The 55,821-nt window shown below is 70.6% G+C and carries 52 protein-coding genes (1 of these 52 only partly in view); 28 read left to right on the forward strand and 24 right to left on the reverse strand.

Annotated elements, in window-relative coordinates; genetic code table 11:
- Positions 1-325, reverse strand: partial view of a ricin-type beta-trefoil lectin domain protein gene (locus tag ACIBEI_RS01430; RefSeq protein WP_398883889.1) — the 5' portion only. 1,940 nt of this gene lie to the left of the window's left edge; 325 of the gene's 2,265 nt are visible here — the first part of the coding sequence; its start codon is at positions 323-325; its stop codon lies beyond the left edge, outside the window.
- A gap of 436 nt (positions 326-761) precedes the next feature.
- Here ACIBEI_RS01430 and ACIBEI_RS01435 point away from each other — a divergent pair, with 436 nt between their 5' ends.
- Both ACIBEI_RS01435 and ACIBEI_RS01440 read left to right on the forward strand, forming a co-directional pair.
- Positions 762-2,018, forward strand: coding sequence for an arsenic transporter (locus ACIBEI_RS01435; protein WP_398885055.1), 1,257 nt, complete (start codon positions 762-764; stop codon positions 2,016-2,018).
- A 223-nt stretch (positions 2,019-2,241) separates the two neighbouring features.
- Complete coding sequence (locus ACIBEI_RS01440) at positions 2,242-4,140, forward strand: glycoside hydrolase family 9 protein (protein WP_398883891.1); 1,899 nt, start codon at positions 2,242-2,244, stop codon at positions 4,138-4,140.
- Positions 4,141-4,153: 13 nt separating this feature from the next.
- Here ACIBEI_RS01440 and ACIBEI_RS01445 read toward each other — a convergent pair whose 3' ends face one another.
- Positions 4,154-5,080 (reverse strand): helix-turn-helix domain-containing protein, encoded by a 927-nt coding sequence (locus tag ACIBEI_RS01445; protein ID WP_398883893.1) that lies wholly within the window; start codon positions 5,078-5,080, stop codon positions 4,154-4,156.
- A 64-nt stretch (positions 5,081-5,144) separates the two neighbouring features.
- Here ACIBEI_RS01445 and ACIBEI_RS01450 point away from each other — a divergent pair, with 64 nt between their 5' ends.
- Positions 5,145-5,984: a phytanoyl-CoA dioxygenase family protein gene (locus ACIBEI_RS01450; protein ID WP_398883895.1), complete on the forward strand. Its 840-nt coding sequence runs from the start codon at positions 5,145-5,147 to the stop codon at positions 5,982-5,984.
- A gap of 37 nt (positions 5,985-6,021) precedes the next feature.
- Here the strand turns inward: ACIBEI_RS01450 and ACIBEI_RS01455 are convergent, their stop codons facing one another.
- Together ACIBEI_RS01455 and ACIBEI_RS01460 are read right to left on the reverse strand one after the other, a co-directional pair.
- Positions 6,022-6,669: an HAD-IA family hydrolase gene (locus ACIBEI_RS01455; RefSeq protein WP_398883897.1), complete on the reverse strand. Its 648-nt coding sequence runs from the start codon at positions 6,667-6,669 to the stop codon at positions 6,022-6,024.
- A gap of 101 nt (positions 6,670-6,770) precedes the next feature.
- Positions 6,771-7,787 carry an NAD(P)-dependent oxidoreductase gene (locus ACIBEI_RS01460; RefSeq protein ID WP_398883899.1) on the reverse strand — a complete coding sequence of 339 codons (1,017 nt, stop codon included), beginning with the start codon at positions 7,785-7,787 and terminating at the stop codon, positions 6,771-6,773.
- A gap of 576 nt (positions 7,788-8,363) precedes the next feature.
- On the opposite strand from ACIBEI_RS01460, the gene ACIBEI_RS01465 reads away from it, so the two are divergent.
- The 6 genes from ACIBEI_RS01465 to ACIBEI_RS01490 all read left to right on the forward strand — a co-directional run bounded on the left by ACIBEI_RS01465 (position 8,364) and on the right by ACIBEI_RS01490 (position 14,772).
- The gene (locus ACIBEI_RS01465) at positions 8,364-9,215 is read left to right on the forward strand and encodes an endo alpha-1,4 polygalactosaminidase (protein WP_398883901.1); all 852 of its coding nucleotides are present in this window, start codon (positions 8,364-8,366) and stop codon (positions 9,213-9,215) included.
- 12 nt (positions 9,216-9,227) lie between these two features.
- Positions 9,228-10,550, forward strand: coding sequence for an ABC transporter substrate-binding protein (locus ACIBEI_RS01470; protein WP_398883903.1), 1,323 nt, complete (start codon positions 9,228-9,230; stop codon positions 10,548-10,550).
- A gap of 106 nt (positions 10,551-10,656) precedes the next feature.
- Positions 10,657-11,637, forward strand: coding sequence for a carbohydrate ABC transporter permease (locus ACIBEI_RS01475; RefSeq protein WP_398883905.1), 981 nt, complete (start codon positions 10,657-10,659; stop codon positions 11,635-11,637).
- Entirely contained in the window at positions 11,634-12,512 is an 879-nt protein-coding gene (locus tag ACIBEI_RS01480) for a carbohydrate ABC transporter permease (protein ID WP_398883907.1), read from the forward strand. Before ACIBEI_RS01475 ends, ACIBEI_RS01480 begins: the two co-directional genes overlap by 4 nt.
- 5 nt (positions 12,513-12,517) lie before the next feature.
- Positions 12,518-13,465 (forward strand): carbohydrate kinase family protein, encoded by a 948-nt coding sequence (locus tag ACIBEI_RS01485; protein ID WP_398883909.1) that lies wholly within the window; start codon positions 12,518-12,520, stop codon positions 13,463-13,465.
- Entirely contained in the window at positions 13,462-14,772 is a 1,311-nt protein-coding gene (locus ACIBEI_RS01490; protein WP_398883910.1) for an alpha-glucosidase/alpha-galactosidase, read from the forward strand. The genes ACIBEI_RS01485 and ACIBEI_RS01490 overlap by 4 nt, the downstream gene beginning before the upstream one ends.
- Positions 14,773-14,790: 18 nt before the next feature.
- Here the strand turns inward: ACIBEI_RS01490 and ACIBEI_RS01495 are convergent, their stop codons facing one another.
- Entirely contained in the window at positions 14,791-15,306 is a 516-nt protein-coding gene (locus ACIBEI_RS01495; RefSeq protein ID WP_398883912.1) for a flavoprotein, read from the reverse strand.
- 65 nt (positions 15,307-15,371) lie between these two features.
- The gene (locus ACIBEI_RS01500) at positions 15,372-15,830 is read right to left on the reverse strand and encodes a nuclear transport factor 2 family protein (protein ID WP_307519121.1); all 459 of its coding nucleotides are present in this window, start codon (positions 15,828-15,830) and stop codon (positions 15,372-15,374) included.
- A gap of 147 nt (positions 15,831-15,977) precedes the next feature.
- On the opposite strand from ACIBEI_RS01500, the gene ACIBEI_RS01505 reads away from it, so the two are divergent.
- The 4 genes from ACIBEI_RS01505 (at position 15,978) to ACIBEI_RS01520 (ending at position 19,521) form a co-directional block, all read left to right on the forward strand.
- Positions 15,978-16,550, forward strand: coding sequence for a TetR/AcrR family transcriptional regulator (locus ACIBEI_RS01505; protein WP_398883914.1), 573 nt, complete (start codon positions 15,978-15,980; stop codon positions 16,548-16,550).
- Positions 16,551-16,674: 124 nt separating this feature from the next.
- Positions 16,675-18,135 (forward strand): aldehyde dehydrogenase family protein, encoded by a 1,461-nt coding sequence (locus ACIBEI_RS01510; protein ID WP_398883916.1) that lies wholly within the window; start codon positions 16,675-16,677, stop codon positions 18,133-18,135.
- 175 nt (positions 18,136-18,310) lie between these two features.
- Positions 18,311-18,943 carry a LysE family transporter gene (locus ACIBEI_RS01515; RefSeq protein WP_398883918.1) on the forward strand — a complete coding sequence of 211 codons (633 nt, stop codon included), beginning with the start codon at positions 18,311-18,313 and terminating at the stop codon, positions 18,941-18,943.
- Between the two features lie 128 nt (positions 18,944-19,071).
- Positions 19,072-19,521: a nitroreductase family deazaflavin-dependent oxidoreductase gene (locus tag ACIBEI_RS01520; RefSeq protein WP_269651851.1), complete on the forward strand. Its 450-nt coding sequence runs from the start codon at positions 19,072-19,074 to the stop codon at positions 19,519-19,521.
- A 157-nt stretch (positions 19,522-19,678) separates the two neighbouring features.
- Here the strand turns inward: ACIBEI_RS01520 and ACIBEI_RS01525 are convergent, their stop codons facing one another.
- Positions 19,679-20,689, reverse strand: a complete 1,011-nt coding sequence (locus tag ACIBEI_RS01525) for a cation diffusion facilitator family transporter (RefSeq protein ID WP_398883920.1) — start codon at positions 20,687-20,689, stop codon at positions 19,679-19,681.
- A 93-nt stretch (positions 20,690-20,782) separates the two neighbouring features.
- Between ACIBEI_RS01525 and ACIBEI_RS01530 the strand changes: the two genes are divergently transcribed.
- The 3 genes from ACIBEI_RS01530 to ACIBEI_RS01540 all read left to right on the forward strand — a co-directional run bounded on the left by ACIBEI_RS01530 (position 20,783) and on the right by ACIBEI_RS01540 (position 22,746).
- The gene (locus tag ACIBEI_RS01530) at positions 20,783-21,799 is read left to right on the forward strand and encodes a glutathione S-transferase family protein (RefSeq protein ID WP_398883922.1); all 1,017 of its coding nucleotides are present in this window, start codon (positions 20,783-20,785) and stop codon (positions 21,797-21,799) included.
- A 112-nt stretch (positions 21,800-21,911) separates the two neighbouring features.
- On the forward strand, positions 21,912-22,205 hold the full coding sequence (locus tag ACIBEI_RS01535; RefSeq protein WP_359840653.1) for a DUF4235 domain-containing protein: 294 nt from the start codon (positions 21,912-21,914) through the stop codon (positions 22,203-22,205).
- A gap of 73 nt (positions 22,206-22,278) precedes the next feature.
- Positions 22,279-22,746 (forward strand): peroxiredoxin, encoded by a 468-nt coding sequence (locus ACIBEI_RS01540; protein WP_398883924.1) that lies wholly within the window; start codon positions 22,279-22,281, stop codon positions 22,744-22,746.
- 85 nt (positions 22,747-22,831) lie between these two features.
- On the opposite strand, the gene ACIBEI_RS01545 is transcribed toward ACIBEI_RS01540, so the two are convergent.
- Complete coding sequence (locus ACIBEI_RS01545; protein WP_398883926.1) at positions 22,832-23,224, reverse strand: VOC family protein; 393 nt, start codon at positions 23,222-23,224, stop codon at positions 22,832-22,834.
- A gap of 358 nt (positions 23,225-23,582) precedes the next feature.
- On the opposite strand from ACIBEI_RS01545, the gene ACIBEI_RS01550 reads away from it, so the two are divergent.
- Positions 23,583-24,614: a 7-epi-alpha-eudesmol synthase gene (locus ACIBEI_RS01550; protein WP_398883928.1), complete on the forward strand. Its 1,032-nt coding sequence runs from the start codon at positions 23,583-23,585 to the stop codon at positions 24,612-24,614.
- Between the two features lie 104 nt (positions 24,615-24,718).
- Here the strand turns inward: ACIBEI_RS01550 and ACIBEI_RS01555 are convergent, their stop codons facing one another.
- From ACIBEI_RS01555 to ACIBEI_RS01575, 5 genes are read right to left on the reverse strand one after another with little or no spacing between them, the layout of a single operon-like run.
- Positions 24,719-25,972, reverse strand: a complete 1,254-nt coding sequence (locus tag ACIBEI_RS01555) for a cytochrome P450 (protein ID WP_398883930.1) — start codon at positions 25,970-25,972, stop codon at positions 24,719-24,721.
- Entirely contained in the window at positions 25,969-26,589 is a 621-nt protein-coding gene (locus ACIBEI_RS01560; protein WP_398883933.1) for a GTP-binding protein, read from the reverse strand. Before ACIBEI_RS01560 ends, ACIBEI_RS01555 begins: the two co-directional genes overlap by 4 nt.
- On the reverse strand, positions 26,570-26,941 hold the full coding sequence (locus tag ACIBEI_RS01565) for a DUF742 domain-containing protein (protein ID WP_055611717.1): 372 nt from the start codon (positions 26,939-26,941) through the stop codon (positions 26,570-26,572). Before ACIBEI_RS01565 ends, ACIBEI_RS01560 begins: the two co-directional genes overlap by 20 nt.
- Positions 26,938-27,348: a roadblock/LC7 domain-containing protein gene (locus tag ACIBEI_RS01570; protein WP_055611716.1), complete on the reverse strand. Its 411-nt coding sequence runs from the start codon at positions 27,346-27,348 to the stop codon at positions 26,938-26,940. Before ACIBEI_RS01570 ends, ACIBEI_RS01565 begins: the two co-directional genes overlap by 4 nt.
- Before the next feature lie 5 nt (positions 27,349-27,353).
- Positions 27,354-28,970: an ATP-binding protein gene (locus tag ACIBEI_RS01575; RefSeq protein WP_398883935.1), complete on the reverse strand. Its 1,617-nt coding sequence runs from the start codon at positions 28,968-28,970 to the stop codon at positions 27,354-27,356.
- Positions 28,971-29,327: 357 nt separating this feature from the next.
- On the opposite strand from ACIBEI_RS01575, the gene ACIBEI_RS01580 reads away from it, so the two are divergent.
- Positions 29,328-30,791, forward strand: coding sequence for a cytochrome P450 (locus ACIBEI_RS01580; protein WP_398883937.1), 1,464 nt, complete (start codon positions 29,328-29,330; stop codon positions 30,789-30,791).
- 30 nt (positions 30,792-30,821) lie between these two features.
- Here ACIBEI_RS01580 and ccrA read toward each other — a convergent pair whose 3' ends face one another.
- From ccrA to ACIBEI_RS01600, 4 genes are read right to left on the reverse strand one after another with little or no spacing between them, the layout of a single operon-like run.
- Positions 30,822-32,123, reverse strand: coding sequence for a crotonyl-CoA carboxylase/reductase (gene ccrA / locus ACIBEI_RS01585; protein ID WP_398883939.1), 1,302 nt, complete (start codon positions 32,121-32,123; stop codon positions 30,822-30,824).
- Between the two features lie 60 nt (positions 32,124-32,183).
- Entirely contained in the window at positions 32,184-33,164 is a 981-nt protein-coding gene (locus ACIBEI_RS01590) for an alpha/beta hydrolase (RefSeq protein WP_398883941.1), read from the reverse strand.
- A 13-nt stretch (positions 33,165-33,177) separates the two neighbouring features.
- Complete coding sequence (locus ACIBEI_RS01595) at positions 33,178-37,296, reverse strand: beta-ketoacyl synthase N-terminal-like domain-containing protein (RefSeq protein WP_398883943.1); 4,119 nt, start codon at positions 37,294-37,296, stop codon at positions 33,178-33,180.
- Positions 37,293-39,026, reverse strand: a complete 1,734-nt coding sequence (locus ACIBEI_RS01600) for a fatty acyl-AMP ligase (RefSeq protein ID WP_398883945.1) — start codon at positions 39,024-39,026, stop codon at positions 37,293-37,295. The genes ACIBEI_RS01595 and ACIBEI_RS01600 overlap by 4 nt, the downstream gene beginning before the upstream one ends.
- Before the next feature lie 266 nt (positions 39,027-39,292).
- Between ACIBEI_RS01600 and ACIBEI_RS01605 the strand changes: the two genes are divergently transcribed.
- Both ACIBEI_RS01605 and ACIBEI_RS01610 read left to right on the forward strand, forming a co-directional pair.
- On the forward strand, positions 39,293-40,756 hold the full coding sequence (locus tag ACIBEI_RS01605; protein WP_398883947.1) for an MFS transporter: 1,464 nt from the start codon (positions 39,293-39,295) through the stop codon (positions 40,754-40,756).
- Positions 40,757-40,858: 102 nt separating this feature from the next.
- Positions 40,859-42,112, forward strand: coding sequence for a PucR family transcriptional regulator (locus ACIBEI_RS01610; protein WP_398883949.1), 1,254 nt, complete (start codon positions 40,859-40,861; stop codon positions 42,110-42,112).
- 54 nt (positions 42,113-42,166) lie between these two features.
- Here ACIBEI_RS01610 and ACIBEI_RS01615 read toward each other — a convergent pair whose 3' ends face one another.
- Complete coding sequence (locus ACIBEI_RS01615; RefSeq protein ID WP_398883950.1) at positions 42,167-42,649, reverse strand: GNAT family N-acetyltransferase; 483 nt, start codon at positions 42,647-42,649, stop codon at positions 42,167-42,169.
- A gap of 145 nt (positions 42,650-42,794) precedes the next feature.
- Between ACIBEI_RS01615 and ACIBEI_RS01620 the strand changes: the two genes are divergently transcribed.
- Both ACIBEI_RS01620 and ACIBEI_RS01625 read left to right on the forward strand, forming a co-directional pair.
- Complete coding sequence (locus ACIBEI_RS01620; protein WP_307519149.1) at positions 42,795-43,157, forward strand: DUF1304 domain-containing protein; 363 nt, start codon at positions 42,795-42,797, stop codon at positions 43,155-43,157.
- Positions 43,154-43,717: a TetR/AcrR family transcriptional regulator gene (locus ACIBEI_RS01625; RefSeq protein WP_398883952.1), complete on the forward strand. Its 564-nt coding sequence runs from the start codon at positions 43,154-43,156 to the stop codon at positions 43,715-43,717. Before ACIBEI_RS01620 ends, ACIBEI_RS01625 begins: the two co-directional genes overlap by 4 nt.
- 19 nt (positions 43,718-43,736) lie before the next feature.
- Here ACIBEI_RS01625 and ACIBEI_RS01630 read toward each other — a convergent pair whose 3' ends face one another.
- Both ACIBEI_RS01630 and ACIBEI_RS01635 read right to left on the reverse strand, forming a co-directional pair.
- The gene (locus ACIBEI_RS01630; protein ID WP_398883954.1) at positions 43,737-44,615 is read right to left on the reverse strand and encodes a hypothetical protein; all 879 of its coding nucleotides are present in this window, start codon (positions 44,613-44,615) and stop codon (positions 43,737-43,739) included.
- A gap of 128 nt (positions 44,616-44,743) precedes the next feature.
- The gene (locus ACIBEI_RS01635; protein WP_398883957.1) at positions 44,744-45,760 is read right to left on the reverse strand and encodes a GlxA family transcriptional regulator; all 1,017 of its coding nucleotides are present in this window, start codon (positions 45,758-45,760) and stop codon (positions 44,744-44,746) included.
- Positions 45,761-45,830: 70 nt separating this feature from the next.
- On the opposite strand from ACIBEI_RS01635, the gene ACIBEI_RS01640 reads away from it, so the two are divergent.
- Positions 45,831-46,781, forward strand: a complete 951-nt coding sequence (locus ACIBEI_RS01640; RefSeq protein WP_398883959.1) for an NADP-dependent oxidoreductase — start codon at positions 45,831-45,833, stop codon at positions 46,779-46,781.
- A 94-nt stretch (positions 46,782-46,875) separates the two neighbouring features.
- On the opposite strand, the gene ACIBEI_RS01645 is transcribed toward ACIBEI_RS01640, so the two are convergent.
- Both ACIBEI_RS01645 and ACIBEI_RS01650 read right to left on the reverse strand, forming a co-directional pair.
- Positions 46,876-47,985 (reverse strand): NAD(P)-dependent alcohol dehydrogenase, encoded by a 1,110-nt coding sequence (locus tag ACIBEI_RS01645; RefSeq protein ID WP_398883961.1) that lies wholly within the window; start codon positions 47,983-47,985, stop codon positions 46,876-46,878.
- Between the two features lie 58 nt (positions 47,986-48,043).
- Entirely contained in the window at positions 48,044-49,501 is a 1,458-nt protein-coding gene (locus ACIBEI_RS01650) for an aldehyde dehydrogenase family protein (RefSeq protein ID WP_398883962.1), read from the reverse strand.
- A gap of 105 nt (positions 49,502-49,606) precedes the next feature.
- On the opposite strand from ACIBEI_RS01650, the gene ACIBEI_RS01655 reads away from it, so the two are divergent.
- Together ACIBEI_RS01655 and ACIBEI_RS01660 are read left to right on the forward strand one after the other, a co-directional pair.
- The gene (locus tag ACIBEI_RS01655) at positions 49,607-50,035 is read left to right on the forward strand and encodes a MarR family winged helix-turn-helix transcriptional regulator (RefSeq protein ID WP_398883964.1); all 429 of its coding nucleotides are present in this window, start codon (positions 49,607-49,609) and stop codon (positions 50,033-50,035) included.
- A gap of 187 nt (positions 50,036-50,222) precedes the next feature.
- Entirely contained in the window at positions 50,223-50,603 is a 381-nt protein-coding gene (locus tag ACIBEI_RS01660) for an STAS domain-containing protein (RefSeq protein ID WP_398883966.1), read from the forward strand.
- A 10-nt stretch (positions 50,604-50,613) separates the two neighbouring features.
- Here the strand turns inward: ACIBEI_RS01660 and tuf are convergent, their stop codons facing one another.
- Positions 50,614-51,807, reverse strand: a complete 1,194-nt coding sequence (gene tuf / locus ACIBEI_RS01665; protein ID WP_398883968.1) for an elongation factor Tu — start codon at positions 51,805-51,807, stop codon at positions 50,614-50,616.
- Between the two features lie 331 nt (positions 51,808-52,138).
- On the opposite strand from tuf, the gene ACIBEI_RS01670 reads away from it, so the two are divergent.
- The 3 genes from ACIBEI_RS01670 (at position 52,139) to ACIBEI_RS01680 (ending at position 55,141) form a co-directional block, all read left to right on the forward strand.
- Positions 52,139-52,789 carry a DUF4230 domain-containing protein gene (locus ACIBEI_RS01670; protein ID WP_398883970.1) on the forward strand — a complete coding sequence of 217 codons (651 nt, stop codon included), beginning with the start codon at positions 52,139-52,141 and terminating at the stop codon, positions 52,787-52,789.
- Between the two features lie 214 nt (positions 52,790-53,003).
- The gene (locus ACIBEI_RS01675) at positions 53,004-53,627 is read left to right on the forward strand and encodes a VanZ family protein (RefSeq protein ID WP_398883972.1); all 624 of its coding nucleotides are present in this window, start codon (positions 53,004-53,006) and stop codon (positions 53,625-53,627) included.
- 242 nt (positions 53,628-53,869) lie between these two features.
- On the forward strand, positions 53,870-55,141 hold the full coding sequence (locus ACIBEI_RS01680; RefSeq protein ID WP_398883974.1) for a ricin-type beta-trefoil lectin domain protein: 1,272 nt from the start codon (positions 53,870-53,872) through the stop codon (positions 55,139-55,141).
- A 139-nt stretch (positions 55,142-55,280) separates the two neighbouring features.
- Here ACIBEI_RS01680 and ACIBEI_RS01685 read toward each other — a convergent pair whose 3' ends face one another.
- The gene (locus ACIBEI_RS01685) at positions 55,281-55,742 is read right to left on the reverse strand and encodes a hypothetical protein (protein WP_398883976.1); all 462 of its coding nucleotides are present in this window, start codon (positions 55,740-55,742) and stop codon (positions 55,281-55,283) included.
- Positions 55,743-55,821: the final 79 nt, after the last annotated feature.

The raw sequence follows: 55,821 nt of genomic DNA on the forward strand, positions 1-55,821 counted from the left end.
GCAACTCGGGATGGAGCAGGTCCCGGCGTTTGTCCGCGTCCCATTCGCCCGCTATTCGGCGCACGGCCACCAGGAGTTGCGGTCGCCACGCCGACTTCGGTCCGGTGCGCCGAACCGACTCCCCGAAGAGCCGGGTGAATGCGGCGGTGGTGAGCATTCCGGCGTACTGCGCACCGTTCGTACACAACCTGGCGTACGAGAAGACCGGCACCCAGTGCCGGGAGAGCAGTTCCCCGGAGGGATACTGGGCGGGTGTCTTGCCCGAGCCCCTCTTCAGGTCCGCCGTGAGCCGTTCGTCGGTCGCATCGAACAGGCTTCCGGTCACAGGGGAATTCGACGGGGTCGCGTCGCTCACGTGCACTTTCCTCCAAAGCCCCCGCAGAAATAGTCCATACCAAGGGGTACGGAATTTTTCCTGCACGCTGACGGGTGCACCTTTGCACAACGCACGCCCCGGAACAAGAGAACGCTCCCAATCCCCCATTCCCCCGCGACGCCTTGGTGGAGACAAAGCGTCAACAGCGGCCCGAAGCAATGCGATTCGGAATGGCAAGGTCTCAAGTTACTCGAAGTAAGTACCGTTTTGGCAGCAGAGGAGAAGGGGCCGCTGCCGGTAATTCGTTGGAATATGCAACCCAAGAACGCAAGGAAGGAGAGGAAGGAGCTTGACGGCGGAGTCGTCGGCACACCCCCGTTCGCCTCCGCAACAGGCCGTCTGATTCGATTCAACGAAATCGACAATCACTCCCGAAGGACGAACCCTGAGTTCCGCACTCGCCACATCCCTTTCCGCCGTTCTCCTCGTGGCGGTACTGGCCTGTGCCGTGATCCGCCCCTTCGGCCTGCCGGAGGCCACCGTGGCGGTCCCGGCCGCCGGCCTGGTGATCGCGGCCGGCGCGATCACGCTCGACCACGCACGCGCCGAGGCCGAGCTGCTCGGACCCGTGGTGGGCTTCCTGGCCGCGGTGCTCGTGCTGGCCAAACTCTGCGACGACGAGGGGCTCTTCCAGGCGTGCGGCGCCTGGCTGGCCCGTACGTCCAAGGGGCGGCCGCAACGACTGCTGGCCGCCAACTTCCTTCTCGCCTCGGTGATCACGGCCGTGCTGAGCCTCGACGCCACCGTCGTCCTGCTCACTCCGGTGGTGTTCGCGACCGTGGCCCGGCTCGGCGCCCGCCCCAAGCCCCACGTGTACGCCACCGCCCATCTGTCGAACACGGCCTCGCTGCTGCTGCCCGTCTCCAACCTCACCAACCTGCTGGCGTTCACGGCCAGCGGGCTGAGCTTCACCCGGTTCGCCGTGCTGATGGGGCCCGCGTGGGCCGTCGCCATCGCCGCCGAGTACCTGGTCTTCCGGCGCTTCTTCGCCGACGACCTCAAGGGCGAGGCCCCGGAGCCGACCACGGCCGCACCGGTCGAGCTGCCCGTGTTCGCGCTGGTCACCGTCGCCTGTACGCTCGCGGGCTTCGCCGTGGCGTCCGCGCTCGGTATCGAACCGGCCTGGGCGGCACTGGCCGGGGCGCTCGTCCTGGCCGTCCGGGCACTGGTCCGCGGGCGCACCACACCGCTCGCCGTCGTGCGCGCCACCTCACCGGCCTTCCTCGCCTTCGTCCTGGCGCTCGGGATCGTGGTGCGTGCCGTGGTCGACAACGGCCTCGCGGACGTGCTCGGCCATCTGGTCCCGGACTCGGCGAGCCTGCCGGCGCTGCTCGGCATCGCGACCCTCGCCGCCGTCCTGGCGAACCTCATCAACAACCTGCCGGCCGTCCTGGTGCTGCTGCCCCTGGCCGCTGTGGCGGGCCCCGGCCCGGTCCTCGCCGTACTGCTCGGGGTGAACATCGGCCCCAACCTCACCTATGCCGGGTCGCTGGCCACGCTCTTGTGGCGGCGCATCGTGCATCAGCACGAACACGACGTCGATCTCGGCGAGTTCACGCGCCTCGGCCTCATCACCGTGCCCGCCACCCTGATCCCGGCCGTCGTGGCCCTCTGGCTCTCGCTGCGCGTGTTCGGAGGCTGAGGCGCGCACGCCCCCGGTGCGCCTCGACCGGTGCACCTCGACCGGTTCACCTCGACCGGGCCACCTCGACCGGGTTGGCCGTCGCGTCCCGGCCGGGTCGTGCGCGGAGCATTGACGCTGTGACATGGCCATGCAATGCTCCGTTTTGGGAGCGCTCCCACCGTTCTGGTCGTCCCCGTGGGACGGCATCCGTGGACCCAGTCCAGGCACCGGGAGGCGCTCCATGCTCACGTTCCCGTACGTGCACCGCCGCCCCACAAGACGCCGTACGAGAAAACGCACGACGGCCGCCCTGCTGACGGCGGCCCTGCTCTCGGGCGGTACGGCCCTCGCCCCCGGCGCGACCGGGCTGTCGTCCGCCGGGTCACCGTCGGCCGCACCGCCGTCCGCCGCGGACCCGGCCGCCACCGCGACGACGCCCGTGCGCGTCAACCAGGCCGGCTACCTGCCGGACGGCCCCAAGCGGGCCACGGTGGTCACCTCGGCCGCCCGGCCGCTGTCCTGGCAGCTGCGCAAGGCGTCGGGCGCCATGGCCGCCTCCGGCCGGACCGTCGTGCACGGCGCGGACACGGCCTCGGGCGAGGCGACCCACACCGCGGACTTCTCGGCATACCGGAAGACGGGCTCGGGGTTCGTCCTGGTGGTCGACGGGCGAAGCAGCGCGCCCTTCGACATCCGTGCGGACCTGTACGACAGCCTGCGCTCGGACGCGATGGCGTTCTTCTACCACCAGCGCAGCGGCACGCCGATCGAGGCCTCGCTGGTGGGTCCCTCCTACGCGCGCCCGGCCGCGCACATCGGGGTCGCGCCGAACCAGGGCGACACGAACGTGCCCTGTCAGGCCGGGGTGTGCGACTACACCCAGGACGTGCGGGGCGGCTGGTACGACGCGGGCGACCACGGCAAGTACGTCGTCAACGGCGGGATCTCCGTCTGGACGCTCGTCGACTCCTTCGCTCGGGCCAAGCGGGCCGGCAACGCGTCCGCGCTCGGCGACTCGACCCTGCGGATACCCGAGCGCGGCAACGGCCTCCCGGACGTGCTGGACGAGGCCCGCTGGGAACTCGACTTCCTGATGCGGATGCAGGTGCCGGAGGGCAAACCGTACGCCGGAATGGCCTTCCACAAGATCCACGACGCGGCCTGGACGGGCATCCCGACCCGCCCCGAACTCGACGCCCAGCCACGCGAGTTGCACCGCCCGTCCACCGCCGCCACGCTCAACCTCGCCGCCACGGCGGCCCAGTGCGCGCGAGTCTTCAAGCCGTACGACTCCAGGTACGCGAAGAGGTGTCTGAGCGTGGCCCGCACGGCGTGGACCGCGGCCAAGGCCAACCCCGCGATCTACGCCCCTGAATCGGACAGCACGGGCGGCGGCCCCTACAACGACACGCAGGTCACGGACGACTTCTACTGGGCGGCGACCGAGCTGTACGCGGCGACCGGGGAGCGTGCCTACCGGGACGCGGTCACGTCCTCGCCCTGGCACACCTCGTCGAGCGCGCTCACGCCGACCGGCTTCAACTGGGCCGACACCGCGGCGCTCGGCCGGCTGACCCTGGCGACCGTGCCGAACGGGCTGCCCGCCTCCGACATCAGGCGGGTGCGCGCGTCCGTGACGGCCGCGGCCGACGGACACCTCGCCATGATGGCGGGCCAGGGCTACGCGGTGCCCATCCCCGCGAACGGGTACGTATGGGGCTCCAACAGCCAGGTCACCAACAACGCGATCGTCATGGCCACCGCCTACGCGCTGACCGGTCAACAGCGGTACCGCGCCGGGGTGTTGGAGTCGATGGACTACCTGCTGGGCCGCAACACCCTCGACCTCTCCTACGTCACCGGCTACGGCGACACGTACGCCCGCAACCAGCACCACCGGTTCTGGGCGAACCAGTACGACGCCTCGCTGCCGAACCCGCCGGCGGGCTCCCTCGCGGGCGGTCCCAACAGCGGTCTGCAGGACCCGGTGGCGCAGGAGCACCTGGCGGGCTGCTCCCCCGCGGCCTGCTACATCGACGACATCGGCTCGTACTCCACCAACGAGGTGACGGTCAACTGGAACGCCCCGCTGGCCTGGTTGGCGGCCTTCGCCGCCGAGCGCTGCCCGCCGCGCGACTAGATCACGACGGTCGTCAGCGTCGGAGCCCGGCCCGGTACGCGCCGGGCGGGGCTCCGTAGCGCTGCCGGAAAGCGCGGTTGAAGTGGAAGGGGCTGCCGAAGCCGGAGGCGGCGGCGACCCGTTCCACCGGCAGGTCGGTGGCCTCCAGCAGTCGCGCGGCGTGCAGCAGCCGGGCGGCCAGCAGTGCCCGCATCGGGGACCGGCCGAGCTGCTGGGTGAAGAGGTGCGCGAAGCGGGAGGGCGAGAGCGAGACCCCCGCAGCCAGTGATTCCACGGTGTGCGGGGCGCCCGGGTCGGCCGCGATGAGGGCCTCGGCCTGCCGGATCCGTGCGTCGAGACCGGACCGGTCGGGTTCCCCGCGCGCCGTGGCGGTGGCGAGCAGGACGGCGGACTCCAGGGAGCAGAGGGTGAGCTCGCGGGCGGCGGTTCCATGGGCCACGGCGACCCGGGCGTCCTCGGGCTCCCCGTCGAGCGCTTCCTCTGACTTTCCCTCGGGCGGAGGCCCCGACCCGGTCCAGCGGGCGTCCGCGAGCATCCGCCGGAACGCCGAGTTCAGCCGTCCCCGTACGCCGTCCGGGACCGGTGCGACGGCGTACAGCCGGTCCCCGAGCGCGTACGGCCGCAGCCACTCCGTCCAGTTCGGCCGTGCCTGGCAGTGCACCCACCAGAACGCCCAGTGCCTCGCCCCCGGTGCGACCGCGTAGTGGTGGGGCAGGTCCGGGCCGAGGACGACGAGGTCTCCCGCGCTCGCCCCCGTCTCCGCGGCGCCCTGGGCGAGGCGGCCCTCACCGCCGGTGGTCCAGACGAAGAGCCAGCTGTCGGCGCCGCCCGGCCGGCTGACGCTGTAGCCGGGGTGCTGGTCGAAGCGGCCGACCGTCACCAGGCCGGGCGGCGGGGACGGGGCAGCAGGCTCGGGCAACTGGACAGCACGCACAGGCATCCTCCCGGAAGGCGCTTCTGCCTAGCGTGGGGCATGCAGGACACCGACGCGAAGGGACGGTCGTATGACAGTCACGGACAGGGGCGCGACGACAGAGGCGGGCGGGGGCGCGGGCGAGGACGTCGTGCGGCGCTTCGAGGAGGACGGCTTCACCGTGGCGCGCGGGCTGTTCGCCCCGGCCGAGATCGACGCGCTGTGCGCCGAGTTCGCCGCACTCCACGCCCGCGGACCGGTTCCCGGACACTTCGAACCCCGCGCGACCGAGACCACCGGCCCCGCGGACCCGCTGCACGTCTACCCCCGGGTCATGAACCCGCACCGCATCAACGACCTGGCACTGCGCCATCTCCTCGAACCCCGGCTGCGGGTCATCCTCGAACTGCTGCTGGGCGAGGAGGTGTTGGCGGCGCAGAGCATGTTCTACTTCAAGCCGCCGGGCGCCCGTGGCCAGGCCCTGCACCAGGACAACTTCTATCTGCGGGTGGAGCCGGGCACGTGTGTGGCCGCCTGGGTCGCCTGCGATGTGATCGACCGGGAGAACGGCGGCCTCGAAGTGGTCCCGGGCACCCACCGCATGGACGTGTTCTGCCCCGAAGAGGCCGACGAGGGGGTGTCGTTCGCCCGCGAGTACGTCCCGCCGCCGCCCGGACTGGCCCCCGTTCCGGTCGACATGGAGCCGGGGGACGTCCTGTTCTTCAACGGCAGCCTGGTGCACGGCTCCCAGCCCAACCACAGCACCGACCGCTTCCGCCGCTCGTACATCGGGCACTACGTCGGCCGCTCCGCCGAGCGCATCGGCCGCTTCTACCCCACTCTGACGATGAGCGGGGACCCGGTGCCACTGCGTGAGAGCGAGGGCGCGGGCCCGTGCGGCACGGAGTTCGAACCGGCGGGCCCGCACTGAAGCCCCGGTCAGGCGCGGCCCCCGCCAGACGCGCGCTTCAGGAGCGCAGCAACTCCGCCGCGCCCAGGTCGAGTACACCGTCGTGCCAGGCCACCCCGCGCAGATCCCGTACGACGACAGGGGCGTCGGTGTCCAGACCGCGCGGCCCGACGCCGATGACGTACGCCCCGGCCGCGGCCCCCGCCGTCGCACCGGCCGCGCTGTCCTCGAAGACGACCGTGCGTGCCGGGTCCGCGCCCAATTTCCCGGCGGCCGCCAGATAGCCGTCCGGGGCGGGCTTGCCGTGGCTGACGTCGTCCGCTGTGATGAGGACGGGCGGCAGGGGCAGTCCCGCGGCGGCGATACGGGCCCGGGCGAGCGCGTTCACTCCGGAGGTGACCACGGCCCAACTGCCCTGCGGCAGGCTCGTCAGCAGGTCGAGGGCGCCGGGCAGTGCGGTCGTGGTGGCCGCCGCCTCGATCTCCAGGCGGTCGATCTCGGCGAGGGCGGCGGGCCGTTCCCCGGGGTCGGGCACGAGCAGTGCGACGGTGTCGGCGGAGCGCCGGCCGTGCACCATCGCGGTGACCCGGTCGGCGGCCAGACCGCGGGCGCGGGCCCACTGGCTCCATGCCTGGTCGACGCCCAGGTCGGAGTCGACCAGCACGCCGTCGTTGTCGAACAGGAGGCCCTCGCAGGGGATGTTCACTGAAATGCACCTCACAGGGGCGGTTCCGGGCAGGGCACGTCGGCCGATCCGCTCTCCCGGGGGCGGTGTGGCCGCCTGGAAAGCGAGACATGGCCGGGCCCTCAGGTGACGGGACGGTTGCGGTAGCGGCCGACGAGTTCGCGCGCGGCGGCCTGCATACGGGCCGGCGGCAGCCCCTGGGCCAGCAGGGTCAGGTCGTCGACGACCATGTCGCCGATGGTCAGGAACGCCTCCGGGATGCCGCCGGCGCGATGGGCGGAGAGGACCAGGCCCTCCAGTTCGCGGGCCTGCTCGTCGGCGGCGACGGGTTCGTCGGGCCAGACGTCGATGCCCGCGAGCAGCCTGCCCTCGGCGACCCGCGCGAGCAGCGCCGGGAAGTCCACGACGGGCGCCCTGCTGACCAGCACGAGCCGGGCACCGTCGGGCAGCAGTCCCAGTTCACGCTCGCCGAGCAGATGACGGCTGTCGTCCGTGACGGTCGCGAGGACGAAGACGAACCGGCTGCGGGTCAGGGTCTCGTCGAGGCCGGCCGGGACGAGACCCTGCTCGCGCAGGACGGCGTCCGGCAGCCAGGGGTCGTAGACGCGGAGGGTCGGACGGAAGGGCGCCAGGAGCGGGTGGAGGCTGCGGCCGAGGTTCCCGAATCCGATCAGACCTACGTCCGCGCCGCGCAGCAGTACGGCGTCGGTGTTGCCGTCGGACACATATCGTTCGCGTCCGGCGCGGAAGGCGCGGTCCTCTCGGCTGATGCCGCGCGCGAGGTCGAGCGCGAGCCCGAGGGCGTACTCGGCGACGGCCTGGGCGTAGGCCGGTCCGCAGCCCAGGACGTGGATGCCGCGCCGGAAGCACCCTTCGTAGTCGACGTTCGGGAAGAAGTTGCCCTCGACGTTGAGCAGGGCCCTCAACTCGCCTGCCCTGGCGAGGCGTTCGGCCGGGAGGTCGGGCTGTCCGACGACGGCGAACGCGTCGGGCAGCGCCTTGTCGAAAGCTTCCTCGCTGTCCGGTTCCACGACGGTGAAGCGGTCGTCGAGCCGGGCCAGTGCGTCCGGGGTGAAGATGCGTTCCTTGGGGTGCGGGTCGGCTTGCAGGATCACGAGCGGCTTGTGCGGGGTGCTCACGGCTCTCCTTGCCTCCGTCACGGTTCTGCCCCTGCCCGTACGGCAACGGGCGTCGGCCTCCGGAAACGGTAGCCCGGCGCTCCCCGCACGGCACCATGGCAGTGAGCCACCGCCTGCGTCGCCGGGCTCTGAGAAGGATCGTCGTCGGGTGCGGGTGGGTGGGGGCTGATCGCGCAGTTCCCCGCGCCCCTGACGGGGGCAGGTCGTCGCACCCGGACAACCGACCGCGACGCCCACCCACCCAGGGGCGCGGGGAACTGCGCGAGCAACCCACGACGACCGGCAGCGGACAACGATCTCAAGCCACCCGCTTCCTGGGGGCGCGGGGAACTGCGCGACCAGCCCCCACCCACCCTCAGCCGACAACACACCGGCCCAGGCGGAGCCACCCCACAAACCTGCGCGGACTTGACGCGCAGGAATTCGCACGGTTTGATCCAGGGCGTGCCCAGGCCCGCGGCCCGGCACACAGAGGTACGCCCAGCCGGTATCGGACAAGGTTCTCAGTCCGGCCAAAGTCGCCAGGACCGTCACGGGGTCCGAGGCGGGGACGTACTCGCGATTGATGGAGCGGACATGCCCGTCAAGCGTGGCGCCCGCGTGGGAGTGTTCAGGGCGGCCGCCGCCCTGATCGTCCTCGCGGCACTGGCTTCCTGTACGTCGGATCCGGACGACAAGGGCCCGGACGAATCCACGAAGCCGAAGCCGAGCCCGAAGGCCGTTCGGCTGCCCCCCGTGCACGTCGGCTTCGACTACCAGATCGGCGGCGCCTATCCGCCACCCGCCGGCGTCCGTATCGTCGCCCGTGACCGCGAGGCCGAACCCGCCCGGGGCCTCTACAACATCTGTTACGTCAACGCGTTCCAGGCCCAGCCGGACGAACGGGACGACTGGCCCGCCGACCTGTTGCTGCGCGACGGCAAGGGCAAGGCAGTCGTCGACGGCGACTGGGACGAGGCCCTGCTCGACATCGGCACGCCCGCCAAGCGCGAACGCGTCGCGGCCCGGATCAACGAGTGGATCGACGGCTGCGCGGACAAGGGCTACGACGCCGTGGAGCCGGACAACTTCGACAGCTTCACCCGCTCCCGCGGTCTGCTGAGCGCGGCCGACGCCACCGCCTTCATCAAGCTGCTCTCGGACCACGCGCACTCCCGGGGCCTGGCCATCGGACAGAAGAACACCGTGGAGCTGGCCGGTCAACGAGGCCGTACGGGGCTCGACTTCGCGGTGGCGGAGGAGTGCGGCGAGTACGACGAGTGCGGTGAGTACGCCGAGGCGTTCGACGACCGGGTCGTCGTCATCGAGTACACCGACAACGGTTTCAGGAAGGCCCGTTCGGGCTTCGGCGACCGGCTGAGCATCGTGCGCCGGGATGTGCTGGTGTCGACGCCGGACAGCGCCGACTACGTCCGCAAGACCCGCTGACGGAGGCTCCCGATGGCTCGAACCAGAGGTGTGTTGTGCCCTGTTGAGCGCCGCGGCCTGCTCAAAGGGGCTGCCGCGATCGCCGCCGCGCCGCTGCTGGGCGCCTGTTCGCAGGGCGCGTCCGACGGCGTGGATGCCGACGGGAGAGTGACCGTGGAGCTGTGGCACGGCCAGGTCGACATCGCCAAGGACGCGATACAGGCGCTGGTCACGGAGTTCAACCGGACGCATCCGAAAATCCGGGTGGACGCCGGTGGCGGCGGGGTCGTCTCCGACGCGATGCTGCAGAAGGTGACGGCCGCCCTGGCCGCCGGCTCATATCCGGACATCGCGTACGTCTTCGGCTCCGACCTCGCCAGCATCGCCCGCAGCCCCCGGGTCGTCGACCTGACCGACGCGATGCGCGGCGGCCCAACGGCCTGGAACAGCTTCTGGGCGCCGGTGCGTGAGGCAGTCACTGTCAACGGCAAGGTGCGGGCCGCGCCCGCGCTGCTCGACTCGCTGGCCGTCGTCTACAACAAGAAACTGTTCCGGCAGGCCGGCGTCCCCTTCCCCGAAGCGGGCTGGACGTGGGACGAATTCACCGACGTAGCACGGAAGTTGACCGATTCCGGCCGGGGCGTCTTCGGAACGGGCTGGCCCGGCACGGGTGACGAGGACACGGTCTGGCGGCTGTGGCCGATGATCTGGGACCTGGGCGGTGACGTCGTCGCCGACGACGGCAGGAGCATCGGCTTCGCCGCCCAGGGCGTCCGGGCGCTCGACACCCTCCGCCGACTCGTCCGGGACAAGAGCGTGTACGTCGATCCGAAGCCCGGCGGCGAGCAGATGTACCAGGTGTTCCTGGGCGGCCGGATGGCGATGGTGGCGACCGGGCCCTGGCAGCTGCCGGACATCCTGGACGCCGAGGTGGACTACGACGTCGTACCGCTGCCGTCCTACAGCGGGCGGCCCGTGACTATCTCGGGCCCCGACACCTGGACGGTCTTCGACAACGGCTCCGCGCGCTCGCGGGCCGCCGTGGAGTTCGTCCAGTGGATGATGCGGCCGGAGCAGGACGCGCGGTGGGACATCCGGGCCGGGAGCCTGCCCCTCGGTTCCGCGACCGAGCGGCGCCCGCAGTGGCGGAGGCACTCCCGGGAGACCACGGGACTCTCGGTGTTCACCGGCGCGCTGGACTCCGCCCGGGTCCGGCCCGTCCATGCCGCGTACCCGCAGATCTCCCAGGCCCTCGGCGAGGCGATCGTCTCCGTGCTGCTCGGCCGGGACTCCCCCGCCAAGGCGTTGCGCCGGTGCGCCGACAAGGCCGACGCGGCGCTGCTCATCCCGCGCTGACGACTCTCACGGATCCTCGTGGACGCCTCACGGATCCCTCACGGATCCCTCGTGGATCCCGCTCGACCTGTGCTGATCCCGCGCTGTACCAAGGGAGGAAGGCCGCATGACATCACTGCCCCGCGCCATCACCCTCGCACCGCAGTCGCAGTCGCAGCCGCAGCCGCGGGCACCGGCCGTCTCACGGCGCGGCGCGCGGCGGCGCGCCCGGCGGGAGAAGACCACCGCCTGGGCGTTCATCGCCCCATCGGTTCTCGTCATCCTGGGCCTGGGCATCGTCCCGGTCGTCTGGTCGCTGCTGCTGTCGTTCCGCGCCGACGACCTGGTCACGCCGGGCCGCTGGGTGGGCCTCGACAACTACCGGGCGCTGTCCCAGGACCCCAACTTCCATACGGCGGTGGGCAATACGCTGCTGTACTCGGCGCTGTTCGTGCCGCTGAGCCTGCTCGGCGGTCTGGCGCTCGCGCTCGCCCTGAACCGGCGCATCCGGTTCATCGGCCTCTACCGGACCCTGCTCTTCATCCCGTTCGTGGTGTCCGCGGCCGCGCAGGGCGTGCTGTTCTCCTTCATCCTCGATCCGGAGTTCGGCGCGGCCAACTCGCTGCTGCACAAGTTCGGCATCTCGCCGCAGGGTTTCCTGACCGATCCCGACCAGGCCATCTACCTGCTGGTCCTGATCTCGCTGTGGAGCGGTGTCGGCTTCTGCGTGGTCGTCTATCTCGCCGCGCTGCAGGACGTACCGCGCGAACTCGTCGAGGCCGCCCGCATCGACGGGGCCGGCCGGTGGCGCGTACTGCGGCACATCACCCTCCCTGCCCTCACCCCCGTGACGGTCTTCCTGCTGCTGTGGCAGTTGATCACCGCGCTCCAGGTCTTCGACCTCGTGTACGTGACCACGAAGGGCGGCCCGCTCGGCTCGACCACCGTGATCGTGTACTTCGTCTGGCAGCAGGCGTTCCAGATGTTCACGGCCGGATACGGGGCCGCGGCCGCGTACGTCCTCGCGCTGGCCATGCTGGTCGCGGGGGTGGCGCTGCGTGTCGTGCGGAGCCAGCAGGGGCGCGTCGTGGAAGGGGCCCTCCGATGAGTACGCGTCCGACGAGTGCGCTCAAGGCAACCGCGCTCAAGGGAAGTGCGGGCAGGGCGAGTTCGCGCAGAGCGAGCCCTTGGCATCTGCTGCTCGCCCCGCTGGCGCTGGCGTTCGCGCTGCCGCTGGTGTGGCTGCTGTTGAGTTCGGTGATGACCAACGCGGAGATCAACCGGTTTCCGCCGGCGCTCTGGCCCGACGGCGTCGATCTGGGCGGCTACCGGTATGTGCTGGGCAACGCGATGTTCCCGCGCTGGTTCGCGAACTCGCTGATCGTCGCGTCGGTCGCCGTGGTGTCGAACCTGCTGCTCGGGTCGCTCGGCGGCTACGCGTTCGCGCGGATGCGGTTCGCGGGGTCGCGGGTACTGCTCGGGCTGATGCTGGCGACCATGGTCATTCCGTTCCAGCTGACGATGATCCCGACCTTCCTGGTGATGAAGTGGCTCGGTCTGATCGACACGCTGGGTGCGCTGATCGTGCCGTCGCTGGTGACGCCGTTCGCCGTGTTCCTGTTCCGGCAGTTCTTCCTGACGCTGCCGAGGGAGATCGAGGAGGCCGCCTGGATCGACGGGTGTTCGCGGCTGCGCGTGCTCTTCTCGATCGTCATGCCGCTGGCCCGGCCCGCCCTCGCGACGGTCGCGGTGCTGACGTTCCTCACCACGTGGAACGACCTGTCCTGGCCGCTCATCGCGATCAACCACGACACCCAGTACACGCTCCAGTTGGGCCTGACCACCTTCCAGGGGCAGCACCACGCGCGGTGGTCCGCGGTGATGGCGGGCAACGTCATCACGGTGTTGCCGGTGCTGGTGGCGTTCCTGCTGGCGCAGAAGACGTTCGTCCAGTCGCTCACGTCCAGCGGACTGAAGGGGTAGCCGCCTTGTCCCGTTCCTTCGATCTCCTGGTGATCGGTGACGTCAATCCCGATGTCGTGGTGGGTCCGGTGCCCGGCGCGGTCGCCTTCGGCCAGCGTGAACAGCTCGTCGAGCAGGGCCGGTTGGTCCTTGGCGGCTCGGCGGCGATCATGGCGTGCGGGGCGGCACGGCTGGGGCTGCGGGTGGCCTTCGCCGGGCGCGTGGGGGACGACCCCGCGGGCGCGTTCGTCCGCGGAGAGCTCACCGACCACAGCGTCGACATCACCCATCTCACCATCGACCCTCACCTGCCCACGCCCCTGACGGTGGTGCTCAACGACAAGGACGGTGACCGGGCCATCCTCACCTCGCCCGGCTGTCTGACGGCGACGAGTGCGCGGGACGTGCCCGAGGCACTGCTGGCCGACGCCCGGCAAGTGCACGCCGCGTCCTTCTTTCTGATGCCCCGTCTGGCCCGTTCCCTGGCAGCCGTGTTCGCGCGGGCCAGGTCCCACGGGGCGAGCACCTCGCTCGACACCAACGACGATCCAGACAGCGAATGGGACCACGAACTGCTCGACCCCGTACTGGAGTTCACCGACATCCTGCTGCCGAACGCCGCCGAGGCCCGCGCACTCACCGGCGAGACCCAACTGGACACGGCGGCAGCCGCGTTGGCGGAAACCGTCCCGCTGGTCGTCGTCAAGGACGGCTCCGAGGGCGCTCTCGCCCACGACGGAGAGCGGGTCCGGCGGGTACCAGCCGTGCCGGTGGAGCCGGTCGACGCCGTGGGTGCGGGCGACAGCTTCGACGCCGGTTTCGTCGCGGCGACCCTGCGCGGTCTTGACCTGCGCTCATCGCTCGCGCTGGCCGCCGTCTGCGGTTCGCTCTCGACGCGCGGCCACGGCGGTACGGCGGCGCAGCCGACGTGGCACGAGGCCTGCGCCCACACCGACCTGGAGAGCCGCACATGACCGAGATAAAGATCGCCTTCGTGGGAGCCGGCAGCGTGGTGTTCACGCAGGGGCTCCTCGCCGACCTGTTCGCCTTCCCCGAGCTGGGGCACGCCCGGATCGCCCTGCACGACATCGACGGGGAACGGCTTGCCACGGCGGAGGGAGCCGCCCGCCACATCGCGGACGAGCGCGGCGCCAAACCGACGATCACCGCGCACCTCGACCGGCGCGCCGCCCTCGAAGGCGCCGACTTCGTCGTCAACACCGTCCAGGTCGGTATGAACGAGGCCACCCGCACGGACTTCGGGATCCCGGCCCGCTATGGAGTGCGCCAGACCATCGGTGACACGCTCGGCATCGGCGGCATCTTCCGCGCCCTGCGCACCTTCCCGGTGCTGCGCGGTCTCGCCGAGGACATGGCCGAACTCTGCCCGGACGCCCTGCTGTTGAACTACACCAACCCGATGGCGATGAACGTCCTGTACCTGTCGCGGATCGCACCGGCCCTGCGTGTGACGGGCCTGTGCCATTCGGTGTACTGGACGATGCACGACCTCTCACAGCTGGTGGGCGTCCCGTTCGAAGAGGTCTCCTATCTGGCCGCCGGTGTGAACCACCAGGCCTGGGTGCTGCGTTTCGAGCGCGACGGCCGCGACCTCCACCCGCTCCTCGACACCGCGATCGCCGAGGACCCGGGGCTCCTGCGCCGCGTACGGGTCGACATGTACCGCAGGCTCGGCCACTACCCCACCGAGACGAGCGAGCACTCCGCCGAGTACGTCCCCTGGTATCTGCACCACGACACCGAGATCGAACGCCTCCGGCTGCCGGTGGGCGCGTACTTGGAGATCATCGAGGAGAACACCGCCGACTACGAGCGCACTCGCCGGGCCCTGCTCGCGGACGCTCCACTGCCCGTCGAGGGCACGATGGAGTACGCGCCCCAGGTCATCCACAGTGTCGTCACGGGGACCCCGCGCACGATCTACGGGAACGTCCCGAACCGCGGGCTGATCGACAACCTGCCCGCCGACTCCGTGGTCGAAGTGCCTTGCCTGGTCGATGCGTTGGGCGTCCAACCGACCCGCGTGGGGCCACTTCCCCCGCAGTGCGCGGCGCTCAACAGCGCGTACGTCTCCGTCACCGACCTGGTCGTCCGCGCGGCCACGGACGGCGATCCGCGGCACATCCGCCATGCCGCGATGGCCGACCCCGCGACGGCGGCGGCCCTTCCGGTGGAGCGGATCTGGGACCTGTGCGACGACCTCGTACGGGCTCATCGGGAGCTGCTCCAGCCAGAGTTGCGGGAGGAGCTGGGGCACTGACACCCGGCCCGGACCGGGTCACCGTTCCAGGAGGTCCAGGGCCTGTTCCCAGCGGAACTCCCGGCCCGCCGGGCCGCCGAAGGCATGCTCGCCGAACCGGACGCCCATCCCACGCAGCCTTTTCAGACTGTCCTGATACGCGGGGTGGGCCGCCAACGCCTCGCTCACACAAGGGAGTACGGAGATCGGCACCCCCATCCCGTACGCCTCGCAGAGTGTGCCGAGGGCGAGGGTGTCGGCGATCCCGGCCGCCCATTTGTTGATGGTGTTGAAGGTCGCGGGCGCCACGGTGACGGCGTCCGGGTCGGGGAACGGGCGCGGGTCGCCGGGGGCCCGCCAGGCGGACCGGATCGGCCTGCCGGTCCGCGACTCGACCGCCGCTGTGTCGAAGAAGCCGGTCGCGATCGGCGTCGCGAAGACCCCGACCTCCCAGTTCCGCTCCTGCGCCAGGGTGATCAACTCCTCGACCCCCTCGGCGACTCCGGCGGCGCAGACGACGACGTAGAGGAAGGGCTTCCGGGCCTGTTCAGTCACCCGGGAACCCTACTGAACGCCGTCTCGCGGTCCTGACCCATGCGGCCCTGGCCCCTTGCGGCCCGCTACTGGACGGGGAAGGAATCCCCTCGCTCCGCATCCGGGCGCGGGCCGTGAATCCGGCGTTCCTTCTCCTCGATCGGTACGTCGTTGATGCTGGCCTCGCGCCGGGTCATCAGGCCGTGCTCGTCGAACTCCCACAGCTCGTTGCCGTAGGAGCGCCACCACTGGCCGTCGGCGTCGCGGCACTCGTACTGGAAGCGGACGGCGATGCGGTTGCCGTCGAAGGCCCAGAGGTCCTTGCGCAGGGCGTACTCCTGCTCGCGCCCCCACTTGTCGGTGAGCATGTCCACGATCTGGGCGCGGCCGGTGACGAAGGTGTCGCGGTTGCGCCAGACCGAGTCCTGCGAGTAAGCGAGCGAGACCTTGTGCGGATCGCGAGTGTTCCAGGCGTCCTCGGCCGCCTGGACCTTCTGGGCCGCGGTCTCACGGGTGAACGGCGGCAGGGGCGGTCGGTCGGTCATGACGGCTTCCTCTCGATGGCGGTGCGACTCGAAGGCGACGCAGCTCAATGGCGGTGCGACGAGCGGGAGAACGTACGTTCTCCGGCACGACTGCTAACGTAGAGAACGTTGGTTCTCCCGTCAAGACGCCAAGGAGCGGGCCGGTACATGGACAGCGCGATCGCCAGGGAACAGGCACTGGACGCGGCGGAAGCCCTGTTCTACGGGCGGGGCATACAGACCGTCGGCATGGACGACATCCGCGGCACGTCGGGGGTCTCCCTCAAGAGGCTCTACCAACTGTTCCCCGCAAAGGAACAGCTGGTCGTGGCCTACCTGGAGCGGCGCGACATCCGCTGGCGGCAGCGGCTGGCCGACCACGTGGCCGGACACGAGGATCCCGGGCGGCGCGTCCTCGCGGTCTTCGACTGGCTCGGCGAGTGGTTCCGCGAGCCCGACTTCCGGGGCTGCGCCTGGATCAACTCGTACGGGGAGCTGGGCGCGACGTCGGAGCGGGTCACCGCCCAGGTCCGCGCCCACAAGCAGGCCTTCAAGGACTACCTGACCGGCCTCGTGCGCGACGCCGGGCTGCCCCAGGACCTGGCCGAACAGGTCTATCTGCTGGCAGAGGGCGCCATGGTCACCGCCGGGATCGAGCAGAGCGGCTCGAAGCCCGCCGAGCAGGCCGGGCGGGCGGCTCGGATGCTGGTGGAGGGACACGGCGGGACCGTCGGCCATTGACTGTCGCCCCGTCGAGTTGCAGACTCCATTTGAAGATTCAACGGAGAATTATTCACCAGGCGAACGCGCCGAAGCTCCCGTTCGGAGCGCGGCGCTGTGCGTCGCACGACGGGAAGAGCCGCGCATGACCCTGCATCGTGACCTGCTGATCGGCGGCAAGGACCTGCCCGCGACCTCCGGCCGCACCGCCGAGGACGTGAATCCCTACAGCTCACAGGTGTACGCCACGGTCGCCGCGGCCGGCGTCGAGGACGTCACCCGGGCCGTGGACGCCGCCGACGCGGCCTTCGCGGACTGGGCCGCGCTCGGGCCCGCCCAGCGGCGGAAGATCTTCCTCACCGCGGCCGACCTGCTGGAGGCCCGCACCGACGAGGCCGTACGGATCATGGCGGGCGAGGTCGGCGGGACCCGGCCCTGGGCCATGTTCAACGTCGGCCTTGCCGCGAACATCCTCCGCGAGGCGGCCGCCGCGGTGACCGCGCCGCGCGGCGAGGTGCTGAGCGCGCAGGAGGAGGGCGCGCTGGGGCTCGCGGTCCGTGAACCGGTGGGTGTCGTGGCCGCGTTCTCGCCGTGGAACGCCCCGGTCATCCTGGGCGTCCGGGCTGTCGCCGCGCCGCTCGCCGCGGGCAACACCGTGGTGATGAAACCGAGCGAGGACGCGCCGATCGCCTGCGGGCTGTTCGTCGCGGACGTCCTGCGCGACGCGGGCCTGCCCGACGGCGTCCTGAACGTGATCACGAACGCTCCCGAGGACGCGGCCGCCGTCGCCGAGGCCCTGATCGCCGACGAGCGCGTACGGGCCGTCAACTTCACCGGTTCCACGGGCGTCGGCCGGATCATCGGCGTACACGCGGCCCGGCATCTGAAGCCCGCGGTCCTGGAACTCGGCGGCAAGAACTCCGTGATCGTGCTCGACGACGCCGACGTCGACTACGCGGTCGACGCCGCCGTCTTCTCCGTCTTCATGAACTCCGGGCAGATCTGCATGTCCGCCGACCGGATCCTGGTCCACGAGAGCCTTGCCGAGGAGTTCACGGCCAAGTTCACCGCGAAGACCGAGTCGCTCGCGTCCGGTGACCCGGCCGACCCGCACACCGTCGTCGGCCCGCTCGTCACGGCGGACGCCGCCCGCCGGGTCGCCGCGCTCGTCGAGGACGCCGTCGCCAAGGGCGCCACCGTGCTGATCGGCGGCGCCGCCCCCGAGGGCGCCGTGCATCCCGCGACCGTGCTGACCGACCTGCCCGAGGACGCCGACCTCTACCACGGCGAGGCGTTCGGCCCGCTCGCCGTGATCAGCACCTTCGGCACGGACGACGAGGCGATTGCCTTCGCCAATTCCACTGAACACGGGCTGACCTGCGGGATCATCACCGAGAACGGCACCCACGGGCTGAAGGTCGCCCGCCGGATCCGTACCGGCATCGTGCACATCAACGACCAGTCCGTCGCCGACGAGCCGAACGCCCCCTTCGGCGGGTTCAAGGCCAGCGGATACGGCCGCTTCGGCGGGCGCTGGGGCATCGAGGCGTTCAGCAACACCCGCTGGGTGACGCTGGCGACGCAGCAGGCGCACTTCCCGTTCTAGGCGGGCCGACTGTTCCAGGCGGGCCGGCAAATGAGTTGCCCGGGCGGCTGCCCCGGCGCCACCATCTGCCCATGACCACGACCGAAGCCCTTCTGCCGCCGACCTTCGCCGCCGTTCGTCCGGTGCGGGTCCAGCAGCAGTCCGGCCGACCGCGGAGGCTCTCACTTCCGCGGTCGTGACCGCCGCGCTCGTCGCGGGGCTTCTCGCGGGCCTTGGCATCGCCATGCCCGTCGGAGCGGTCGCGACCTACCTCGTTTCCCTCACCGCCCGTACGTCCCTGCGGATCGGCGTGTGCGCCGCGCTGGGCGTGGCGACGGCCGACGGGCTGTACGCCCTGGCGGCCGCGCTCGGCGGTTCCGCACTCGCCACCGCCCTCCAGCCCGTACTGGTCCCGCTGCGCCGGGCCTCGGGACTCGTGCTCGCAACCCTCGGCGTACGAGGCGGAGTCACCGCGCTCCGCCAGTACCGCGAGCAGCGGCCCGCCACCCGCTCCGACCGGACACCGGTGAGCCCCGGCCGCGCGTACCTGGCCCTGCTCGGCATCACGATGCTGAACCCCACCACCGTCGTGTACTTCGCGGCACTGGTCCTCGGCAGCAGTGCCGGCGCGGCCGCCGGACTCCTGGAACAGGGGGTGTTCGTCCTGGCCGCCTTCGCCGCGTCGGCCGGCTGGCAACTGCTGCTCGCGGGCGGCGGCACGCTGCTGGGCCGGGTTCTCACTGGTCGGCGGGGGCGGCTGGTGACCGCGCTGGTGTCCAGCGCCGTGATCCTGGCGCTGGCCGTACGCATGCTCGTTGGGCCGTCGTGACGCGCCGCATCCAGTGAGTGGAAGCCGTGGGCGGGAGGGGCCTGCGGAAGGGATGAAATCCCTTGGGTGGCTGTGTTGAATCTGCAACGACACGAGTCGCACGAACGACGATCGATGGGATGGATGTCATGCCTCTCAAGGGCGAGTACGAACCCAGCCCCACCAAGTGGGTACGCGATCAGGTCGAGCTGTACGAGAGCTCGAACGGAACCGAGGGAACGACGCTGATGGACACGGGGTTGCCCGTGATCGTGCTGACCACCCTGGGTGCCAAGAGCGGGAAGATCCGAAAGACGCCGCTCATGCGCGTGGAGCACGACGGCACGTACGCCGCCGTCGCCTCACTGGGCGGCGCGCCCAAGCACCCCGTCTGGTACCACAACGTGGTCGCCGATCCCCGTGTGGAACTCCAGGACGGCGGCACTCGCCAGGACATGACGGCACGCGAGGTGACCGGCGAGGAGAAGGCCCAGTGGTGGGAGCGGGCCGTCGCGGCGTATCCGGCGTACGCCGACTACCAGAAGAAGACGGACCGCGAGATACCGGTCTTCGTGCTGGAGCCGGCCGCCGGGGCGTGAGCGGCTCGGACGCATGACGGCGGGCCGTACCGGGACAGTGTCCCGGTACGGCCCGCCGTTCCGGTCCTGGCAGGGGCTCCCCGATGGCTCCGCGACGGCTCCCGGAACTCGTTCGAGAAAAGTTGGCATGATTCCCGGACCGCCGGGCACCCGACGCTCAGGCCCCGCCGCGCTCCCCCGTCGCGGCGGGGCCGCCGACGTGTGCGCCGGGGCGGGAACCCGCGTGCTCGGCCCGTGCGGCGCGGCGCGCGACGGCGGCGTCCGTCACGTCGAGGAAGATCTGGTCGGCCTCCGGGATCGTGTGGGATACGGACCTCTTGATGCGCTCGGCGACCAGTTCGACCTCCTCGCTGTCCAGGCCGGGGACCAGGTCGACCCGGGCGGCGACGAGCGTCGAGTCGGGGCCGAGCTGCATGGTCAGCAGGGACTCCACCGAGTCGATCTCGGGCTGCGCGTCCAGCAGCGCGCGGATACGGCTGCTCGATTCCAGGTCCGCGGCCTGGCCGATCAACTGGTCGCGTGCGTCGCGGCCCAGCCGGTACGCCACGTACACGAGCAGGGCTCCGATGGCGAGCGAAGCCGACGCCTCCCAGACGATCCGGCCGGTGACCATGTGAAGGGACATTCCGGCGATCGCGAGAGCGACGCCGAGCACGGCGGTGCCGTCCTCGGCGACGACGGTACGCAGGGCAGGGTCACGGGCTCCGGCGGCGAGGCCGCCCTGTCGGCGCACCTGGTGGAGGGCCCGTAGCAGGGACGCACCCTCGGCGAACAGGGCGACGACGAGGACGACCAGTCCGACCACATAGCCGTCGTGGGTCTCCGTCCTCCCGCTCCTGAAGGCGTCGAAGCCCTGGTAGAAGGAGAAGCAGCCGCCCATCACGAAGATCCCGACGGCGGCGAGCAGGGACCAGAAGAAGCGTTCCTTTCCGTAACCGAACGGGTGCCGGCTGTCGGCGGGGCGTCGGCTGCGGCGCAGGGCGGCCAGCAGGAAGACCTCGTTCAGGCTGTCGGCCACCGAGTGCGCGGCCTCCGAGAGCAGCGCGGGGGATCCCGCGATCAGCCCGCCCACGGCCTTGGCCACGGCGATCACGAGGTTCGCGGCCAGCGCCACCAGCACGGTGACCCGGGTCCGGCGATCGGACGGTGTGGAGGGCCTGTGACTCATCTCGGCCGAATGCCCCTCCCACCGGCCCTCACACGGGGCGAAGGCGGTTTTCGGGGAACCCTCCCCAGAGCAGGCGCACGGAAGGAGCCAGGTATGAGCGACACCGAGGGCAACAGGTCGTACGGGCGGAAGTCCTTCAAGCGGTCCAAGAGCCACTTCGCGGACCGCGTGACGGCCGACGGCCGGGACGGCTGGCCCGTCGAGGCGGGGCGGTACCGCCTGGTCGTCAGCCGCGCGTGCCCCTGGGCGAGCCGCGCGGTGATCTCCCGACGGCTGCTGGGGCTGGAGGACGCCCTGTCGATGGCGATCGCCGACCCGATCCAGGACGACCGCAGCTGGCGGTTCACCCTCGACCCCGGCGGCCGGGACCCCGTACTCGGCATCCGGTATCTCGGCGAGGCGTACGAGGCCCGGGAGCCGGGCGCTCCGGGCGGCGTCAGCGTGCCCGCGCTCGTGGACGTGCCCACCGGCCGTCTGGTGACCAACGACTACCAGCGGCTCACCCTGGACCTCGCCACCGAGTGGACCGCCCTGCACCGGGAAGGCGCGCCCGACCTCTACCCGGCGGACCTCCGCGACGAGATCGACGAGGTCATGGCGGAGGTGTACGAGGACGTCAACAACGGGGTGTACCGGGCCGGCTTCGCCACCGGCCAGAAGGAGTACGCGGCTGCCTGCGAGGGTGTGTTCCGGCGGCTGGAGCTGCTGTCGGAGCGGCTCGCGGGGCGCCGGTACCTGGTCGGGGAGACGATCACGGAGGCGGACATCCGGCTGTTCACCACGCTGGTCCGTTTCGACGCCGTCTATCACGGCCACTTCAAGTGCAACCGCTGGAAGCTGACGGAGGACCCGGTCCTGTGGGCCTACTCCCGCGACCTCTACCAGACGCCCGGATTCGGGGACACCGTCGACTTCGACCACATCAAGCGGCACTACTACCAGGTCCACTCGGGCATCAACCCGACCGGCATCGTGCCGCTCGGGCCGGACCTGTCCGGCTGGCTCACGTCCCACGGCCGCGAGGAGCTGGACGGGCGCCCCTTCGGGGACGGGACTCCGCCGGGGCCGGTGCGCGAGGGCGAGGAGGTACCGGCGGCGGGCCGGCCCTGAACCGTCCGTACGTCCGAGCCTGGGCCGCCACGCATCCGCCGGGTCTTTGCTTATGTGCCGCTGAACTGGACACTCGCCAAGGGTCCGGGATTACGAGCCGAAGGAGACCCAGATGCAGAAGAAGAAGCTGCCACTCGTCTACAAGCCCCTCGGGTTCGTGCTCGGCTGGGCGAGCGGGGCCCTCGCGGGGATGGCGTTCCAGGCGACCTGGAAGGCGATACGCCACGAGGAGGACGCGCCGGACGCGCTGGACAAGGACCGCGGTTGGGGCGAGGTGCTGCTGGCCGCGGCCATCCAGGGCGCGCTCTTCGCGGTCGTCCGCAGCGCGGTGGACCGGACGGGGGCGACGGCCATCGAACGGTCGACCGGAGTGTGGCCCTCCGGTGACAAGGGGGGCCGCGACTGACTCCCCTTACCGTCCAGTACGGTTGGCCTCCACGCAGTCGGCCCGGGGCCGGCCGGGAGTCAGGGGAGCGATCGTGAAGAACCAGATAGACATCGGCGACACCGTCGAGGACTTCGAGCTTCTCGACGAGACCGGCACCTCGCGCAAGCTCTCCGAGCTGCTGGTCGAGGGGCCGGTCGTGCTGTTCTTCTATCCCGCGGCGATGACTGCCGGCTGCACCGCCGAGGCGTGCCACTTCCGCGATCTGGCCGCCGAGTTCACGGCCGCCGGGGGCCGTCCGGTGGGGATCAGCGGTGACACGGTCGAGCGTCAGCAGGAGTTCGCCGGGAAGCACACCCTCGGGTTCCCGCTGCTGTCCGATCCGGACGGGCTGATCCGCGAGCGGTTCGGTGTGAAGCGGGGCTTCTCGCTGGCGCCCACGAAGCGGGTCACCTTCGTGATCTCCGAGGACCGGAAGGTCCTGGACGTGGTGCGCAGCGAGTTCAGGATGAGCGCGCACGCGGACCGCGCCCTGGCGGCCCTGCGCACGCACAACGGCTGAACAGACAGTCCCTGTTCGCCCGGCCCGGCCCTCCCGGGGGCGTTCAAGCCCGGCGCCTCGCCCAGCCATGCCTGGGCGCTCTCGTTCAGCCCTGCTTGGGCGCGGTGGTGGGGTTGCTGCGGACGGTGAACGAGTGGCCGGCCGGGTCGGCGTATCCCCGCTCCTCGAACGGACCGGACGGGTCCTTGGTGTCCAGTGCCCGGCCGCCGAGCCCGATGACCTTGCGCTCGGCCTCGTCCAGGTCCTCCACGTGGAAGTCCAGGTGGGCCTGGAGGGAGTTCTCGGGACGCGGCCAGCTCGGCGGAGTGGCGTTCACGTCCCGCCGGAACGCGATCCGGAACCCGTCGGCTCCCTTGATCTCCACACGGTTCGCCGACGCGTCCGTCTGCTCCGCGTCGAGGAACTCCATGTAGAACGCGGCGAGTTTCTCGGGCTCGGCACAGTCCAACACCACGACGCCCGCCACTACCAGTGCCATGTTTCCTCCGTACACCGACCGACCACGAGCGGCGCTCCGCCCACGGCTCCACGGCGACCGGGTACCCCGCCCGCGGGTTTCAGTCGGCCGCGCGCCCACGACCCGTCGGCGCCGGAGGCGAACGCGCTCATTCGGCCACAGAGACCGGCGAATCACCGAGATCACGGAGTGGTGTAACGCAGGTCACGGTCAAGTCACCGAGGTCGCGGCATAGATCATTTACGATCAGGGCAGCCTCGTAGCGTAAATCGAGTCAACTTTCGTCTCGGGAAACGCAGTTCGAGCCAGCGGGCGTCGATTTCGACGCCTGTCCCACAGGGATGGGGGGCCCTGTGCATCGTCTCAAGAGAGGACGCGAATGCCGCAGGACGTCAGGTTCGACCTCCCCTTCACCACCCCCGTCAGTGAGCACCTCGAGTATGCCCGCGCCCGCCATCTGCGCTGGGTATGGGACAAGGGCCTGGTGCGCAGCCAGGCCGGATTCGAGGAATACCGCTCCTGGGATCTGCCCCAGGCGGCCGCCCGTACCTACCCCCACGCTTCGGCCGAAGACATGGTCGTCCTGATGAACTGGTTCTCGCTGGCCTTCCTTTTCGATGACCAGTTCGACTCAGGTAGGCCGGATCGCGCCGACCGCATAGCGGAGGTCGCGCGGGAACTCATAGCCACCCCTTTGCGGCCGGCGGGCATCACGCCCAGAGTGGCGTGCCCGATCACCGTGGCCTGGGCGGAGGTCTGGGCCCACCTTTCGGACGGCATGTCTCTGACATGGCGGACGCGGTTCGCGGCCTCCTGGGGCCGTTTCCTCGTGGCGCACACCGAGGAGGTCGACCTGGCGGCCCGCGGCCTGGCCGGCACGCTCGACCTTCAGGAGTACGCCGAGTTCCGCCGCCGTACGGTCGGCATCCACCACAGCATCGACGCCGGTGAGCGCAGCCGAGGATTCGAGGTGCCGGCCGAGGTGCAGGCGCATCCCCTGATGGAGAGAATGCGGGACCTGGCCGCCGACACCATCGGCTTCATGAACGACATCCACTCCTTCGAGCGCGAGAAACGCCGAGGGGACGGCCACAACCTGATAGCCGTCCTGCACCGCGAGCGCCGCTGCGGCTGGCAGGAGGCCGCCGACGAGGCGGTCAAGATGACCACGCACAGCCTTGCCGAGTACCTCGAACTGGAGGCGCAGGTACCGCAGATGTGCGACGAACTCGGCCTGGACGAGGACGACCGCGTGAAGGTCCGGATGGGCGTCGAGGCCATCCAGCACTGGATAAACGGCAACTACGAGTGGGCCCTGACCTCGGGCCGCTACGCGGCGGACAAGGAATCCCCGGCCGCCAAGGCCGAGTTGGCGGGCCAGGGCTCACTGGACGACCTACTGGCAGTCTGAACGCAGAAACCCGCGCCCCGAAAGGGGCGCGGGGAACTGCGCGACAAGCCACAACGAACCCGCAGCCGACCCACAACAGTCGCCGCAAAGAACCAGCGGAGGGCCTACACCGAGAACTCGACCGGAAGCCGATCGAGTTTCGCCTCCCACGTGGAGGCCGTCGAGGTGAGCTCGTCCGGCGTCACCGCGAGCCGCAGCCCCGGCAGCCGGTGCAGCAGAACATCGACGGCCGTCTCGATGATGGCCTGCCCGATGTTCTGCCCGGGGCACTCGTGCGGCCCCCCGCTGAACGCGAGGTGCGACTGGTTGCCGTGCACGGAGATGCCGACGTCGGGCCGGATCTCCGGATCGACGTTGCCGGCGGTCAGGCCGAGGACGAGCAGGTCGCCCTCCTGGATGCGGTGCCCGCCCAGTTCGAGGTCGGCCGCGGCGAACCGCCCCGGCAGCACGGCCAGCGGCGGGGTGTTCCACATGACCTCCTCGACGACGGAGGAGATGTTGAGCTGCCCGCTGACCAGACCGGAGAGCCGGTTGGTGTCGGTGAGCACCAGTTGGAGCACCCGGGCCAGCAGATTGCTGGTGGTGGCGTTGGCGGTGATCAGCACCAGACGCAGATGGTTGAGAATCTCGTCGTCGTCGAGATCGGCGTGGTGCTCCAGCAGCCCGGTGGTGAAGTCGGAGCCCGGCTCCACCCGCTTGCGCTCGGCCAGTTCACCGAGGATCTGCATGATGCGGTCGTTGTGGACGAGTGCTTCGGCACCGCCCTTCATGACCAGTGCCGTGGACTCGGCCAGCTGCCGCCCCTCGCTCTCCGCGAGCCCGAACACCCTGGTCAGTACGAGCATCGGCAGATACTCGGAATAGTCGGACACCAGGTCGGCGCTGCCTGCCCCGGCGAACGTGTCGATCAGCTTGTTCGCGAAGTGCGTGACATGGCGGCGGATGCCACGGCTGGAGACGGCCTGCAGATTGTCCGTCACCGCACCGCGCAGCCTGCGGTGCGGTTCGCCGTCCTGGGAGACGCAGTCGGGCCGCCACCCCAGCATCGGAATGAGGGGCGAGGTGCTCTCGACACGCCCGTCCTTCCAGTCCCGCCAGATCCGCGAATCCCGGCTGAACTGACGGGGGTTGTCGAGCACCCGCCGGTTCTCCCGGTAGCCGAGGACCAGCCACGCCGGGATGTCGCCCTCCAGCAGTACCGGCGCGACCGGCCCGTGCTGCTTGCGCAGCCGCGAGTAGATGCCGATCGGGTCGGTCGCCGCGTCGGGCCCGTAGAGACGGGTGAGCCCGTCTCCCCCGCCGTGCGCGACCGGGCAGCCGCGCGGGGCGTCGGGACCGTTTAAGGGCTGGTCGGTCATCGGGACTCCAGAGCGACTGCGGAGCGATCCTTGAGGTGGCGTATCAGCGCGATGAGCACATCGCGGCTGGAGGCCCGGTCGCGGGCGTCGCAGGCCACGATCGGGGTGTGCGGGGAGATGTCCAGGGCGTCGCGGATCTCCTCGACCGGGTGGTCCTTGGAGTCGGGGAAGACGTTGAGGGCGATCACGAACGGCACGTTCTGCCGCTCCATCTCCTCGATCGCCCGGAAGCTGGAGGCCAGTCGACGCGTGTCGACCAGGACCACGGCCCCGAGCGCGCCCTTGAACAGGCCGTTCCACAGGAACCAGAACCGCTCCTGACCGGGAGTGCCGAACAGGTACAGCACCAGCTGGTCGTTGATGCCGATCTTGCCGAAGTCGAGGCTGACGGTGGTCTCCTGCTTGTCCGCCACCCCGATCAGGTTGTCGACGTCCGCGCTGGCCTGGGTCAGCGTCTCCTCGGTGGTGAGCGGCTTGATGTCGCTGACCGACCGGACCATGGTGGTCTTACCGGTGCCGAACCCGCCGGCGATCATCACCTTCACCGAGCGGGCGCCGGCCGGCAGAGTGCCGTCGGCCGAGTACCGGTCGGGATGGTCAAAGCCTTTCAAGTCCACTGAGTACCTCCTCAAGGAGCGCGAGGTCGGGCCCGCGACCGGCGCCTGACGCCGGGATGGGGTGACGGGCTTCAACGCGGCCTGCGTCCAGCAGATCGGCCAAGAGCACCGCGAGAATGTTGAAGGGCAATCCGAGATGGGCGCCGAGTTCGGCCACCGACAGCGGATCGCGGCAGCGCCGGAGGATCTCCTCGTGCTCGTGCTGCAGACCGGGGACGGCCGCGGCACGGGAGGTGATGAGGGTCGCCACGTCAAGGCTCGACGACGAACCGCCCGGTCCGCTGCGACCGCCCGTGAGGACGTAGTAGCGCTCGAGACCGGACGGGTCCGTGGGTCGGCGGGGACCACTCATCCAGAGTGCTCCTCCAGGCGCGGAGTGGTGCCGAGGAGCTCACCCATCCTGCGGGCAAGGTCCCTCATCTGGTGGCCGAGCAGGCCCTGGTCGAGCCCCTCCCTGGCGAGTACTCCGAGGTACGTCTCCACGCCGGCGCGCACCACGAAGAGGTGACCGCCGTCGACCTCGATCATCGCCAGGCGCAGTTGCCCGGCGTATTTGGGGAACTGCTCGGCCACGGGCTGGGCCAGTGCCTGAAGGCCCGCCACCACTGCGGCGAAACGGTCCACGTCGTCGGGGTCGTCGGCGCCGTAGGAGGTGATGGCCTTGCCGTCGCTGGAGGCCACGAGGGCGAAGCGGATCTCCTGGATGCTCTCCACCAGATCGCGGAGCGCCCAGCTCACGTCGGTTCCCTGTTGCGTCATGTGGACTAGTCGCTCTCTTCAGTGCGGTGCTCTGTGGACTCACGTCCGGCGGTCGGCTCGTGTCCGGCGGCCGGCTCACGTCCGGCCGTGGCGAAGGCGGCCAGGCCGGTGAAGGACTCGTCCGGCGGCACCGCGTGCGAGGCGGTGGCGGTGGACTCTTCCTCCCGTGCGACCGGCTTGGGCCTCTCGGACTCGGCTCGCCTGCGGCGCCGGGGCAGACCGCCGGGGGTGGTGTCCCCGGTCTCCTCCGGCTCCTCGGCCGGACCCGGTTCCTCGGCCTGGGCCGAGACGGTGCTCGGCGCGGCGGAGGCCTCTGCGGCAGGAGCCGGCGCTGTGACGGCGGCGGGCAACTGGCTGAAGTACTTGTGAGGTACCACGATGACCACTGAGGTGCCGAGCCACGGGGAGTCCGCGAAGGTGACCCTGATGCCGTACCGGCGGGCCAGGGCTCCGACCACGCGCAGACCGAGGTGGGCGTCCTCGGACACCCCGCCGAGGCCGGGGCCGGGAGCCACGCCCTCCAGCGACTGGAGGGCCTCCTGCTTCTTCTCCTCGTTGAGGCCCTTGCCGGAGTCCTGGATCTCGACGCCGACGCCGTTGGGCACCTCCTTGCCGGAGACGATCACCGGCTCGGTGGGCGGGGAGTAGCGTGCCGCGTTGTCGAGCAGGTGGGCGAAGATCAGCGTGAGGTGGTCCACCATGCCGCCGTCGACGCCGAGTTCGGGCAGGTGCTGGACCTGGACGCGGTCGAAGTCCTTGATCCGGCCGATGCCGCCGCGCACCACACTGAGCAGTCGCTGAGGCTCCTGCCACTGGCGGCCGGGCCGGTCCGAGCCGCCGAGTACGCCGATGCTCGCGGCCAGCGAGTCGGCGGGGCCGAGCTGCTGGTCCAGCTCCATCAGGCCTTGGGCGACGGAGGGCAGCCTGCCGTGCTCGCCCTGCATCTCGTGGAGCCGGCCACGAAGCTTGCTGGTCAGCACGTGGATACGGCTGCCGATGCTGATGACGGCCTGCTCGGCGGAGGTGGAGCGGTTGAACTCCTGCTCCACGCCGATGAGCGCCGTCCTGAGCACCTTGCGCAGCTGGGCCTGCAGGTCGGCGTTGACCTCGGCGCACTGGTTGACGGAAGGCAGCACGTCGTCGATGGAGTCACCGGCCCGCAGCCGCTCCAGCGCCTCGGGCAGTTGCTGGTCGGCGAGCTGGGCGACGGCCGCGAGCTGCCGGTCGAGTTGCTCCTGCCAGGCCTGCGTCTGCTCGGCGATCCGCGCCTCGTAGGCCTTGGCCTGCTCGGCCAACTGGGCGTCGTACGTGGACCGTTCGGCCGCGTACTTGCGCTCCAGACCGGCCACGTGCTGCTGCCACTGCTGAGAGTGCTCGGCCTGCGCGTTCCTGAACTCGCCGGCGCTGCGGCGCAGCTGGAGCTGGGAGCGGACGAGAAGTCGTACGGAGATGGCGCTCGCAGCCGTCGCCGCGACCCCGGAGACGATCGCGGGTATCTGGGTCGAGTCGGGTCCGGCGACCGCGGCGGCGACGGTTCCAGCGCCTAAGGCCAGCGGCATCAGCCACCAGCTGTACCAGGCGGCCGGTGCCCGCGCCTCCGGTGGCGGAGTGGCAAGTTCCATCTGCATCCTTCGAAGCAACACGATCGAACAGGGGGAGAAGCTCGGGGCAGCACTCGTCGCGCGGCGATCCACCCCGCGACGGGCATGCGTGGACAGCGAGCGACAACCGATTGCTGTCGCGTCAACTCGCCGCGCCTCAGGGAACCTTATCGGGTTTGATCTACCGCAGATCAACCTCACCGGCTCACTTCTGTGAAGCTTTGGCAACTCCCCGAACAGGCCGTTCGGGTCGACAAATCCCTTTACTCATCGCCGCGGCCGGAGGGCGCTGTGACGAAAACGGCGGGTACGACATGGATCGCATGGGCATGCATGTCATGATCACAGCACCCGAGTTGATCTTGAGGAGACTCACCGATGAGCGGCGTATCAGGTTCTCCCGCCGCGGCCCCGACCGCACCCGGCCGCCTGCCCTTGATCGGACACGGACACCAACTGGCCCGACGTCCCCTGGAGTTCATGAACGCGCTGCGCGAACAGGGCAGCGTCGTGAAGATCCTGATAGGTCCCACCGCCGCCTATGTGGTCACCGATCCGGCCGTCACCCGCCGGGTACTGGTGACGGAGGTCGACGCGTTCGCAAAGGGCGGCAAGATCATCGACGCGCTGCGGGTGTTCTTCGGTGACGGCCTCGCCACGATCGCCGACGGCGACCTGCACATGAAGCACCGGCGGCTGATGCAGCCGATGTTCAACAAGTCCCACATCGCCACCCGTGGCGACGTCATGATCAGCCACGTACGGACGGCGACCGAGACCTGGGCGGAGGGTGTCGCGCGGGACACGTACGAGGACATGAACGACCTGACGCTGTCGACCTTCCTCGTGGCGCTCTTCGGTTCTGGCCTGCCGGGACATGTCGAGCAGGAGTTCCAGGGCCTCATGCCGGAGATCATGCGTGGCACGATCCGGCAGACCATCCTGCCCGGCTGGGTGACGAAACTGCCCCTGCCCGCGAACCGCGCGCACGAGCGGCGGGTCGCCCGGCTGCGGACCCTCATCGACCAGGCCATCGACCACCACCGGGCCCAGCTGGCGTCCGTGGAGCAGCCCGCGCCGCCGCCAGGCTGCCCCGCCCATCAGGGCGGCGCCCAGGCCGAGGGCACCGCGTCGCAGACCGGACTCTTCTCCACTCTGCTCACGGCCGACGACCCCGAGACGGGCCCTCTCTCGCGCCAGCAGCTCCAGGACGAGGCGATCACCCTCCTCACCGGCGCGATCGAGACCACCGGAACGACCCTGGCCTGGACCCTGTACGAGATCAGCCGCAACCCGGGGATCGAGCGGAAGGTGCACGCCGAGCTCGACGCCGTCTGCGGCGAACGCCCGCTGCGCCAGGAGGACCTGGCCTCCCTGCCGTACATGCGCAGTGTCCTCAAGGAGGCCATGCGCATGTACGGACCCGCCTGGCTCGTCACGCGTACCACCACGCGCCCGGTCGTCCTCGACGGAGTTCCGATCCCCGAGGGCGCGGACGTCGTATACAGCCCGTACGTCCACCAGCACGACCCCGAGGTCTACGCGGACCCCGCTGCCTTCGACCCGGGCCGTTGGGAACCCGAGCGCGCCAAGAGCATCAACCGCTCCTCGTTCCTGGCCTTCGGGGACGGCCGGCGCAAGTGCATCGGCGAGGAGTTCGCCTGGACCGAACTCCTCATCGTCCTGGCCACCGTCGTCCAACGCTGGCGGCTGACCCTGACGTCCGCTCCCCCGCGCCCCCAGGCCATCGTCACGGTCAAACCCGACAAGCTCTCGATGACACCGCGGCCACGGGTCCCGACGAAGGCCCAGGAGCACGAGGAACAACCCACTCCTTCCTGATGACGTCCCTGATGGCGTTCCTGATGACGGTCACATCCCGGTGAGCCGCTCCCGGCGCTCGGCGTCCATGACCCCGAAACCCGGCCCGGGAGCCAGTGCGAGTACGCCGACCTTGCCCAGGTGGGTGTTGTTCTGGACCAGGCGGGCCGCCTCGGCCGTGTCGGTGAGCGGGTAGGTCTCGGTGAGGGCGGGGGTGAGGTGGCCGAGGTCGAGGAGGCGGCCGACGGCGGCCTGTTCGTGGAGGTTGGAGCCGTGGCTGCCGATGACGCGCTTGAGGCGCATCCAGAGGTACCGGTTGTCGAACTCGTGCTGGTAGCCGGTGCTTGAGCCGCACGTCACCACCGCCCCGCCCCTGCGGACGACGAAGACCGAGACGCCGAAGGTGGCCCGGCCGACGTGCTCGAAGACGATGTGCGGGTCCTCCCCGGTCGCGGCCCGGACCAGCTTGCCGAGCCGTTTGCCGACCAGGGCGGGATCGGCGGGCGGCTCGCTGCCGCTGAGGCCGATCTCCTCCCGGTTGATCACATGGTGGCAGCCCAGCCGGCGGGCGTACTCCGCCTTCTGCTCGCTGCTGACGACACCGACGGCTATGCCCCCGCCGTTGCGGACGAGTTGGACCGCGTACGCGCCGAGACCGCCCGCCGCTCCCCAGATCAGCACCACGTCGCCCTGGGTCATCCGGGCACCCCGGTCACTGACGAGCATGCGGTACGCCGTGCCCGCGCACAGCGGGTTCGAGGCGGCCTCCTCCCAGGTCAAGTGGGCGGGTTTGGGCAGGAGTTGACTGGTCCGGGCCACGGCGTAGTGGGCCAGTCCTCCGTAGTTGGTCTCGAAGCCCCACGCCAGCATGCCCGTGCCCAGCATGCCGTCGGCGTGGGTCGCCGGGTCCTCCTCGTCGACGTACACGGGGCTCACCACTACGTGGTCGCCGACCCGCCATCTGCGCACGCCCGACCCCGTGCGGACCACGACGCCGGAGGCGTCCGAGCCGATGACGTGGAAGGGCTGGTCGTGCCGGGCCGCCCAGCGGTCCTGGCGGCCGAAGTGCTTCAGGAAGGAGAAGGTCGGGATGGGTTCGAACATCGCCGACCAGACGGTGTTGAAGTTGATGCCACTGGCCATGACGGCCACCAGCACCTCGTTCGGGGCGAGTTCGGGCATCGGTACCGCGCCGATGTGGATGGACTTCCGTACGTCCTTGTCGGCGACTCCGGTGAAGCTGTCGACGTCCTCCGCGCGCAGGTGCGCGGCGGTGAAGCGGTCGGGTGGGGGCAGGTGCTCCAGTTCGCTGCGGGCGGCTCCCGCGACGACTGCCTCGGCCAGGGCATCCATGGTGGTTCCTCCTTGAGGGGATCGACTCGGGTCAGGGGTCCGCTCATGCCGGGGCCCGAGTCAGCTCAGGCCGAGGCCCGCCGCGAGCATGGGCCAGGACGCCTTGAACTCCTGTCGCCAGTACGGCCACGCGTGTGCTCCGCCGTTGTAGAAGTGCACCTGGGCCGGGACGCCCAGGGCTTCCAGCCGTTCGGTGAACCGGTGCGCCTGGGACCAGAGCGCGCCTTCGAGCGCCGCGCCTTCGAGGTTGTCGAAGTCACCGCTCGCCAGGCCGCTGCCCTGGGAGATGTACAGGCTGGTGCCTTTGAGATTGGCGGCCTGCGCGGACGGGTTGTGCCGGTCCCAGTTGTCCCGGTTGAGCAGCGGGCTGCCCCAGAGGGTCAGCGGCAGCAGTTGTTCCCGGGCGACGATCGCGTTGAGCACGGTCGGCATGCCGAACGCCGTGGTGTCGAGGATCCCGCTGTACGAGGCGGCCGCCGCGAAGGTCCCGGGGTGCCGTGCGGCGAAGGCCAGAGCACCGTACCCACCGGTGGAGACACCGGCGACCACACGTTTCGTCCCCGCCCGGAACTTCTGCTGCAGCACCCCCATCAACTCGTCGACCTGGAACGTCTCGTAGTCCGGTGCGCCGGCGCTGCCGTAGTTCCACCAGTCGGTGGGGATGCCGGTGGGACCGGACGACGGCATCACGGTGATGACGTTCTGGCCTGCGAGGAAGTCGACGACGTCCGTCTCCCTCGTCCAGGACGTGTAGTCGTCGTGCGCGCCCTGGAGGAGGTAGAGCACGGGCCAGGTGCGGTCGGGCTGCGCGGCGTACGCGGTCGGCAGGACCACCCGTACGGGCAGGGACGCGCCGACCGCCGGGGAGGCGACCGTGAGGTCGACGGTTCGGGTGTCGAGCCACTTCTCGGCGACGATCGTGGCGCCCGCGGCCACCGCGGCGGCGGGAGCGGCCGTCGCGGGTGGTGCGTCGAGCCCGACTCCCGCGCCGAGCAGGGCCGTCGTCACCGCGAGCGCGGCACATCTCCGCTTACGAGTCATGGGGCAAGTCCCTTCAGGAGTCCCGCAGATCGCGTGTCAGCAGTGCCGCCAGCGTGTCGACGACCGGGGGGTCGAGGAGCGACAGATGGTGGCCGGGCAACGGGACGACGGTCAGGTCGGCGCAGTGCGCTTCCCAGCCGAGCGTCGCGTCGCCGCGTTCGTAACGGGGGTCGTGGACGGTGTGCGGGGCGGTCTCGCTCGCCCGGTAGAGCAGGGTGCGGCCCGCGTAGCCGCCGGGCCGGTGGCGCTCGCCGCTGCACAGGTCCAGGTAGGAGGTCCGCTGGTGTTCGAGGACCGCTTCCGGCAGTTCGACGGTGTCTCGTAGCACCTTGACGACGAGGTCGATCCGTCCCGCGTCGTCGAGCCCGGCGAGTTCGTCGTACGGCAGGTCGAGCGCGCTGCCGTAGGTGCGTTCCACGTACGCGGCGAAGTCCCGGAAGTGCCGCAGGGCAAGGTCGGTCGCGGTGAGGCCGGTGGGCAGGGGCAGGACCGAGTCGAGCAGGACCAGGGCGCCGACCCTGCCGTGCGGAGTGAGATGCCGGGCCGCCTCCTGCGCGACCAGACCGCCGTACGACCAACCACCCAGCAGCCAGGGCCCCTTGGGCCGCGCCTCCCGTATCCTCCGGGCGAACTCCTCGGCCCGTCCCAGCACATCGTCGGGGTCGGGCAGTCGGTCGAAGCCGTACACCGGGCGGTCACCGTCCAGGCGCTGGGCCAGCCGGGCGTAGACATCGGCGGATCCGCCTGCCGCGTGAGCCAGGAAGAGGGGGATGCCGGGGCCGGTCGCCGGGAACGCGCGGAGAGGGGTCGGGGCGTCGGGCCGGGGCCCGGATCCTTCTGGTACGGGCGTGTCGGCGGCCGAACCCACCGCCGTCCCGCGCTCTTTCGGATCGCCGGGCATCGCCTGCCGTCCCGGGTCACCGGCCGTCACCGCTTCTCCCCCGGTCTCCAGCAGGCCGGCCACACGCCTCAGTGTCCCGCGCCTGAGCAGCACCCCCGGCTCCACCTCGATGCCGAACTCCCGCTGCACCGCGGCCCGTATGCGCACGGCCGTGAGGGAGTCCAGTCCGAGATCGGTCAACGGGGTGTCGGGGTCCAGGCGTTCGGGGCTGTAGCCCATGACCGCGGCCACACACAGCCGAAGCCGTTCGAGAGGACCGGCGGCCGGGTCGAGAGGCACTACACGGGACGGTTCCTCGGACGGCTCCTCCCCCGCCCAGAAGCGGCGGTGCCGCCAGCGGGGCGGCGGGACGTCCACGATGCGGCCCTCGGGATGCAGGCCCTCCCGCGGCTGGGCCACCCGTACCCCGTGGACGAGCAGTGTGGCCAGCGACGTACGGAAGGCGAGCGCGTCGTCGGTGTCGCGCCGCAGGGTGGGAACGATCAGCGCGTCCCCGGCGCCGGCATCGCGCAGGGTGTCGGTCAGCGGGTGCAACTGCGTGGCGTGCGGGGCGACTTCGAGGAAGACGCGGTGTCCGTCCTCGGCGGCGGCGCGTACCGCCTGTGCGAAGCGGACGGGTTGGCGCAGGTTGGCCGCCCAGTACTCCGTGTCGCAGGGCACTGTCTCCCGGGGATCGCCGAGCACGGTCGAGTAGCGGCGGTGGCGGGGTTCGGAGTGCCGGACCTCGCCCAGCTCCCACGCGAACTCCGGGAGCAGTGGCTCGACTTCGGGCGAATGGCCGGCTCCCGACACACCCAGCAGACGGGCGAAGCCGCCGTTCTCGGTCACCCGGGCGACCAGCCCGGCCACGTCCTCGGCCGCACCCGTGACCACGCACTGCGCGGGCGAGGAGTGCACGGCCACTTCCAGCGTGCCGAACTCCCTTGCCAGCACCGGGATTTCGGACGCCGGCAGCTCCACGACCGCCATGGCTCCGCCGGTCAGCCGGTCCAGCAGCCGGGAGCGTACGGCGACGATCCGGGCGCCGGTCGCCTGGTCCAGCGCGCCCGACACGACCGCCGCCGCGATCTCGCCCAGGGAGTGGCCGATGACGGCGTCGGGTTCCAGGCCGTACGAGCGCCACAGTTCGGCGAGGGCGACCTGCATGCCGTAGAGCACGGGCATGACCGCCGCGGGGGTCGAGAGGTCGGCGTCGGGGCGGAGTCCGGCGCGCAGGGAGAGCCCCGCGTGGTAGCGGACGAGGGGTTCCAGCCGGTCGACGGCGGCCGCGAACACCGGTTCCGTGGCGAGGAGTTGGTGGCCCATGCCGGGCCACTGCGAGCCGTAGCCGGAGAAGACCCACACCATGGGTCCTGGCCCGCCCGGCCGGTCTTCCCCCGTGACCAGCCGCGGGGAGGGCTCGCCCGCCGCGAGGCGGTCGAGTGCGGTGAGGGTCTCGGTGCGGTCGCGGGTGACGAGAGCGGCGCGATGGCGGCCACGGCCGGTGCGCCCCGCGAGGGTGCGGGCGAGGTCGGCGTCGCGTACACGCCCGCTGTCGGGGGTGTCCAGCCAGGCCGCCAGTTCGCCGGCGTAGGCGCGTACTCGCTCCTTGGTCGGCCCGTCCAGCAGGAGCAGCGCGGGGCGCCCGGCGGGACCCTTCGCCCGGGCGGCCGGGCGGTGTTCGGCGAGGACGACGTGGGCGTTCGTACCGCCGAAGCCGAAGGCCGAGACGCCCGCGGTGGCCGTGCCCGAGTAGCGGGGCCAGGGTTCGGGCAAGCCCACCACGCGCAGGCCGAGCGCGTCGAGGTCGGCGTGCGGGCCCGGGCGGGTGAAGTGCAGGTGGGCGGGGATCTCGCCGTGGTGCAGGGCGAGCACGGTCTTGATCAGGCCCGCGACACCGGCGGCCGCTTCCAGGTGGCCCAGGTTCGTCTTGGCGGAGCCGATCAGAAGGGGCTGGTCCAGGGGGCGGTCACGGCCGAGTACGGCGCCGAGGGCGCTCGCCTCGATGGGGTCGCCGAGGGCGGTGCCCGTGCCGTGCGCCTCCACGTAGTCCACGGTCGTCGGGGCGGTGTGCGCCTCGGCGAGGAGGGCGCACTGGGCCTCGGAGTTGGGGGCGGTCAGGCCGTTGGAGCGGCCGTCGGAGTTGACGACCGTCGCGTGGATCACCGCCAGGACGCGGTCGCCGTCGCGTTCGGCGTCCGCGAGCCGTTTCAGTACGACGACTCCGCAGCCCTCGCCGCGTACGATCCCGTCGGCCGCGGCGTCGAAGGCCTTGCAGCGGCCGTCCGGGGCGAGGGCTCCCGCGCGCTGGAAGCCGAGGGTGACGGCGGGGGTCAGAAGCAGGTTCACCCCGGCGGCGAGTGCCGTGTCGCTCTCGCCCGTCACCAGGCTGCGTACGGCGTGGTGCACCGCGACCAGCGACGACGAGCACGCCGTGTCGACGGACAGGCTGGGGCCGCGCAGGTCGAGGGCGTACGACAGGCGGCCTGCGGCGATGCTCATGGACGCGCCGGTGGCCGTCCAGGCGTCCACGGCACGGAGGTCGGCGGTCGTGAGGTGCGCGTACTCGTTGCCGCTGATGCCCACGAAGACTCCGGTGCGGGTGCCCGCGAGCGTGGGTGCGGCGAGGGCCGCGTGGTCGAGTGCCTCCCGGGTGACTTCGAGGAGCATGCGGTGCTGGGGGTCCATGGCGGTGGCCTCGTGGGCGGGGATGCCGAAGAACTCGGCGTCGAAGCCGGCGATGTCGTCGAGGCCGCCGAGGAAGGCGCCGTGCCGGGTCACGTCGTCCGGCAGGCGTTCCGGATCCCGGACGAAGGGGTCCCAGCGGCCGGGTGGGAGTGTGCCTACCGCGTCGCGGCCTTCGGTGAGGAGTTGCCAGTATTCGTCGGGGGAGGTGATGCCGCCTGGGAAGCGGCAGCCGACGCCGATGATGGCGACCGTGAGGATCGGCTCGGTTTGCCTGGTGCCGGCCGGCCGTGGCTGGTCGCGCAGTTCCCCGCGCCCCTTAAGGGGCGCGGTTGCCCCAAGTCGTCTCACGAGGGTGTCGATCGTCGGTGCCTCCCACAGCAGTGTGTCCGGCAGGCGTCTTCCGGCCAGTTGGCTCAGGTCCGCCGTGAGGGCAACCGCGTCCCGGGAGGTCAGGCCGGCCTCCGCCAGGGGCCTGTCGTCGGGGAGTTGGCCCGGGCCGACCCCGTACCAGTCCTGGAGACGCCCGGCGACCAGCTCGCGGATCTCCCTGCGCGACACGCTCATCGCGGCCCGAACCCGCCGTCGAGGAAGCGCGCCCGGGCGGCCGCGCGGGACACCTTGCCGCTGCTCGTACGCGGGACGGAACCCGGCGGCACGAGCCGCAGCGAACCGAGGCGCAGTCCGTGGCGGGCGGAGATCGCGGCGCGCACGACGCGTTCGGCGTTCCGCGTGTCCTTGGGCGTCGGTTCGGTGCCGCGCCGGTGTTCCGCGACCACGACGAGGTCCTCGCCCACGTCGTCCGCCCGGGTCACTCCGAACGCGGCGAGGTGGTCCCGGCGGATCAGGGCCACGGCCGTCTGTACGGTCTCCTCGATGTCCTGGGGGTAGTGGTTGCGCCCGTCCACGATGAGTACGTCCTTGAGTCGGCCGGTGACGAGAAGCCGCCCGTCGTGCAGGGCGCCGAGGTCACCGGTGCGCAGCCAGTCTCCGGCCGCGCCGAAGCCGAAGGTCTCGGCCGTGAGTCCGGCGCGCTTCCAGTAGCCGAGCCCGATGTTGGGGCCTCGCAACTGGATCTCGCCGACCCGCCCTTGCGGCAGCACGGCACCGTCGCGGCCGACGATCCGCAGCTCCTGACCGACGGGCGTTCCGCACGGGACGAGGACGGCCGCCGACTCGTCCGACGTCTCCTCGATCCGCCCCTCCCGGAGCGCGTCGGCGTCGCAGGCGACGGCCGAGGACGGTTCGTCCCGGGAGCTCGCGGTCACGAACACGGTGGCTTCCGCCAGGCCGTAGGCCGGACAGTGCACGGCCGGGTCGAGCCCGGCGGGCGCGAACGTCGTGTGGAAGCGGTCCACCGTCCCGGCGCGCACCGGTTCGCTGCCGTTGATGAGCACCCGCACGCGGTCCAGGCGGAGTTCGTCGACGAGCGCCGGGTCGGTGCGGGCCACGCAGTAGTCGTACGCGAAGTTCGGGGCGGCGCTGACCGTGCCCTCGTACGAGCCGAGGAGGCGCAGCCAGCGGGCGGGTTCCCGGAGGAAGGCTGAGGGGTCCATGAGGACGGACGGGAAACCGCCCACGACCGGCGCGGCGATGCTGAGGACGAGGCCCATGTCGTGGAAGAGGGGCAGCCAGCCGACCGTGGTGGCGGCGTCCGGGTCGGCGATGAACGCGTCGATGGCCTGGCGGGCGTTGGCGACGACGTTGGCGTGGCTGATCATCACGCCGGCCGGGCTGCGGGTGGAGCCGGAGGTGTACTGGAGGTATGCGATGTCGTCCGGTTCGGGAACCGCCCAGGGTTCGCCCGTCTCTCCGAATCCGCCCCGCTGGACGGGGAGTTGGTCGACGGGTACGACGGGTAGCTCCGGCAGGCCGCGTTCACGGATGAACTCGCCCATCGCGCGGGCCGTTTCGGAGTCGCTGAGCAGGCAGGCCGGTTCGCAGTCGGCCAGCACTGCCGCCAGTCGCCCTTCGTGGCCGGGGAGTTGGGGACCGAAGAGAGGTACGGCGACGACGCGGGCGTACAGGCAGCCGAGGAATCCGGCCGCGTAGTCGAGCCCCTGGGGCAGTACGAGGGCGGCGCGTTCGCCGGGGGAGGCGATCTGGACGAGCCGGGCCGCCACGGACCTGGCCCGGGCGTCGAGGGCGCGCCAGCCGAGCGCCCGGTGCACTCCGGTGGGGGCGCTGTCGGGGAAGTCGACGTGGCTGAAGGCGCGTTGCTGCGGCCGGTGTCTGGCCCAGTGCCTCAGGTGGTCCGTGAGTGAGGCGGATTCGGCGGCGGGCCGGACGGAGGTCATGGGGGCTCCAACTGGGTCGGCGGCGGCGCGAGTCGAGCGAGAGCGGGAGGAGCTGAACGGGAGGAGCTGGGGCGAGGGTGTCCGCTCGGGGCGGTGCCCCAGGTTCCGCCTCCGGGCGGACCGTGGGTTAGACGACGTCCTGACAGTTCGTCTTCCGCCTTCTGTCAGTTCGCTGACAAAGGCGTGCCGTCGATTCCATGCCGTGGGCCAGAGCCCCGGCGACCGCCTCAAGCCGACAATCCGTGCGACGGCGGAAGGAGCGTCTTGTGGGACGTGCACGGCTGTTCGCGCTGTTCTCCCTGCTCACGCTGACCGGGTTCATCACGACGCTCGACAACACGGTCATCAACGTGGCCCTGCCGACCGTGCAGCGCGAACTGGGTCTGACGGTGCCGGACCTGGAGTGGGTGGCCGCCAGTTACGTGCTCAGTTTCGGCGCGCTGCTGCTGCCCGGCGGGCGGCTGACCGATCTGTTCGGACGCAGATCCGTGCTGGCGGCCGGGATCCTGGTCTTCACGGCGGCGTCGGCGGCGGCCGCCCTCGCGGACAGCGGGGGCACGCTGATCGCGGCCCGTACCGTGCAGGGCGTGGGGGCCGCGCTGGTCATCCCGGCCTCGCTCGCCGTCATCGCGGTCGACCTGCCCGCGCGACTGCGCGCCACGGCCGTGGGCCTGTGGACCGCGGCGCTGGCCGTGGCGCTGGCACTGGGACCCGTGGTGGGCGGCTTCGTCACCCAACGGTGGGGCTGGGGCTGGGTGTTCGCGCTCAACGTCCCGTTCGGGGTGATCGCGCTGCTGCTGATGCCGGCCGTGCCCGGCCGGTCCTCCGCATCTCGGCGCGGCGGTCTCGATCTGCCCGGAGTGCTGCTGTCCGTGCTCGCGCTCTATCTGCTCACCTACGGTCTCGTGCGCGGGCAGGAGCACGGGTTCGGCACCGCGCCCGTACCGCTGTGCCTGGGGGTTTCGGCGGTGGCCGCCTGTGTGTTCGTGTTCGTGGAGGCGCGGACCGCGCGGCCGCTCGTCGAACTGCGGCTGCTGCGCGACCGGTTCCTCACCGGTGGGATCGCCGCACAGGTGCTGTGGGGCATCGGCGTCAACGGGGTGTTCTTCTTCACGGCCCTCTATCTCCAGCGGGTGCTCGGCTTCTCGCCGACCGGGGCGGGGCTGGCGTTTCTGCCGCTGGCGGGCGCGCTGCTGCTGGGGACGCCGATGGCCGAGCGGGCGGCCCGTGCGCTGGGCGCGCATGTCTCGATCGCGGCCGGCCTCTGCCTGGTGGCGGTCGGTCTGCTGTCCGTCTCGGGCGCGGGCGCGCGGGCCGGCTTCTGGGATCTGCAGCCGGGGCTGCTGCTGATCGGCTGGGGTTCCGCGTTCACCACTCCCCTGACCGTGCGCTGTCTCGCGAAGGTTCCGGAGGCGGGGATGGGGATGGCGACCGGTCTGGTGAGCGCGGCCCGCGAGGTCTCCGGTGTGTTCGGGGTGGTCCTGGTGGGCGTGGTGCTCACCCGACGTGAAAGCTCCGAACTGCGTTCGGGCGCCGATCCGCGCGACGCGTTCCTGGAAGGCTACGACCTCGGTCTCCGGCTCGCCGCGTGCTGCGTACTCGCGGGTGCGTTCGTGACGCTGGTGACGCTGCGCCGTCGTGGGCGTCATCGGCGGGTGGTGACGCGGAGCAGAGCCACAACCAGGACCAGAACCAAGGCCAAGGCGAAGATTCCCCTTGTCATGAAGTGACAAGCCCCCGGTGCATGTCTGTCAGTCGCCGATGAAGCTGGGCAGAATCTGTGCGGGTATCGTCACCGTGCCCCACTTCCCGTGCGCAGAAGGAGCCGCTGCGTGACCGGATTCCGCATGCTGGAGAAGATCGAGGCCACGAACGCCACGGCGAGGGCCGAGGAGGCCCAGGGCCCGTTCAAGGCGTTCCCTTCGGGTCTGCACGACCATCTCAGACCGTTCTTCGACGACATCACCGAAGAGGTCGTACGGGCGATCAGAACCGAGATCCCGGAGTACGCGCGGCCGACGGACGACACGTACATGCAGGTCGTGCATCAGGGCGTGGAGCATGCGCTGCAGGGGTTCCTGGAGCGGATGGCGAAGCCGGACACCGACTGGCAGCCGGTGACGGCGACGTATCAGCGCATCGGCCGGGGCGAGGCGGACGAGGGGCGCAGTCTCGACGCGTTCCAGTCGGCGCTGCGGCTCGGCGCGCGGGTGACATGGCGTCGGATCAACGCGCTGGTCGACGCCGATCTGCTGCCGCGTCACGTGCTGGCCGCGTTCGGTGAGGCGCTGTTCCTGCACCTGGACGAGATGGCGGCCGCGACGACGGCCGGGTACACGGAGGCGCGGCTGCACGCGGCCGGTGAACTGCAGCAGCGGCGTTCGCGGTTGATCGATCTGCTGATCGTGGACCCGCCCGCGTCGGTCGCGGCCATCACGGATCTCGCGCACACCGCGCAGTGGCCCGTGCCCCGTTCGCTGGCCGTGGTCGTCATCGATCACGGGACGCAGGCCGGTGCGTCCCAACCGCCCATCGTGCCACCGGAGTTCCTGGCCCGGTTCGACGTGCGCCCGGCCGTGCTGGTGGTGCCGGACCCGGAGGGCCCGGGCAGGGCGCGTGCCGTCGCCGGTGCGTTGCAGGGCCTACGGGCCGTCATGGGGCCGAGCGTCGCGCTCCAGGAGGGGGCGAGGTCGCTGCGGTGGGCGGCCGAGGCGCTCGATCTGGCCCGGCGGGGCGTGCTGCCGGACACGCAGATGGTGCGCTGTCGGGACCATCTGGCCACGCTGATGCTGTTCCGCGACGAGGCTCTGGTGGAGGCGATGGCCGACCGGCATCTGCGCCCCCTGGACACCATCCGGCTGCCCCAGCGCGAGCGTCTCGCGGAGACACTTCTCAGCTGGCTCGAGTGCGGCCACAACGCGAGCGAGGTGGCCGCCCGTCTCGCCGTCCATCCGCAGACGGTCCGCTACCGCATGCGCCAGCTGGACGAGTTGTTCGGCGACCGGCTCCACGACCCCACCACCCAGTTCGAGATGCAGTTGGCGCTGCGGGCGCTCAAACTCCGGAGGGCGGCCCGAGCGCGGTGAGCGTCACAGCGGCCGGCCGAGGGTGAGCCTCACAGCACTGGCCGAGGGTGACCGTCACAGCGGCCGGCCGAGGGTGAGCGTGTGCGGTCCGAAGCCGTTGCGCTCGTAGAACCGGATCGCGTCCGCGTTGGCCGCGTACGCGGTCACCTCCGCGAGCTGGGCACCCTGTTCCCGCGCCCAGTCGAGGAAGCCCGCCACGAGCCGCGCTCCCGCCCGGGTGCCGCGGTGGGCCGGGCGCACGTACAGGCTGCGCAGGGTAGCGATCTTCGCAGGACGCATGGCCGAGCCGTCCGCGACCGCGCCCACGAGGTGTCCTATGACCTCGCCGTCCCGCTCGGCCACCAGCGACAGCCGGGCCGGATCGTCGATGCCCGCGGCGAATCTCTCCGCACCTTGCGCGAGAGGCCAGTTGATGTCGACGGTCGCGTCCCGGGTGCCCGCGTCCTCGGCGAACAGGGCCGCGCTGGAGGCGACGAGCGCTGGGATGTCCTCGGGGCGGGCCCGGCGGACGACTGGCTGGTCGTGGTGGTCACTCATGGGACAGGACGGTAGCGGCCGGGTCTGACAGCGCCACCGGGCAGCGCTCCTCGATGCCTGGGATTTCCTGGACAGGTGTCCATGTATAGTGGACACCTGTCCAGGAAATTCCAGGCAGTTCCCCCGTGAAGGAGCCCACCTCCCCATGCAGACACTCGCGAACGTGCTGGTCGGCCTTGTCGCCGCCCTGCACGCGTACATCCTGGTTCTGGAGATGTTCCTGTGGGAGAAGAAGCCGGGGCGCGGGCTGCACGGGTTCGACCCCGAGATGGCGAAGGCCACCGCCGCCCTCGCCGCCAACCAGGGGCTCTACAACGGTTTTCTCGCGGCCGGCCTCGTCTGGGGACTGATCGCCGACGACCCGACGGGCTTCCGCGTGCAGGTCTTCTTCCTGGCGTGCGTGATCGTCGCGGGTGTGTACGGCACGGTCACCGCGAACCGCCGCATCCTCTTCGCGCAGGCCCTGCCCGGCGCGCTCGCCCTGGCCGCCGTCCTCGTCGCCCGGTGACCTCCGACCCCAGGGCCGATCCCAGGGCCGAGCGCACCCGGGCCAAGCTGCGCCGGGCCCTCCTCGACGAGTGCGCCCGACGGCCGCTCGCGGAGGTCAGTGTCGCCGCACTGGTGCGCGCGGCCGGGGTCGGCCGGGCCACGTTCTATCTGCACTACGCCGACCTGGAGGCGCTGGCCGTCGACGCCTGCGCCGATGTCGTACGGGACGCGGTGGACGCCCTGCACGCGTGGCGAGGCAGGCCCGACCCCAGGACCGCACCGGACGCCCTGCTGACGTTCTTCGCGAGCCTGCCCCCTCATGCCCCGCTCTACCGCGCCCTGTTGAGCCCGGGCGGGGGCGGACCGCTGGGCCGCGTCCTGCACCGGGACCTGCGCGCCCGCAGCCTCGCCGAGCGTGAACTCGTCGGCGCGCCGGAGGCCCCACTCGTCGCCTCCGCCGTCGCCGCGACCTTCGCGGGCGTCCTCGCCGACTGGCTGCACGGGCTGGTCGAGGCCTCCCCGGAGGAGATCGCCCACAAGGTGTGGCGCCTGCTCGTGGCCCTGCACGCGAGCCGATAGGACGCCGCCGGACGGGAGGTCAGTCGCAGCCCATCCCCTTCTTCACCGCCGGCCACGCCTCCACCCCGTCCGGCGTGCGGACGTACGCCTTCTTCTTGTCGGCCGTCAGCCACAACTCCCGCTCGCCGTGGCGGTATCCGGTGTCGCGGGCGCCGTCCGGCAGGGTGACGTCGCCGTCGTACGGGGCGGTGAGCAGGCCGGACAGCACGCCCTCGGGGTCACGGGCGTACAGCACGCGCTTCGCGCCGTGCCCGAGTTCGAGGAAGTGGGCCGACTGCCAGTCGCAGTGCTCCGAGCCCTGGGAACTGCTGATGGTGGTGACCGGAAGCCGACGGCCACTCGCGTCGGTCCAGACCTCGTAGCCCTGGTCGTCGGTGAAACTCTCCGGGAACTCGGCCGGGTCGCACGAGGCGGTCGTCTCCGGGCCCCAACCGGGCCGGTTCGGCTGGTCCTTGGCGACGATGACGGCGACTTTGGTCAGACCCCCGACATCGTACGAGAACAGCACCCGGTCCCCGTCGTCGCGCTCCACGCGGTAGCCGGACCTCGGAACGTCCGGCTGCTCGATGTCGAAGTACGCCTCAAGCCCTGCCGCCGGGGTCGAACCGCCGTCGCCCTCGCTCCAGTTGCCCCCGAACCCGCCCGAGTGGATGTCCCCCTCGCACTCCAGGGCCAGCCCGGCCGCGCCCGACTCCGCCTCGGTCGCCCGTTGGCTGTCCTCGTCGTACTCCTTGTGCGGCACGCGCAGCGGTCCGCTGTAGGGCGTGGCCGACGCGGGTCCGCCGTCGAGGAGCCCTCCGTCGGTGTGCCCCTTCTCGCTCTCCACCAGCACCGTCACGAGTGTCGCGACCGTCGCGATGCCCGCCATCGCCAGTCCGCCCGCCTTGATCCCCCGCATAGCGCCGCCCCCCGCCTGCCGTATTGCCGTGTCCCTCCTCCGACGCGCGGGCCCCTCAGGACGTTCGGACGGAGTCCGCTTCAGTCAGAGTGGGGAGTGGCTGACGAGTTTCGGTTTGTGGCGTTGCGTCAGCTCTGCCGGGCCGTCTGGAACGTACGCCGGTAGGCCTGTGGCGAGACGCCGATCGCCGCGTGCAGATGCTGCCGGAGCGAGGTGCCGGTCGCGAAGCCGACCTCGCCGGCGATCTGATCCACCGGGAGATCGCTGGCTTCGAGCAACTGCCGTGCGCGGACGACGCGTTGCTGGATGAGCCAGCGTGCGGGGCTCATCCCGACCTCGTCGTTGAACCGGCGGGCGAACGTACGCAGGCTCATCCGGGCGTGCGCGGCGAGATGGCCCAGGGTCAGCGGTTCGCCGAGGCGCTCCAGGGCCCACTGCCGGGTCGCCGCCGTGCCCGCGTTCGAGGGTTCAGGCACGGGCTGCTCGATGTACTGGGCCTGGCCGCCGTCCCGCCACGGCGGCACCACGCAGGACCGGGCCACGCGGTTGGCCAGCTCGCTGCCGTGGTCCTTGCGCACGAGGTGCAGGCAGACGTCCACACCGGACGCGGCTCCCGCCGAGGTGAGGAGGGAGTCCTCGTCCACGAACAGCACATCGGCGTCCAGGTCCACGTCCGGGAACATCTTCCGGAACAGCGGGGCCAGCTGCCAGTGCGTGGTCGCCCGGCGTCCGGCAAGCATCCCCGCCGCCGCCAGGACGAAGGCGCCCGTGCAGATGGACACGATCCGGGCGTCCGGCCGGATCGACCTCAGCGCGCCGGCCACCGCCTCGGGGAGATCATCACTGAGCTGCGACAGCGCGAACGGCGGGATGACGACGGTGTCGGCCGTGCGCAGCACTTCGGGGCCGTGCTCGACGGTGATCGAGAAGTCCGAGCTGCTGTGCACCGGCTGCCCGTCGACCGTGCAGGTCAGGATCTCGTACCGGCCCTCGGCCGAGCCGAAGACCCGGTTCGGGATGCCGAGTTCGAAGGGGTAGACCCCGTCCAGGGCCAGGACGACGACCCGCTCCACGGGTCCGTCGTACTCCCCGCGCCGGGAGGTCTCGGTGGGGTCGGGGCGCTCTCCGCATCGCGTCTGCAGCATGGCACGATCCTATCGAACAATGGCAATCATGCCATTTTCCAGGCTCTCGCGGCCCGGCAGGCTGGAGCGCATGAGCACTGAGAACACGATGCGCGCGATCAGTCAGGACGTCCTCGGCGGTCCCGAGGTCCTCAAGGAAGTGGAACTTGAGATCCCGAGGCCCGGACCGAGCGAGGTGCTGATCCGGGTGCACGCGGCGGGCCTCAACCCGACCGACTGGAAGCACCGGGCGAACGGCAACTTCCTCGGGAAGCCGCCGTTCGTCCTCGGCTGGGACGTGTCCGGCGTCGTCGAGGCGATAGGCCTCGGCGTCACCCTCCACAAGCCGGGCGACGAGGTCTTCGGCATGCTGCCGTACCCGTACGGCGTGGGGGCGCACGCCGAGTACGTCACCGGTCCGGCGCGGGCCTTCGCGCACAAGCCGGCCGAGGTCGACCACACGCAGGCGGGCGCGATTCCACTGGCCGCGCTGACCGCCTGGCAGGCGCTGGTCGACACGGCGGACGTCCGGCCGGGGCAGCGGGTGCTGATCCACGCGGCGGCCGGCGGAGTGGGGCATCTGGCCGTGCAGATCGCCAAGGAGCGCGGGGCGTACGTGATCGGTACTGCCAGCGCGGGCAAGCACGAGTTCCTGCGGAGACTGGGCGTCGATGAGACGGTCGACTACCGGGAGACCGACTTCGCCGAGGTCGTGCGGGATGTCGATGTCGTGCTGGACACGGTCGGGGGCGAGTATCGGTCGCGATCCCTCAAGACTCTGCGGCCGGGCGGGCTGCTGGTGTCGATCCTGCCGTCCGGGTCGCCGGCGCTCGCCGAGGAGGCGCGGGGGCTCGGTGTGCGGGCGATCGAGCTGCTCGTGGAGGCCGATCAGGGCGGGATGCGGGCGATTGCCGAGCTGGTCGCTTCGGGGCGGTTGCGTGCCGCGGTTGCCGAGGTGTTTCCGTTGGCCGAGGCCTCGAAGGCGCATGCGCTCGGGGAGACCGGGCGGACCGTGGGGAAGCTTGTTCTTCAGGTTCGGTAGGGCCTGCCTTGTGGGGCGCGGGTACCGCAGGTGGTGTTGAGCTGCGGGCCGGTTGTGGCTGGTCGCGCAGTTCCCCGCGCCCCTTTCGGGGCGCTCAGGTGAACGTGAGTACCGGCTTGATCGTCTTGCCCGCGGCCATGTCCTGGACCGCCTGGCCGATGTCCTCGAACGCGTAGGTGCTGATCAGCCGGTCCAGGGGCAGGCGGCCCTCGCGGACCAGTTTGACCAGGGCCGGGATCGCGGTCTGCGTCTCCTGGTCGCCGAGGGTCAGGCCCACCAGTCGCTTGCCGCCGAGCATTCCGTTGACGTCCAGGGCGACCTCGGAACCGAAGGGCGGGGCGCCGACGATCACCGCCGTGCCGCGGGCGGCGAGCGCGTCCACGCCCTTGCGCAGGACGATGACGTTGCCGGTGGTCTCGACGACCCCGTCGGCCCCGGCCCCGCTCGTGATCAGCTGAACCGCCTCGACGATGTCCGCCTCGTTGGCGTTCACGGTGTGGGTGGCGCCCAACTCCCTTGCCAGTTCCAGCCGTTCGACGACCTTGTCGACGGCGACCACGGTGGTCGCGGGCGTCAGTGCCGCGGCCATCACCGCCGACAGACCGACCGCACCGGCGCCCAGGACCACGACCGTGTCGCCCGTACGGGGCTGAAGGACGTTCCAGACCGCACCCACCCCTGTCTGTACGCCGCAGCCCAGCGGGGCGAGGGACTCCAGCGGGATGTCCCTGTCGACCTTGACGAGGCTGCGCTCGTCCACCAACGCCCGCTCGGCGAAGGAGGACTGGCCGAAGAAGTGTCCGCCGAGCGGGGCCCCGTCACGGCTGATGGTGGCGGAGCCGTCGGCGCGGCGGCCGCCGAGGAGGTTCAGCGGCAGCCAGGTGGCGCAGTACGCCGGGTGGCCGTCGCGGCAGTTGCGGCACGAGCCGCAGGAGGTGAAGGACAGCACGACGTGGTCGCCGGGCTCGACGCCCACGACGTCCGGGCCGACGGCCTCGACGATCCCGGCGCCCTCGTGGCCCAGTACGCCGGGCAGCGGGAACGGCAGGCCGCCGCTCGCGACCCCGAGGTCGGTGTGACACAGGCCCGCGGCCACGATCCGGACCAGGACCTCATGGGCGCGGGGCTCGTCGAGCTCCACGTCGGCGAGGGTGAAGGGCGCTCCCCCGGACTCGACCACGGCTGCGCGAGTGGTGGTGGACATGCTGCGAACTCCCTTGGGTGAGGGTGAGTTGAAGGGGTGAGCCTGGCTGCGGGGGCGCTCAGTCGAACGAGATGACGACGGACTTGACCTTGGTGTATGAGGCGAGTGCCTCGGGCCCGTACTCGCGGCCGAAGCCGGAGGACTTGACTCCTCCGAAGGGCACCGCAGGGTCGAGCATCGCCCAGTCGTTGACCCACACGATGCCCGCCTGGAGCCGGTCGGCGACGCGGTGCGCGCGGGCGAGGTCGGTGGTCTGCAGGCCCGAAGCCAGGCCGTACGGCGTGGAGTTGGCCAGTTCGACGGCCTCGTCCTCGGAGTCGAAGGGCTGCACGGTCAGGACCGGGCCGAAGATCTCCTCCTGGACCACCCGGGAGTCGTTGGACAGGCCCGCGATGACCGTGGGCTTGTAGTAGAAGCCGCCGTTCAGGTCGAGGCGCTCGCCGCCGCACACGATGCGGCCGCCCTCCTTGCGGGCCAGCTCGACGTACTCCTCGACCTTCTTCAGGTGCCTCTCCCCCGCCATCGGCCCGACGACGGTCCCGGGCTCCCGGGGGTCGCCGACCGGTACGCCGGGGACGGCGTCGGCGAGGATGCCGACCACGGTGTTGTAGAGCGGGCGCGCGACGAGCAGGCGCGGGCCGCCCATGCAGAACTGACCGGTGTTGAAGACGAAGCCCTTGATGACCGCGCCGATGGCCTTCTCGACGTCGGCGTCCTCGAAGACGATGTGCGCCGCGTTGCCGCCGAGTTCCATGGTGACCGACTTCAGGCCCTCGCCCGCGACGCTCGCCGCGCGCCGGCCGACCGCGGTGGATCCGGTGAAGGCGATCTTGTCGACGCCGGGGTTGCGCAGGAGCGCCTCGCCCGCGACCGGTCCCGTGCCGGTGACGACGTTGTAGACACCGTCCGGGACGCCCGCCCTCTGGAGCAGCCCGGCCATGTAGAGGGCGCTGAGCGGGGTCTCCTCGGCAGGCTTGTGCACGACCGTGTTGCCGGCCGCGAGCGCCGGGGCGATCTTCGAGCCCGCGAGGATCAGCGGGAAGTTGAAGGGCGTGATCGCGGCGACGGCACCGATCGGGCCGGGCCTGGTGTAGGCGAGGCCGTTGAGCGGGGTGTCCCTGGTCGCGCCGTCCAGGGTCCAGGCGAGGGACGCGTAGTACTCGTAGTCGTTGGCCGCGTTCGTCACGTCGACCGCGTGGCACAGCGTGATCGGCTTGCCGACGTCCTGGCTCTCCAGGGCCGCGATCTCGTCCGCGTTCTCCCGGATCAGTTCGGCGACGCGGTGCAGCACCCGACCGCGGTCACGACCGCTCATCGTGGCCCACGGTCCGCTGTCGAACGCCTCCCGCGCGGCGCGTACGGCCGCGTCGACGTCGGTGGCGGAGGCCTCCGCGACCGTCGTGACCACCTGGCCCGTCGACGGATCGAACACGTCCGTACGTGCTCCGTCGGCCGCCTCGCGCCACTGTCCACCGATGAACAGCTGCCCGGGCCCGCTCTCGAAGGTGGTCGTCATTGCCCACTCCTCAGCCTCGATCGCCAAGATTTCAACCAACAGGATTCCTGTTGGTTCGCAGTCTCTTTACGGACAGGTTTCCTGTCAATGCCCTAGGCTGAACGCATGGTCGTCACCAAGGCACCCCCGTCGCTCCTGTACATGGTCAAGCAGGTGGAACTCGTCGTGCGGTCCCGCCTCGACGAGTTGCTGAAGCCCACGGGGATCACAGCGCTGCAGTACACCTCGCTCACCGTCCTGGAGCGGCACGACGGCCTGTCCGCGGCACAGCTCGCCCGCGACTCGTTCGTGACCGCGCAGTCCGTGGCCGATGTGATCCGGTCCCTGGAGACGCGCGGTCTCGTACGGCGCGAGCGCAATCCCCGCAACCGTCGCGAGCTGCTGATCCTCCTCACCGAGTCTGGCCGCGACGTGCTCGCTCGGCACGCCGAGCCCGTGCGGGAGCTGGAGGAGCGCATGGTCCGGGATCTCACGGCGCACCAGACGGACCAGCTCCGGCAGGCGCTGTCGAAGGCGTGGCAGTCGCTGTCCTGAAACTGACGAGCGACACGTCCTTTAAATCGAAGACATATGTCAATCGAACATGCTGAAATTCACCCTATCGAGGGTAACTTGCTGAGTGGGGAACGGTTGGGCGGCCGCCAGCCGCACACGGCCGCGTCTACGCTCACGGAACGACGTCACCCTGACCCCCGGTGACCCTGTTGGAGGTGATGTCGTCGTGCGCAACGAGTCCGCGCCGTTCACTCCTCATCTGCGTGTCCACCAGGACCGCGGGCACACCGTGCTGGAGTTCCACGGAGAGATCGACATCATCGCGGCGCTGGACATCGTCCCGGCCCTGGACGCGGCCACGGGAGACCCGGCCGCGCGGGTCGTGCTCGACCTGCGGCACATCGAGTTCTTCGACTGCTCGGGTCTGCGCCTGCTGTACCGGGCCAGGCGCCGGGTCCTCGCCCGGGGCGGGCGGCTGCACCTGGTGTGCACCCACCCGCTGACCCTGCGCATCCTGCATGTGACCGGGCTCGACGACGTGCTGCCTCCGCTGTCGAGCATGGACGAGGCCCTCGGCCGGCCCGAGGCCGCCTCGGAGTCGTTATGACAGCGCGCCGCTACTTGAGGATCTTGGTGACCTGACCGGCGCCGACCGTCCTGCCGCCCTCCCTGATCGCGAATTTCAGCCCTTCCTCCATCGCGATGGGCTGGATCAGCTGGACGTGCATGCTCGTGTTGTCGCCCGGCATGACCATCTCGGTGCCCTTGGGCAGGGTCACCACTCCCGTGACGTCCGTCGTGCGGAAGTAGAACTGCGGCCGGTAGTTGTGGAAGAAGGGCGTGTGCCGGCCGCCCTCGTCCTTCGACAGGATGTACGCCCTCGCCTCGAACTCCGTGTGCGGCGTCACCGAGCCCGGCCTGATGACGACCTGCCCACGCTCGACCTCCTCGCGCTTCACACCGCGCAGCAGCAGCCCGACGTTCTCCCCCGCACGGCCCTCGTCGAGCAGCTTGCGGAACATCTCGATGCCCGTGACCGTCGTCTTCGTCTTCTGGTCGTGGATGCCGATGATCTCGACCTCGTGGTTGACATGCAGCACACCGCGCTCGATGCGGCCGGTGACGACCGTGCCGCGGCCCGTGATGGTGAAGACGTCCTCGATCGGCATCAGGAAGGGCTGGTCCACATCGCGCACCGGCTCGGGCACGAACTCGTCGACTGCGGTGAGGAGTTCGAGGACGGAGGCGGCCCACCGCTCGTCGCCCTCAAGGGCCTTGAGCGCCGAGACCCTCACAACCGGGACGTCGTCGCCGGGGAACTCGTACTCGGTGAGCAGCTCGCGCACCTCCAGCTCGACGAGTTCGAGGATCTCCTCGTCGTCGACCATGTCCGTCTTGTTCAGCGCGACGACGATGTACGGGACGCCGACCTGGCGCGCCAGCAGGACGTGTTCCTTGGTCTGCGGCATCGGACCGTCGGTCGCGGCGACCACCAGGATCGCGCCGTCCATCTGCGCCGCGCCCGTGATCATGTTCTTGATGTAGTCCGCGTGCCCCGGGCAGTCGACGTGCGCGTAGTGCCGCCGCTCCGTCTGGTACTCGACATGAGCGATCGAGATCGTGATGCCGCGCTGCCGCTCCTCGGGCGCCTTGTCGATCTGGTCGAAGGGCGTGTACGGGTTGAGGTCGGGGAACCTGTCGTGCAAGACCTTCGTCACGGCCGCCGTGAGAGTCGTCTTGCCGTGGTCGATGTGCCCGATGGTGCCGATGTTGACATGCGGCTTGGTCCGCTCGAACTTGGCCTTGGCCACTGCGAGCCCTCCTGATCACCCGGGTGATATGAGCGTCTTCTGCTTGTGGTCCCGTCGCTTCTCGTCTCTCCTCGTCTATTCGGTACTGCCGATCGCCCGCCGTGTCCACGGAGTCGAGGAGCCTGTCCTGAATCGTGAAGGCTCACGCGAGGGCTGATGACGAAGAAGCGGAATGTGCCTCGTGCGACCGTTCGTTGCTCGTGGTGCTCCCCGGGCACCAGCCCGCGCACCAGGCAGTCACCGATGTACTTATGCAATCAACCATCCGGTCAACACGCCTGTCTGGCCAGGGATTTGGGGGGCACTAGGAAGGAGGAAGGAGGACGGCCACATGACGACGTCCCTGAAGCGCATGCCCGGATGGGCCAAGATCCTGAGCGCGGTCGTGCTGGTTCTGGTGATACTCGGTGCCGGACTGCAGCTGAGCCTGCTGCCCGGTCTGCGTGACGTGTTCCGCGAGGAGACCCACGACCGGACAGGACCCACACTCCTCAAGTCCATTCAGGACATGAGCCGTTACGACGCCGCCTCGGGCAACTTCCAGGTGGTGGTGGATCTGGAGAAGGACACCAAGTACCTGCCGGACGCGGTCCGCGGCACCCGAACCCTGTACGTGGGCGCGGGCACCGTGGACGCCTACGTCGACCTCGGAAAGATCCGCGACGAGGATGTGAAGGTCAACAAGGACCGCACATCGGCCACGCTCAAGCTCCCCCACGCCGCTCTGGGCAAGCCCGCACTCGACCCCGACCAGTCCTACGCCGTCTCCAAGCAGCGCGGTCTCCTCGACCGGCTCGGCGATGTCTTCTCGGACAACCCGAACGACGAGCGGGCCGTCCAGCGGCTCGCCGCCAGGCACATCGGTGACGCCGCGAAGAAGACCGAACTGACCGCCCGCGCCGAGGAGAACACCACCGGCATGCTCAAGGGGCTGCTGGGTTCCCTGGGCTTCAAGGAGGTGAAGGTGACGTACGGGTCATGAGCCTGGGCCCGTGACTCCGGCCCGTGACCTCGGCCCGCGCACGCTCGTCGACGCCCCATCGCCCCTCCGGCCCGAGCACACCGATCGCCCCGGCAGCACAAGGCAGAGCCGGGGCGATCGGGGGCTCGGGCCCGGCACACATGTCGTCGGCATCTTCGGCCCCTTCGGGGGTAATCGCCTGCCATCGGAAGACAGTTGAAAACTGGAGGGTTGAATGGCCCGCGCAGTGTCACGCCCGCGCATCGCACTACGCCTTCGCTCCACACCTCATTCCGACGCCAAGAAAGCCAGCCCTCGTACCAAGAAGTCGCGCTCCCCCGGCACCAAGTCCGACCCCCGCTCGTCGACGGCTCCGGGCGAACGACGACCACTTCCCTTTGTCGTCCGGTTCGTGGTCATGCTCATCGCCTTCGCGGCGATGGTGGCCTTCGCCGCCGCGCTGGCCCAGATCACGTTGCAGCCGTCGCCGGCCTCCGAGGCACTGACGCACAGCAACCTGCATCCGGGCCGTTCCCTGCGCGCCTATCTCGACCAGCCCGAACTGCGTGACGCCTTCAAACAGATCGGCGGCAACCTCGTCCTCGGCATCCCCTTCGGGGTGCTGTTGCCCGTCCTGGTCCCCAAGGCGCGCGGGATCCTGCGAGTGCTCCTCCTTACGGCGGCCGTGATGATGATGGTCGAGCTGGTGCAGGGGGCGGTGGTCACCGGGCGCGCCTTCGACGTCGACGACGTCATCCTCAACACCAGCGGGGCGCTCGTCGGTTACCTGCTCCTCGGCCGGCGGCTGAACCGTGCGGTGCATCCGCGCAAGCGCCGCAGCAAGAACTCGGAGGCGTGAGCGCCTGGAGGCTTGAAGACTCGCAGGCTTGAAGGTGTGAACGCATGGAGGCTCGTGCGAGGAGGCACGGGGGCCTGAGGGCGTGAAGTCGTAGGGGTGAACGTCAAGTTGTGAAGGAATGGTACGTACCAAAGTCTTGACGTCCCCTTACCTCACCTCTTAAATCAAGAGTCGAAGCGCGCACCCCCCACCTCAGTCGGCACCCATCCCCCCACAGGGATCGCCGTACGGAAGGGAGAGTCGTGGACTCGCCACGCCTGCTCCGCAGATGCCTCCTCGCCACCCTGTCCGCCGTACTCCTCGCATCCGCCGCGGTCATGCCCGCGCAGGCGGATGCGGGGCAGGCCGCCGCAGGGCAGGCGGCCCCCGAGCCGAAGGCCGCCGCGGCCGTGACGTTCTCGGACACCTTCGACGGCGCCGCCGGTTCGGCCGTCAACTCCTCGAAATGGCAGATCGAGACCGGCGACAACGTCAACAACCACGAGCGGCAGTACTACACAGCCGGCAACAACAACGCGAAGCTCGACGGCCAGGGCCACCTGGTCATCGAGGCCCGCCGCGAGAACCCTAACAACTACCAGTGCTGGTACGGGCGTTGTGAGTACACCTCGGCCCGCCTCAACACGGCCGGCAAGTTCACTACGACGTACGGCCGGGTCGAGGCCCGGCTGAAGGTCCCGCGCGGTCAGGGCATGTGGCCCGCCTTCTGGATGCTCGGCAACGACATCGGACAGGTCGGCTGGCCCAACTCGGGCGAGATCGACATCATGGAGAACGTCGGCTTCGAGCCCTCGACGGTCCACGGCACCCTGCACGGCCCCGGCTACTCCGGCTCGGGAGGCATCGGCGCCGCCTACTCGCTGCCCGGTGGCCAGGCCTTCGCGGACGCCTTCCACACCTTCGCCATCGACTGGAGCCCCGACGCGGTCACCTGGTCCGTGGACGGCAATGTCTACCAGCGGCGCACCCCCGCCGATCTGGGCGGCAGGCAGTGGGTGTTCAACAAGCCGTTCTTCCTGATCCTCAACCTCGCGGTGGGCGGCTACTGGCCGGGCGACCCGGACGGCTCGACCCAGTTCCCCCAGCAACTCGTCGTGGACGAGGTGAAGGTGACGACGAGCGACGGTTCCGGTGGCGGTGCGCCCATCAGGGGGCTCGCGGGCAAGTGCGTCGATGTGGCGGGCGCGAGTTCCGCCAACGGCACGCCCGTTCAGCTCTACGACTGCAACAGCTCCGCCGCGCAGCAGTGGACCGTGGCCTCCGACGGCTCGATCCGGGCGCTCGGCAAATGCCTGGACATCACGGGCAACGGCACGGCGGACGGTTCGACCGTGCAGCTCTGGGACTGCGGGGGCGGGGCCAATCAACGCTGGGTGGTCAGCGCGGCCGGCGACATCGTGAATCCACAGGCCAACAAGTGCCTGGACGTGACGGGAAACAACTCCGCCAACGGCACACGGCTCCAGATCTGGACGTGCTCGGGCGGAGCCAACCAGAAGTGGACCGTCGGCTGACCGGTCGGAACAACTGACCGACGCGGAAGCACCACCCGCCGACGCAGAGGCACCACCCGCCGACGCGGAAGCAATACCCGCAGGTGCGGGCGTACGGCCGACTGACGTGGGGAGTCGGCCGCACGCCCGCACCTGCTTGTCAGTCGCTCGCCTCGCAGTCGGTGTCCTGCAGCTGGATGGGCCGCGTGGCGTCCAGGCCGACGTACGCCGTGAAGGTCGCCGTGTCCTGACCCTGCTCGCCCCAGTGCGTGGTCACCGTGGCGTAGCCGACGCCCGCGGACTGGGCCGTGCTCACCGAGCCGATGTCGATGGACCGCGGCTCGTTCTGGGCGCAGAGCAGGATGTCGACGCCCTCGCTCTGCGCGACCTTCTCCTTCAGGTGCTCGGAGATGCCGTATTTCCGGGCGAAGTCGCCGGGCCCGTGGTCGCCGTAGAAGTCTCCGAGGAAGGTGTGGATCTCCTCGGCGGTGTAGCGGTCGTTCGGGTCCGCGGCGGGTGCGGCGGAGGCCGGTGCGGTGGAAGCGAGCCCGAGACCGAGGACGGCCGCGCAGCCGAGGGCGAGGGCGACACGCTTGGTCGGGCGCGTGACGGTGCGGAACATGTGAGGTACCCCGTTTTTTCCTTGCTGTGCCCATGAGTTGGGCTGGTCACAGGAGCAGACCCGCCGCCCCCGGCGGGCG

It is taken from the genome of Streptomyces sp. NPDC050988 (genome assembly GCF_044456225.1).
Classification (GTDB): Bacteria; Actinomycetota; Actinomycetes; order Streptomycetales; family Streptomycetaceae; genus Streptomyces.

Coding starts and splice junctions, on each gene's coding strand:
- ACIBEI_RS01440 (WP_398883891.1), top strand. CDS start 2,242: ATGCTCACGTTCCCGTACGTGCACCGCCGCCCCACAAGACGCCGTACG.
- ACIBEI_RS01445 (WP_398883893.1), bottom strand. CDS start 5,080: ATGCCTGTGCGTGCTGTCCAGTTGCCCGAGCCTGCTGCCCCGTCCCCG.
- ACIBEI_RS01450 (WP_398883895.1), top strand. CDS start 5,145: ATGACAGTCACGGACAGGGGCGCGACGACAGAGGCGGGCGGGGGCGCG.
- ACIBEI_RS01465 (WP_398883901.1), top strand. CDS start 8,364: ATGCCCGTCAAGCGTGGCGCCCGCGTGGGAGTGTTCAGGGCGGCCGCC.
- ACIBEI_RS01470 (WP_398883903.1), top strand. CDS start 9,228: ATGGCTCGAACCAGAGGTGTGTTGTGCCCTGTTGAGCGCCGCGGCCTG.
- ACIBEI_RS01475 (WP_398883905.1), top strand. CDS start 10,657: ATGACATCACTGCCCCGCGCCATCACCCTCGCACCGCAGTCGCAGTCG.
- ACIBEI_RS01480 (WP_398883907.1), top strand. CDS start 11,634: ATGAGTACGCGTCCGACGAGTGCGCTCAAGGCAACCGCGCTCAAGGGA.
- ACIBEI_RS01490 (WP_398883910.1), top strand. CDS start 13,462: ATGACCGAGATAAAGATCGCCTTCGTGGGAGCCGGCAGCGTGGTGTTC.
- ACIBEI_RS01500 (WP_307519121.1), bottom strand. CDS start 15,830: ATGACCGACCGACCGCCCCTGCCGCCGTTCACCCGTGAGACCGCGGCC.
- ACIBEI_RS01505 (WP_398883914.1), top strand. CDS start 15,978: ATGGACAGCGCGATCGCCAGGGAACAGGCACTGGACGCGGCGGAAGCC.
- ACIBEI_RS01510 (WP_398883916.1), top strand. CDS start 16,675: ATGACCCTGCATCGTGACCTGCTGATCGGCGGCAAGGACCTGCCCGCG.
- ACIBEI_RS01520 (WP_269651851.1), top strand. CDS start 19,072: ATGCCTCTCAAGGGCGAGTACGAACCCAGCCCCACCAAGTGGGTACGC.
- ACIBEI_RS01525 (WP_398883920.1), bottom strand. CDS start 20,689: ATGAGTCACAGGCCCTCCACACCGTCCGATCGCCGGACCCGGGTCACC.
- ACIBEI_RS01530 (WP_398883922.1), top strand. CDS start 20,783: ATGAGCGACACCGAGGGCAACAGGTCGTACGGGCGGAAGTCCTTCAAG.
- ACIBEI_RS01535 (WP_359840653.1), top strand. CDS start 21,912: ATGCAGAAGAAGAAGCTGCCACTCGTCTACAAGCCCCTCGGGTTCGTG.
- ACIBEI_RS01545 (WP_398883926.1), bottom strand. CDS start 23,224: ATGGCACTGGTAGTGGCGGGCGTCGTGGTGTTGGACTGTGCCGAGCCC.
- ACIBEI_RS01550 (WP_398883928.1), top strand. CDS start 23,583: ATGCCGCAGGACGTCAGGTTCGACCTCCCCTTCACCACCCCCGTCAGT.
- ACIBEI_RS01555 (WP_398883930.1), bottom strand. CDS start 25,972: ATGACCGACCAGCCCTTAAACGGTCCCGACGCCCCGCGCGGCTGCCCG.
- ACIBEI_RS01565 (WP_055611717.1), bottom strand. CDS start 26,941: ATGAGTGGTCCCCGCCGACCCACGGACCCGTCCGGTCTCGAGCGCTAC.
- ACIBEI_RS01570 (WP_055611716.1), bottom strand. CDS start 27,348: ATGACGCAACAGGGAACCGACGTGAGCTGGGCGCTCCGCGATCTGGTG.
- ACIBEI_RS01575 (WP_398883935.1), bottom strand. CDS start 28,970: ATGGAACTTGCCACTCCGCCACCGGAGGCGCGGGCACCGGCCGCCTGG.
- ACIBEI_RS01580 (WP_398883937.1), top strand. CDS start 29,328: ATGAGCGGCGTATCAGGTTCTCCCGCCGCGGCCCCGACCGCACCCGGC.
- ccrA (WP_398883939.1), bottom strand. CDS start 32,123: ATGGATGCCCTGGCCGAGGCAGTCGTCGCGGGAGCCGCCCGCAGCGAA.
- ACIBEI_RS01590 (WP_398883941.1), bottom strand. CDS start 33,164: ATGACTCGTAAGCGGAGATGTGCCGCGCTCGCGGTGACGACGGCCCTG.
- ACIBEI_RS01595 (WP_398883943.1), bottom strand. CDS start 37,296: ATGAGCGTGTCGCGCAGGGAGATCCGCGAGCTGGTCGCCGGGCGTCTC.
- ACIBEI_RS01600 (WP_398883945.1), bottom strand. CDS start 39,026: ATGACCTCCGTCCGGCCCGCCGCCGAATCCGCCTCACTCACGGACCAC.
- ACIBEI_RS01615 (WP_398883950.1), bottom strand. CDS start 42,649: ATGAGTGACCACCACGACCAGCCAGTCGTCCGCCGGGCCCGCCCCGAG.
- ACIBEI_RS01620 (WP_307519149.1), top strand. CDS start 42,795: ATGCAGACACTCGCGAACGTGCTGGTCGGCCTTGTCGCCGCCCTGCAC.
- ACIBEI_RS01630 (WP_398883954.1), bottom strand. CDS start 44,615: ATGCGGGGGATCAAGGCGGGCGGACTGGCGATGGCGGGCATCGCGACG.
- ACIBEI_RS01635 (WP_398883957.1), bottom strand. CDS start 45,760: ATGCTGCAGACGCGATGCGGAGAGCGCCCCGACCCCACCGAGACCTCC.
- ACIBEI_RS01640 (WP_398883959.1), top strand. CDS start 45,831: ATGAGCACTGAGAACACGATGCGCGCGATCAGTCAGGACGTCCTCGGC.
- ACIBEI_RS01645 (WP_398883961.1), bottom strand. CDS start 47,985: ATGTCCACCACCACTCGCGCAGCCGTGGTCGAGTCCGGGGGAGCGCCC.
- ACIBEI_RS01650 (WP_398883962.1), bottom strand. CDS start 49,501: ATGACGACCACCTTCGAGAGCGGGCCCGGGCAGCTGTTCATCGGTGGA.
- ACIBEI_RS01655 (WP_398883964.1), top strand. CDS start 49,607: ATGGTCGTCACCAAGGCACCCCCGTCGCTCCTGTACATGGTCAAGCAG.
- ACIBEI_RS01670 (WP_398883970.1), top strand. CDS start 52,139: ATGACGACGTCCCTGAAGCGCATGCCCGGATGGGCCAAGATCCTGAGC.
- ACIBEI_RS01675 (WP_398883972.1), top strand. CDS start 53,004: ATGGCCCGCGCAGTGTCACGCCCGCGCATCGCACTACGCCTTCGCTCC.
- ACIBEI_RS01685 (WP_398883976.1), bottom strand. CDS start 55,742: ATGTTCCGCACCGTCACGCGCCCGACCAAGCGTGTCGCCCTCGCCCTC.